This is a genomic window from Mesonia sp. HuA40, assembly GCF_008017835.1.
Classification (GTDB): Bacteria; Bacteroidota; Bacteroidia; order Flavobacteriales; family Flavobacteriaceae; genus Mesonia.
Genome location: NZ_VRLT01000063.1, coordinates 1 through 57,671 on the forward strand (window position 1 = coordinate 1; position 57,671 = coordinate 57,671).

General features: G+C 36.1%; 53 protein-coding genes (1 of these 53 running past the window's edge). 38 read left to right on the forward strand and 15 right to left on the reverse strand.

Features of this window, described 5'->3' with window-relative positions; all coding sequences use genetic code 11:
• Nucleotides 1–778: peptidylprolyl isomerase (locus FT993_RS11880; protein ID WP_147862780.1), on the reverse strand; the 778-nt coding region annotated here is incomplete at its 3' end.
• Between the two features lie 111 nt (nucleotides 779–889).
• Nucleotides 890–3,088: a DNA helicase RecQ gene (gene recQ, locus FT993_RS11885; protein WP_147862781.1), complete on the reverse strand. Its 2,199-nt coding sequence runs from the start codon at nucleotides 3,086–3,088 to the stop codon at nucleotides 890–892.
• An 85-nt stretch (nucleotides 3,089–3,173) separates the two neighbouring features.
• Here recQ and FT993_RS11890 point away from each other — a divergent pair, with 85 nt between their 5' ends.
• From FT993_RS11890 to lptB, 4 genes are read left to right on the forward strand one after another with little or no spacing between them, the layout of a single operon-like run.
• Nucleotides 3,174–4,136, forward strand: coding sequence for an SIS domain-containing protein (locus FT993_RS11890; protein ID WP_147862782.1), 963 nt, complete (start codon nucleotides 3,174–3,176; stop codon nucleotides 4,134–4,136).
• A 3-nt stretch (nucleotides 4,137–4,139) separates the two neighbouring features.
• Nucleotides 4,140–4,991 carry a twin-arginine translocase subunit TatC gene (gene tatC / locus FT993_RS11895; RefSeq protein ID WP_147862783.1) on the forward strand — a complete coding sequence of 284 codons (852 nt, stop codon included), beginning with the start codon at nucleotides 4,140–4,142 and terminating at the stop codon, nucleotides 4,989–4,991.
• Nucleotides 4,984–5,340: a carboxymuconolactone decarboxylase family protein gene (locus tag FT993_RS11900; RefSeq protein ID WP_147862784.1), complete on the forward strand. Its 357-nt coding sequence runs from the start codon at nucleotides 4,984–4,986 to the stop codon at nucleotides 5,338–5,340. Before tatC ends, FT993_RS11900 begins: the two co-directional genes overlap by 8 nt.
• Nucleotides 5,341–5,347: 7 nt before the next feature.
• Entirely contained in the window at nucleotides 5,348–6,085 is a 738-nt protein-coding gene (gene lptB, locus FT993_RS11905; protein WP_147862850.1) for an LPS export ABC transporter ATP-binding protein, read from the forward strand.
• Between the two features lie 2 nt (nucleotides 6,086–6,087).
• On the opposite strand, the gene FT993_RS11910 is transcribed toward lptB, so the two are convergent.
• Nucleotides 6,088–6,834, reverse strand: a complete 747-nt coding sequence (locus FT993_RS11910) for a phosphatidylcholine/phosphatidylserine synthase (RefSeq protein WP_147862785.1) — start codon at nucleotides 6,832–6,834, stop codon at nucleotides 6,088–6,090.
• A gap of 117 nt (nucleotides 6,835–6,951) precedes the next feature.
• Between FT993_RS11910 and FT993_RS11915 the strand changes: the two genes are divergently transcribed.
• From FT993_RS11915 to FT993_RS11935, 5 genes are read left to right on the forward strand one after another with little or no spacing between them, the layout of a single operon-like run.
• Nucleotides 6,952–8,025 carry a PorV/PorQ family protein gene (locus tag FT993_RS11915; protein ID WP_147862786.1) on the forward strand — a complete coding sequence of 358 codons (1,074 nt, stop codon included), beginning with the start codon at nucleotides 6,952–6,954 and terminating at the stop codon, nucleotides 8,023–8,025.
• Nucleotides 8,012–9,634: an apolipoprotein N-acyltransferase gene (gene lnt, locus FT993_RS11920; RefSeq protein WP_255504501.1), complete on the forward strand. Its 1,623-nt coding sequence runs from the start codon at nucleotides 8,012–8,014 to the stop codon at nucleotides 9,632–9,634. The genes FT993_RS11915 and lnt overlap by 14 nt, the downstream gene beginning before the upstream one ends.
• Before the next feature lie 53 nt (nucleotides 9,635–9,687).
• Nucleotides 9,688–10,026, forward strand: a complete 339-nt coding sequence (locus FT993_RS11925) for a TM2 domain-containing protein (RefSeq protein ID WP_147862788.1) — start codon at nucleotides 9,688–9,690, stop codon at nucleotides 10,024–10,026.
• Nucleotides 10,026–10,433 carry a DUF2752 domain-containing protein gene (locus tag FT993_RS12615; protein WP_147862789.1) on the forward strand — a complete coding sequence of 136 codons (408 nt, stop codon included), beginning with the start codon at nucleotides 10,026–10,028 and terminating at the stop codon, nucleotides 10,431–10,433. Before FT993_RS11925 ends, FT993_RS12615 begins: the two co-directional genes overlap by 1 nt.
• 1 nt (nucleotide 10,434) lies before the next feature.
• Nucleotides 10,435–10,884 (forward strand): DUF4870 domain-containing protein, encoded by a 450-nt coding sequence (locus tag FT993_RS11935; RefSeq protein WP_147862790.1) that lies wholly within the window; start codon nucleotides 10,435–10,437, stop codon nucleotides 10,882–10,884.
• A gap of 167 nt (nucleotides 10,885–11,051) precedes the next feature.
• On the opposite strand, the gene FT993_RS11940 is transcribed toward FT993_RS11935, so the two are convergent.
• The 7 genes from FT993_RS11940 to dapF form a co-directional block, all read right to left on the reverse strand.
• A complete protein-coding gene (locus FT993_RS11940) occupies nucleotides 11,052–12,566 on the reverse strand; it encodes an NADP-dependent isocitrate dehydrogenase (RefSeq protein WP_147862791.1) in 1,515 nt (504 codons plus the stop codon).
• Nucleotides 12,567–12,939: 373 nt separating this feature from the next.
• Complete coding sequence (locus FT993_RS11945) at nucleotides 12,940–13,398, reverse strand: hypothetical protein (RefSeq protein WP_147862792.1); 459 nt, start codon at nucleotides 13,396–13,398, stop codon at nucleotides 12,940–12,942.
• Nucleotides 13,395–13,700, reverse strand: coding sequence for a hypothetical protein (locus tag FT993_RS11950; protein WP_147862793.1), 306 nt, complete (start codon nucleotides 13,698–13,700; stop codon nucleotides 13,395–13,397). Before FT993_RS11950 ends, FT993_RS11945 begins: the two co-directional genes overlap by 4 nt.
• Before the next feature lie 95 nt (nucleotides 13,701–13,795).
• Nucleotides 13,796–14,236 carry a DUF456 domain-containing protein gene (locus FT993_RS11955; RefSeq protein WP_147862794.1) on the reverse strand — a complete coding sequence of 147 codons (441 nt, stop codon included), beginning with the start codon at nucleotides 14,234–14,236 and terminating at the stop codon, nucleotides 13,796–13,798.
• 177 nt (nucleotides 14,237–14,413) lie between these two features.
• Complete coding sequence (gene mltG, locus FT993_RS11960; RefSeq protein WP_147862795.1) at nucleotides 14,414–15,460, reverse strand: endolytic transglycosylase MltG; 1,047 nt, start codon at nucleotides 15,458–15,460, stop codon at nucleotides 14,414–14,416.
• The gene (locus tag FT993_RS11965) at nucleotides 15,450–15,980 is read right to left on the reverse strand and encodes a GNAT family N-acetyltransferase (RefSeq protein ID WP_147862796.1); all 531 of its coding nucleotides are present in this window, start codon (nucleotides 15,978–15,980) and stop codon (nucleotides 15,450–15,452) included. The genes mltG and FT993_RS11965 overlap by 11 nt, the downstream gene beginning before the upstream one ends.
• Nucleotides 15,974–16,756 (reverse strand): diaminopimelate epimerase, encoded by a 783-nt coding sequence (dapF, locus tag FT993_RS11970; RefSeq protein WP_147862797.1) that lies wholly within the window; start codon nucleotides 16,754–16,756, stop codon nucleotides 15,974–15,976. The genes FT993_RS11965 and dapF overlap by 7 nt, the downstream gene beginning before the upstream one ends.
• Before the next feature lie 116 nt (nucleotides 16,757–16,872).
• Between dapF and FT993_RS11975 the strand changes: the two genes are divergently transcribed.
• The 6 genes from FT993_RS11975 (at nucleotide 16,873) to FT993_RS12000 (ending at nucleotide 24,132) form a co-directional block, all read left to right on the forward strand.
• Nucleotides 16,873–18,276, forward strand: a complete 1,404-nt coding sequence (locus tag FT993_RS11975; protein WP_147862798.1) for a S1C family serine protease — start codon at nucleotides 16,873–16,875, stop codon at nucleotides 18,274–18,276.
• A 132-nt stretch (nucleotides 18,277–18,408) separates the two neighbouring features.
• A complete protein-coding gene (locus FT993_RS11980; protein WP_147862799.1) occupies nucleotides 18,409–19,857 on the forward strand; it encodes a glyceraldehyde-3-phosphate dehydrogenase in 1,449 nt (482 codons plus the stop codon).
• Between the two features lie 129 nt (nucleotides 19,858–19,986).
• Nucleotides 19,987–20,577: a hypothetical protein gene (locus tag FT993_RS11985; RefSeq protein ID WP_255504503.1), complete on the forward strand. Its 591-nt coding sequence runs from the start codon at nucleotides 19,987–19,989 to the stop codon at nucleotides 20,575–20,577.
• A 9-nt stretch (nucleotides 20,578–20,586) separates the two neighbouring features.
• Nucleotides 20,587–21,264: a tRNA (guanosine(37)-N1)-methyltransferase TrmD gene (gene trmD / locus FT993_RS11990; protein WP_147862800.1), complete on the forward strand. Its 678-nt coding sequence runs from the start codon at nucleotides 20,587–20,589 to the stop codon at nucleotides 21,262–21,264.
• A gap of 107 nt (nucleotides 21,265–21,371) precedes the next feature.
• Nucleotides 21,372–21,731: a 50S ribosomal protein L19 gene (gene rplS / locus FT993_RS11995; protein ID WP_147862801.1), complete on the forward strand. Its 360-nt coding sequence runs from the start codon at nucleotides 21,372–21,374 to the stop codon at nucleotides 21,729–21,731.
• Nucleotides 21,732–21,909: 178 nt separating this feature from the next.
• The gene (locus tag FT993_RS12000) at nucleotides 21,910–24,132 is read left to right on the forward strand and encodes an NADP-dependent isocitrate dehydrogenase (RefSeq protein WP_147862802.1); all 2,223 of its coding nucleotides are present in this window, start codon (nucleotides 21,910–21,912) and stop codon (nucleotides 24,130–24,132) included.
• Nucleotides 24,133–24,303: 171 nt separating this feature from the next.
• Here the strand turns inward: FT993_RS12000 and FT993_RS12005 are convergent, their stop codons facing one another.
• Nucleotides 24,304–24,558, reverse strand: a complete 255-nt coding sequence (locus tag FT993_RS12005) for a type B 50S ribosomal protein L31 (RefSeq protein WP_147862803.1) — start codon at nucleotides 24,556–24,558, stop codon at nucleotides 24,304–24,306.
• A gap of 168 nt (nucleotides 24,559–24,726) precedes the next feature.
• On the opposite strand from FT993_RS12005, the gene FT993_RS12010 reads away from it, so the two are divergent.
• The 7 genes from FT993_RS12010 to FT993_RS12040 are packed head-to-tail and all read left to right on the forward strand — an operon-like array spanning nucleotide 24,727 to nucleotide 31,367.
• Complete coding sequence (locus FT993_RS12010) at nucleotides 24,727–25,263, forward strand: DUF4199 domain-containing protein (protein WP_147862804.1); 537 nt, start codon at nucleotides 24,727–24,729, stop codon at nucleotides 25,261–25,263.
• A 3-nt stretch (nucleotides 25,264–25,266) separates the two neighbouring features.
• On the forward strand, nucleotides 25,267–26,220 hold the full coding sequence (locus tag FT993_RS12015; RefSeq protein ID WP_147862805.1) for a glycosyltransferase family 2 protein: 954 nt from the start codon (nucleotides 25,267–25,269) through the stop codon (nucleotides 26,218–26,220).
• A 56-nt stretch (nucleotides 26,221–26,276) separates the two neighbouring features.
• Nucleotides 26,277–27,998 carry a phospho-sugar mutase gene (locus FT993_RS12020; RefSeq protein ID WP_147862806.1) on the forward strand — a complete coding sequence of 574 codons (1,722 nt, stop codon included), beginning with the start codon at nucleotides 26,277–26,279 and terminating at the stop codon, nucleotides 27,996–27,998.
• An 8-nt stretch (nucleotides 27,999–28,006) separates the two neighbouring features.
• Entirely contained in the window at nucleotides 28,007–29,833 is a 1,827-nt protein-coding gene (locus tag FT993_RS12025) for an ABC transporter ATP-binding protein (RefSeq protein WP_147862807.1), read from the forward strand.
• 3 nt (nucleotides 29,834–29,836) lie between these two features.
• Nucleotides 29,837–30,406 carry an RNA polymerase sigma factor gene (locus FT993_RS12030; protein WP_147862808.1) on the forward strand — a complete coding sequence of 190 codons (570 nt, stop codon included), beginning with the start codon at nucleotides 29,837–29,839 and terminating at the stop codon, nucleotides 30,404–30,406.
• A 14-nt stretch (nucleotides 30,407–30,420) separates the two neighbouring features.
• Nucleotides 30,421–30,939, forward strand: coding sequence for a hypothetical protein (locus tag FT993_RS12035; RefSeq protein ID WP_147862809.1), 519 nt, complete (start codon nucleotides 30,421–30,423; stop codon nucleotides 30,937–30,939).
• Entirely contained in the window at nucleotides 30,936–31,367 is a 432-nt protein-coding gene (locus tag FT993_RS12040; RefSeq protein WP_147862810.1) for a hypothetical protein, read from the forward strand. Before FT993_RS12035 ends, FT993_RS12040 begins: the two co-directional genes overlap by 4 nt.
• Before the next feature lie 4 nt (nucleotides 31,368–31,371).
• On the opposite strand, the gene FT993_RS12045 is transcribed toward FT993_RS12040, so the two are convergent.
• On the reverse strand, nucleotides 31,372–32,436 hold the full coding sequence (locus FT993_RS12045) for an oxidoreductase (RefSeq protein ID WP_147862811.1): 1,065 nt from the start codon (nucleotides 32,434–32,436) through the stop codon (nucleotides 31,372–31,374).
• A gap of 75 nt (nucleotides 32,437–32,511) precedes the next feature.
• Between FT993_RS12045 and FT993_RS12050 the strand changes: the two genes are divergently transcribed.
• Nucleotides 32,512–33,723, forward strand: coding sequence for an RsmB/NOP family class I SAM-dependent RNA methyltransferase (locus FT993_RS12050; protein WP_147862812.1), 1,212 nt, complete (start codon nucleotides 32,512–32,514; stop codon nucleotides 33,721–33,723).
• Between the two features lie 2 nt (nucleotides 33,724–33,725).
• Nucleotides 33,726–35,606 (forward strand): endonuclease, encoded by a 1,881-nt coding sequence (locus FT993_RS12055; RefSeq protein ID WP_147862813.1) that lies wholly within the window; start codon nucleotides 33,726–33,728, stop codon nucleotides 35,604–35,606.
• A 60-nt stretch (nucleotides 35,607–35,666) separates the two neighbouring features.
• Here the strand turns inward: FT993_RS12055 and FT993_RS12060 are convergent, their stop codons facing one another.
• Nucleotides 35,667–36,389 carry a hypothetical protein gene (locus tag FT993_RS12060; RefSeq protein WP_255504504.1) on the reverse strand — a complete coding sequence of 241 codons (723 nt, stop codon included), beginning with the start codon at nucleotides 36,387–36,389 and terminating at the stop codon, nucleotides 35,667–35,669.
• 133 nt (nucleotides 36,390–36,522) lie between these two features.
• Here FT993_RS12060 and purL point away from each other — a divergent pair, with 133 nt between their 5' ends.
• From purL to FT993_RS12105, 9 genes are all read left to right on the forward strand, one after another.
• On the forward strand, nucleotides 36,523–40,182 hold the full coding sequence (gene purL / locus FT993_RS12065) for a phosphoribosylformylglycinamidine synthase (protein ID WP_147862815.1): 3,660 nt from the start codon (nucleotides 36,523–36,525) through the stop codon (nucleotides 40,180–40,182).
• A gap of 186 nt (nucleotides 40,183–40,368) precedes the next feature.
• The gene (locus tag FT993_RS12070) at nucleotides 40,369–41,754 is read left to right on the forward strand and encodes a glycosyltransferase (RefSeq protein ID WP_147862816.1); all 1,386 of its coding nucleotides are present in this window, start codon (nucleotides 40,369–40,371) and stop codon (nucleotides 41,752–41,754) included.
• 181 nt (nucleotides 41,755–41,935) lie between these two features.
• On the forward strand, nucleotides 41,936–43,711 hold the full coding sequence (locus FT993_RS12075) for a long-chain fatty acid--CoA ligase (protein ID WP_147862817.1): 1,776 nt from the start codon (nucleotides 41,936–41,938) through the stop codon (nucleotides 43,709–43,711).
• A 389-nt stretch (nucleotides 43,712–44,100) separates the two neighbouring features.
• On the forward strand, nucleotides 44,101–44,553 hold the full coding sequence (locus tag FT993_RS12080; protein WP_147862818.1) for a MarR family winged helix-turn-helix transcriptional regulator: 453 nt from the start codon (nucleotides 44,101–44,103) through the stop codon (nucleotides 44,551–44,553).
• A gap of 2 nt (nucleotides 44,554–44,555) precedes the next feature.
• Nucleotides 44,556–46,961: a 3-hydroxyacyl-CoA dehydrogenase/enoyl-CoA hydratase family protein gene (locus tag FT993_RS12085; protein WP_147862852.1), complete on the forward strand. Its 2,406-nt coding sequence runs from the start codon at nucleotides 44,556–44,558 to the stop codon at nucleotides 46,959–46,961.
• An 82-nt stretch (nucleotides 46,962–47,043) separates the two neighbouring features.
• Nucleotides 47,044–48,234 carry an acetyl-CoA C-acyltransferase gene (locus tag FT993_RS12090; protein ID WP_147862819.1) on the forward strand — a complete coding sequence of 397 codons (1,191 nt, stop codon included), beginning with the start codon at nucleotides 47,044–47,046 and terminating at the stop codon, nucleotides 48,232–48,234.
• A 25-nt stretch (nucleotides 48,235–48,259) separates the two neighbouring features.
• Nucleotides 48,260–50,065 (forward strand): acyl-CoA dehydrogenase family protein, encoded by a 1,806-nt coding sequence (locus FT993_RS12095; RefSeq protein ID WP_147862820.1) that lies wholly within the window; start codon nucleotides 48,260–48,262, stop codon nucleotides 50,063–50,065.
• A 127-nt stretch (nucleotides 50,066–50,192) separates the two neighbouring features.
• Nucleotides 50,193–51,926: a mechanosensitive ion channel family protein gene (locus FT993_RS12100; RefSeq protein ID WP_147862821.1), complete on the forward strand. Its 1,734-nt coding sequence runs from the start codon at nucleotides 50,193–50,195 to the stop codon at nucleotides 51,924–51,926.
• Nucleotides 51,927–52,042: 116 nt separating this feature from the next.
• Entirely contained in the window at nucleotides 52,043–52,333 is a 291-nt protein-coding gene (locus FT993_RS12105) for a YtxH domain-containing protein (RefSeq protein WP_147862822.1), read from the forward strand.
• A gap of 47 nt (nucleotides 52,334–52,380) precedes the next feature.
• On the opposite strand, the gene FT993_RS12110 is transcribed toward FT993_RS12105, so the two are convergent.
• Complete coding sequence (locus FT993_RS12110; RefSeq protein ID WP_147862823.1) at nucleotides 52,381–53,340, reverse strand: App1 family protein; 960 nt, start codon at nucleotides 53,338–53,340, stop codon at nucleotides 52,381–52,383.
• Between the two features lie 69 nt (nucleotides 53,341–53,409).
• Here FT993_RS12110 and FT993_RS12115 point away from each other — a divergent pair, with 69 nt between their 5' ends.
• From FT993_RS12115 to FT993_RS12135, 5 genes are all read left to right on the forward strand, one after another.
• Nucleotides 53,410–54,270, forward strand: a complete 861-nt coding sequence (locus tag FT993_RS12115; RefSeq protein WP_147862824.1) for a diacylglycerol kinase family protein — start codon at nucleotides 53,410–53,412, stop codon at nucleotides 54,268–54,270.
• Between the two features lie 79 nt (nucleotides 54,271–54,349).
• Complete coding sequence (locus FT993_RS12120) at nucleotides 54,350–55,165, forward strand: hypothetical protein (RefSeq protein WP_147862825.1); 816 nt, start codon at nucleotides 54,350–54,352, stop codon at nucleotides 55,163–55,165.
• Between the two features lie 93 nt (nucleotides 55,166–55,258).
• Complete coding sequence (locus FT993_RS12125) at nucleotides 55,259–56,446, forward strand: LETM1-related biofilm-associated protein (RefSeq protein ID WP_147862826.1); 1,188 nt, start codon at nucleotides 55,259–55,261, stop codon at nucleotides 56,444–56,446.
• A 70-nt stretch (nucleotides 56,447–56,516) separates the two neighbouring features.
• Entirely contained in the window at nucleotides 56,517–57,056 is a 540-nt protein-coding gene (locus FT993_RS12130) for a hypothetical protein (RefSeq protein ID WP_147862827.1), read from the forward strand.
• Between the two features lie 3 nt (nucleotides 57,057–57,059).
• Nucleotides 57,060–57,467, forward strand: coding sequence for a hypothetical protein (locus FT993_RS12135; protein WP_147862828.1), 408 nt, complete (start codon nucleotides 57,060–57,062; stop codon nucleotides 57,465–57,467).
• 9 nt (nucleotides 57,468–57,476) lie between these two features.
• On the opposite strand, the gene FT993_RS12140 is transcribed toward FT993_RS12135, so the two are convergent.
• On the reverse strand, nucleotides 57,477–57,671 hold the end of the coding sequence (locus FT993_RS12140; RefSeq protein ID WP_147862829.1) for an NAD(P)/FAD-dependent oxidoreductase. Its footprint extends 1,086 nt past the window's final position; 195 of the gene's 1,281 nt are visible here — the last part of the coding sequence; the start codon falls outside the window, past its right edge; its stop codon occupies nucleotides 57,477–57,479.

Below are 57,671 nucleotides of genomic sequence, written 5' to 3' on the forward strand. Positions count from 1 at the left end.
CAATCACGTGCCCCATTCCTACAGGAAACTGTATAGGTTGGTTACGTTTAAAAGACGAATCAAATACAGTACCATCAACTAACATGCCTTTGTAATGTACAGAAACGGTATTACCTTTTTTAGGTTTTGGTCCTTTACCTTCTTGGGTTATGGTATAGTGCAAACCAGACTCGGTTTTACTCAAACCTTCGGTTAAGGCCTTTAATTTATCCTCTTCTCTTTTCTTAGCCTCGGCTTCTCTTTTTTCTTTCTCTTCATTAAAACTCTTGAAGTTAGCAGCTGCATCAAACTGTTGTGCTTCTTCTCCAACTCGTTCTATACTTAACTTTTCAATCTGGTCACCCTGCTCAATGCTATCAACTATATCTTGACCTTCTACAACTTCTCCAAAAACCGTATGCTTGCCATCTAGCCAGGGCGTTTCTACGTGTGTAATAAAAAACTGACTTCCGTTTGTACCAGGACCTGCATTTGCCATTGACAATATTCCTGGCTTATTATGTTTCAAATCAGGGTGTATTTCATCGTCAAATTGATATCCTGGTCCGCCAGCTCCTGTTCCATTAGGATCACCCCCTTGAATCATAAAATCGGAAATAACACGGTGAAATTTAAGACCGTCGTAATACGGCGTACCTTTTGCTTTTGCATCGTTTTTTATATTTCCTTCAGCAAGACCTACAAAATTTCCTACTGTCCCTGGTGTTTTATCGTGGTGTAATTTTACCAATATTTCGCCCTTAGTGGTCGCGAACTTGGCATAGATTCCGTTTTCCATAATTTATTTTAATTTTTTAAAGCGCAAAGATACGCCTTCTTTAGGGTTTTTCTCAAAAAGAAGAAACCCAAAATTTAAAATTTTGGGTTTCTTTAGATTTATAATGTATTTCTAATTAGCCACTTCACTCATAAACTTGATGCGGTAAAGCCTAAGTTCTTCTTCTTCGTAATCGCCGTCAAACTCATCCATCGCTTCATTTATTTTATCGCTTTCTGCCTCTAAAAAATACTCATGCAATTCTTCTTGTTGATCTTCATCCAGAATCTCATCTATCCAATAAGAAATATTTAATTTGGTTCCGCTATAAACAATGGCTTCAAGTTCTTTAATAAAATCATCCATCGATAGGCCCTTGGCGCTGGCTATATCGGGTAGCGGTAATTTTCTATCTACATTTTGTATAAAATATAGCTTATTACTACTATTGGCACCGGTAGTTTTTACTACCATATCATCGGGTCTTATGATCTCATTATCTTCTACATACCGTTGTATGAGGCTTACAAATTCCTTACCGAATTTTTTGGCTTTACCTTCACCTACTCCATGAATGTTTCCTAACTCTTCAATAGAAATCGGATATTTTGAAGCCATATCTTCCAACGAAGGGTCTTGGAATACCACATAAGGAGGTATATCTTTTTTTTGCGCTACCTTTTTTCGTAAATCTTTAAGCATTTTCATCAATTGCTCATCGGTTGCACTAGCCGCTTTGTTTTGTTGACCGGCTTTGTTTTGTTCTTCTTCGGTATAAATATGATCTTCAGACATCATAAAAGAACTAGGGCTTTCTAAAAACGCTTTACCTTCCGCTGTCAGTTTTATTACGCCATAAGTTTCAATATCTTTTTTGAGTAAGCCTTTTATAAAAACTTGCCTAATTAAAGCCATCCAATAAGATTTTGGCTTTTCTTTTCCTTTTCCAAAAATGGGAAGCTCATCTGTTTTATGCGATTTGATCATAGCGTTTACTTCTCCCACTAATGTTTTAACCAAGTCCTTAGCTTTATAAATCGATTTGGTTTTCTTAACGGTATTTAAAAGTAGAACCACTTCATCTTTGGCTTCTTTTTGGGTTTTGGGAAAACGAACGTTGTCATCCATATCAGCTCCTTCACCGGTCTCGCTATCAAAGGTTTCTCCAAAATAATGCAAAATAAACTTACGTCTTGAAATAGAAGTTTCCGCGTAAGCGACAACTTCTTGCAGTAAAGCAAAACCTACTTCTTGTTCGGCAACAGGTTTACCACTCATAAATTTTTCTAGCTTTTCAATATCTTTATAAGCATAAAAAGCTAAGCAATGCCCTTCTCCCCCGTCGCGACCAGCTCTACCGGTTTCTTGGTAGTAGCTTTCGATACTTTTGGGTATATCGTGATGAATTACAAAACGCACATCTGGTTTATCTATTCCCATACCAAAGGCGATGGTAGCCACCACTACATCTACCTCTTCCATCAAAAACATATCTTGGTGCTTGGCTCGGGTTTTACTATCTAACCCAGCGTGGTAAGGTACTGCCGATATACCGTTTACCTGCAGCGTTTGCGCAAGTTCTTCTACTTTTTTTCTAGAAAGGCAATAAATGATTCCGCTTTTCCCTTGCCGCTCACGCACAAACCGAATGATGTCTGCACTTACTTGAGCGGTTTTAGGCCTTACTTCATAATATAAATTTGGACGGTTAAAAGAAGCCTTAAATGTATTGGCTTGGGGTATACCTAGGTTTTTCAAGATATCTTCTTGTACCTTTGGCGTGGCCGTTGCCGTTAAAGCAATTATGGGTATATCATCCCCTATTCGTTTTATAATCTTGCGTAAATTTCTGTATTCTGGCCTAAAATCATGGCCCCATTCACTTATACAATGAGCTTCGTCTATAGCCAAAAAAGAAATTTTTTGCGTTCTTAAAAAATCTATATATTCCTCTTTGGTTAAAGATTCGGGTGCCACATATAATAACTTGGTAATACCGTTTTCAATGTCGCTTTTAACCTGTTTTACTTCAGTTTTATTTAACGAAGAATTCAAAACGTGCGCTACTCCTTTTTCCGAAGAAATACCTCTAATGGCATCTACCTGGTTTTTCATTAAAGCTATTAAAGGGGAGACTACAATTGCTGTCCCTTCTTTTATCAAGGCAGGTAATTGGTAACATAGAGATTTACCACCTCCTGTAGGCATAATCACAAAAGTGTGCTCACCATTAATAATGCTTTTTATTACTTGTTCTTGTAGACCTTTAAATTGGCCAAAGCCAAAATACTTTTTTAATTCCTGATGTAAATCGATTTCTGTCAAACTGATATTTTAGTGTTACAATTTTACATACCTTTGTCAGTCTAAAGATATGTATTTCTTTAGTATTGGCAAATCGAAATTTAAAAAATTGATGAAAGATTCTCAAATCCTTTCTTTTGCAAAAGACACTATTAAAAATGAGGCAGCCGCAATTGCCCAATTAGAAAACTTTTTAACTCAAGATTTCCCCAAAGCTGTAAATTGTATCTATCATAGCAAAGGGCGCGTGGTTATTACAGGAATAGGTAAAAGTGCCATTATCGCACAAAAAATAGTAGCTACTTTAAACAGTACCGGCACACCGGCAATTTTTATGCATGCTGCCGATGCTATTCACGGCGATTTAGGGAATATTCAAAAAGATGATGTTGTAATATGTATTTCTAAAAGTGGAAACACCCCCGAAATTAAAGTACTGGTACCGCTAATTAAGAATTTTAATAACAAATTGATAGGTCTCACCGGTAACAAAGATTCTTTTTTGGGTCAACAAGCCGATTTTGTTCTGAATGCCTATATTGAGCAGGAAGCTTGCCCAAATAATTTGGCCCCTACCACGAGTACCACCGCTCAATTAGTGATTGGCGATGCTCTTGCGGTAAGCTTGCTTCATCTTAAAGGTTTTTCTAGTAAAGATTTTGCAAAATACCACCCTGGGGGTGCTTTAGGAAAAAAACTCTATTTGCGCGTAGCCGATATTACGGCCCAGAACAATCTACCTCAAGTAGCTCCTAACAGTAAAATTTCTGATGTTATTGTAGAGATTTCTGAAAAAATGTTAGGAGCAACGGCAGTTATTGAAAAAGGCGATATACTAGGAATCATCACCGATGGTGACATTAGAAGAATGTTGCAAAAAAGTCAAGATATCAATCAATTAACAGCTCGCGATATTATGGGCGAAGCGCCTAAAACCATCGACAACCAAGCTTTAGCTTTAGAGGCTAAAAATATGCTCGAACAGTTTGGTATTTCTCAGTTAATCGCAACAGAAAAGGGTAGTTATAAAGGTATCGTTCATTTGCATAACTTAATTAAAGAAGGAATCATCTAAAACATGGCGACAAAGACCAAGAAAAATCCTCAAGAAATGTCTTTTCTAGATCATCTAGAAACCTTGAGATGGCACCTTATACGTTCTGTAATAGCAGTAGTAGGAGTAGCCTTTATCGCTTTCTTTTTAAAGGATTTAATTTTCGGAATTCTATTTGCTCCTAAGGATGCAGATTTTATAACCTATAAAGTCTTATGTAATATGGCGCAAAGCCTTGGCTTGGATGAGAGTTTTTGTTTTAACGAAATTCCGTTTAGAATTCAAAGTAGAACTATGAGCGGCCAGTTCTCTGCACATATGTGGACCTCTATTACCACAGGTTTTATTGTGGCTTTCCCTTATATCCTGTTTGAACTTTGGCGTTTTATTTCACCGGCTTTGCACCCCAACGAACGCAATGCATCACGAGGTTTTATAGTTATCGCCTCCCTTTTATTCTTTACGGGAGTACTTTTTGGTTATTATATTGTCTCTCCCCTATCTATAAACTTCTTAGGTAGCTACCAAGTAAGCGAGCAGGTGTTTAATGATATTGACTTAAGCAGTTATTTCGGATTAGTTCGCGCTTCGGCACTGGCTAGTGGTGTGATTTTTGAGCTACCCATTATCATTTACATTTTAACCCGTATAGGCTTGGTTACACCAGAGGCACTTAAAAAATATAGAAAATTTGCCTTGGTCGGAATTTTAATCTTATCGGCCATCATTACTCCTCCAGACATAGCCAGCCAGATAGTTGTGGCCATACCGGTTTTAATTTTATATGAAATAAGTATTTTTATTTCGAGGTATGTACTCCGTAAAGAAGAAAAAAGATTAAAAAAAGAGAAAAATATTGTCCGTAAAAATGAGTAATCAAGTAGAAGAATTCAATACTTACCGCGCTAAGATGAATACCAAAATCTTAGGCGAAAACAATAAGGTTTTAAAACGAATTTTTAATTTAGACACCAACGCTTTCGCGGAAGGAGCTCTAGATATAAAAACCAAAGAGCTACTAGGCTTAGTTGCTTCTTTAGTTTTACGTTGTGACGACTGTGTACGTTATCATTTAGAATCAAGTTTTAAAAATGGCGTAAATAAAGATCAAATTATGGAAACCTTAAGTATTGGGACACTCATAGGAGGTACCATTGTAATTCCGCACCTAAGAAGAGCACACGAATACTGGGAAGAACTAGAAAACCATTACTCAAATCAATAAGGTTATGATGAAACTGCGCGCAGAAAACTTGATGAAGTCCTATAAAGGAAGAAAAGTAGTTAAAGGCATTTCGGTAGAAGTTAAACAAGGTGAAATTGTAGGCCTTTTGGGCCCCAACGGAGCAGGAAAAACCACTTCTTTCTACATGATTGTTGGCCTTATCAAACCCAATGGTGGTAACATTTTTTTAGACCAAAAAAATATTACCAATTACCCCATGTATAAACGCGCGCAAAATGGTATTGGTTATTTAGCTCAAGAAGCCTCTGTTTTTCGTAAGCTAAGCATAGAAGACAATATTATGAGTGTCTTGCAACTTACCAAACTTTCTAAAAAAGAGCGTCAACATAAAATGGAGAGCCTTATCGATGAGTTTAGTTTAGGACATATAAGAAAAAACCGAGGCGATTTATTATCGGGAGGCGAACGTCGACGAACAGAAATTGCTCGAGCTTTAGCCACAGACCCAAAATTCATCTTGCTAGACGAACCTTTTGCTGGGGTAGATCCAGTAGCCGTTGAAGATATTCAGCGTATTGTCGCACAACTCAAAGATAAAAATATAGGCATTCTTATAACAGACCACAACGTTCAAGAGACACTAGCCATTACAGATAGAACTTATTTAATGTTTGAAGGTAGTATCTTAAAACACGGCCAACCCGAAGACTTGGCCTCTGATGAAATGGTTCGCAAGGTGTATCTAGGACAAAATTTTGAATTGCGTAAGAAAAAACTTTTCTAAGCTTAAGCTGATGTCGATTTTCTCACAAAAACACTTAACAATATATAACCTAAGATAATACAAGGAACGGCCAAAAACTGAAAAAAACCTATACCCAATACACAAGCGATAACAAACAGAAATCTAAACCAGTTTTCTTTAAAGTTAAAGTTCTTGAACTTCAACGCAAACAAAGGAATTTCTGCATTTAAAATAATCGCGCTAAAAACACATAATCCAATTAACACTGCTGGCAACTTTGTAACCGTTGCTAACCAAGATTCGGGTTGGTAGTGAATTATAAAAGGTAAACTAAGAATTAATAAGGCGTTGGCGGGTGTAGGCAAACCAATGAAAGAACTGGTTTGTCGCTCGTCTATATTAAATTTAGCCAAGCGATAAGCCGAACCCAAGGGTATTAAAAAAGCAAACAAAGACCAGGCATAAAAAGATAAATTAAAAGTTTCATCTTCCCAGTTACTGTATAAAATCGCACTACTGGCAGGCAAGTATTGCTCCAACAATTGAAACACAATTAAACCCGGCACCAAACCACTAGTCACCATATCTGCCAGCGAATCAAGTTGTAATCCCAAATCGCTTTTGACATCTAAAGCTCTAGCTGCCAACCCATCAAAGAAATCAAAAAATATTCCTAGGCATATGAAAATACCGGCTAATAGCAGTTGGTTATTTAATGCACAAACAGCAGCTATACTTCCTGAGAGCAAATTGAGTAAAGTAATCAGGTTAGGAATATGTTTTTTCATAAAATAATAGGTGTTTCAAACAAATCAAATATAGCCTTTACATAAGAGCAAAAGCAATATAAAGCACAAAATTAAGTTAATAAAAAATAAAATAAGATATTTGCAAAAAAGAAAACCTTGACAAAACAGGCGCTATACTTTTTATTTCTACTCCTAGGTATCGGCTTACAAGCACAAACGGCTCGCAAATACTCCAACGAATTTTTAAACATTGGTGTAAATGCAGCCGCTTTTGGAATGGCTAACGCGGTAACCGCCACTACAAACGATGTGTATGCTGGATATTGGAACCCCGCCGGACTCACCCGCATCGAAGATCACGAAATTGCGCTAATGCACGCCAACTATTTTGCCAATATCGCCAATTATGACTACTTAGGATCGGCTTTAAAAATAGATGACGAAAGCAGCCTTGGGATACACGTTTTGCGTTTTGGTGTAGATAATATTTTAAATACTACACAACTTATAGACGATCAAGGCCAAATTGATTATGACCGTATTAGCCTATTCTCGGCGGCAGACTATGCTTTTACGTTTTCTTATGCCAAGAATTTACCGCTCGAAGGCTTTTCTTTTGGTGTAAATGCCAAAGTGATTCACCGCATTATAGGTGAATTTGCTAATTCTTGGGGGTTTGGGCTAGATGCAGGTATTCAATTTCAAGGCAAAAACGGGTGGGAGTTTGGTGCTATGGCACGAGATATTACCACTACCTACAACACATGGAGTATCGATGAAGATGCCTATAGCCAAGTACAAGATGCCGTTGAAGGTCAAAACCAAGAATTACCAGAAACTACAGAAATAACTTTACCAAAACTGCAATTAGGAGTAGCCAAAAATTTTCGCATTCGATACGATTGGGACATTAAAGCAGCCCTTGATTTGCAAATGCGATTTGCACAAACACAAGATTTAATAGCAACAGAAGCGGTAAGTGTAAGTCCTGCACTTGGCTTTCAAGTAGGCTACTTAAACTTGGTTTATTTACGAGGCGGTGTAGGTAACTTTCAAAATGTAGAACAACTTGAAGGCGGTTCAAAAGTTGGTTTTCAGCCCGGATTCGGGTTAGGTTTTAAATACAAGGGTATACATATAGATTACGCCTTTACCGATATTGGTGATCAAAGTGTAGCACTCTATTCTAATGTGTTCTCACTTAAAATTGACTGGCGTGTTTTTAGATAAGTTATTACCAAAAACAGTACTACAAAAGTTAACATACTGCGTTTTAAGCGGTTTACTTTTGGCTTTAGCTTGGCCTACTTACGGCTTTCCTTTATTATTATTTGTAGGGTTTGTTCCTTTATTATTAGTGGAGTACCAGCTGCTTCAAGAAAACAAAAAAAGCAGTCTAGTTTTAGGCTATGCATTTACCGCTTTTCTAGTTTGGAACAGTATCACCACCTTTTGGATTTACTACTCTACTGCCTTCGGGATGGTGTTCGCCTTATTGGTTAACTCCTTACTTATGAGTTTGGTGTTTTTCTTATTTCACAAAGTGCACCACTGGTCTCGCAACAACCGAATTGCTTATATTTTTCTGGCAGGATGCTGGATTGGATTCGAGTATATGCATTTGCATTGGGAATTTTCTTGGCCTTGGCTTAATTTAGGAAATGGTTTTGCTACTTATTATCAATGGATTCAATGGTATGAATACACTGGAACCTTTGGCGGAACCCTTTGGGTTTGGTTGGTTAATTTGCTAATATTTTTCAGCTTAATGGCAACGCAACCAAAAAGAATCAAAATACTACGAGCAATGGCTGTTTCTTTTGTGCTTTTACCCATTGGTGTTTCTTATCTCATTTTTCCCGATTACGCTTCCGCGGAAGCTAAAGAAGAATATATAGAGACTTTAATTTTACAGCCCAATATCAATCCGTATACAGAGAAATATAACACCACCGATAAAAGAGTGGGCGATTTATTACTAAAACTAACAGAAGAAAAAATAACCCCCAATACCCAATTGGTACTCGCACCAGAAACCGTCTTTGCAGACGGAACCAATATTGACTCTTGGTCTTTTTCGGTTGCCAAACGACAGGTAGAGCAATTAAAAAACAAGTACCCGAACACCGCTTTTATTGGAGGCATTTCATTTTACAAATTAATTAAAGATGAAGCTAAAATAGAGCAACAAACCAATTTTGCGCGTCCTGGTCTTTGGTTTAACGATTACAATTCGGCTATTGCAGTGGTTCCCGGTCGTGAAGATGCTTTTTACCACAAATCAAAATTAGTGGTTGGGGTAGAGAACTTTCCTTATCAAGATTGGTTAAAGCCCATTTTAGGGAATATAATGATAGATTTAGGGGGTACAGTTGCCATGAAAACCACACAACCCGAGCGTAGCGTTTTTCAGCTATCCGACCAAACCAAGGTGGCTCCTATTATATGTTATGAATCGGTTTATGGTGAGTATGTAGGAGGCTATGTAAATAACCAAGCACAGATTTTGGCAATTATTACTAATGATGCTTGGTGGGAAGATACGCAAGGGCATCAGCAGCATTTAAGTTATGCGCGTTTACGGGCCATTGAGCACCGCAGAGCCGTAGTTCGCAGTGCCAATACCGGTATTTCTGCAGGTATATTACCCAATGGCGATAGCACTCAAGAATTGGGCTATGAGAAACAAGGCAGCCTTTTGGTTAACTTACCGCTTGAGAACAAAATTACTTTTTATGCCCGTTTTGGCGACTACATTGCTAGAATAGGTATATTTATTGCCATTTTTAGCTTTCTGTTGGCTTTAAGTCAAAAGTTACGAGACAAAAAAATAAAATAAGCTAAATACTAGCTTATTTTTTATTAAAATTGTCTTCTAATATAAAAAACATCATGGAATCACAGAAAGTAGACATGTTCATTATGAGTAATGCCAAATATTTTGAAGGGCATCAAATACCACAAATTCGCAAAAGACTTCTAGAATTAGATGACAATGCTTGGCTTAACCTCCAAAGCATTCAATTTAAAGACCCCACCACTTCGCTTATTGTTTCTTTACTGGCAGGTGGCTTAGGTATAGATCGATTTTTAATTGGTGATACTGGCTTGGGCGTGGGGAAATTAATTACTTGTGGTGGTTTTGGTGTTTGGGCCATTGTAGATTGGTTTATTATTATGGGTGCTACCCGTCAAAAAAATCTAGAAAATCTTTATAGAGTGCTTTTATAATGTACAGCCTACCTAAGATTTACAGTTTTTTTTTAGTATTCTTAGGCGCTTGTTGGACCTGGATAGTCTTGAATTTATCATCGGTTCTTGGTACATCTTATAGTTGGAGTGTTTGCATTTTTAAAAACACCACTGGTTTAAATTGCCCCAGCTGTGGTTTAACTTCTGGGGTAATTTATTTAATAAAAGGAGAACTATACGCGGCACATCAAGCACATATTTTAAGCCTGCCAGCACTCTTGGTTTTAATAGGTCTTTCATTTATTTGGTGCATAGATATAATAGGTAAAAAGCGAAATCTCTTAAATTTTTATAGCAAATTCGAGCGTTTGCTTAAAAAACCATTATATTTATTCGTATTTTTAACACTAGTTGCCATCGTTTGGTTCTTAAACTATCTTTTTTAATATGTACCTAGAAACCGAAAACCGTATTTATGAAAGCGAGTGCGAACGTGCGAGCAATTCTTATTTAATGTCATTAGTAGGAATTATCTTTGGTTTACCGCTACCTATAATTAACGTTATTGCTACCTTTTTTTATTTATTGAGCCAGCGAAAAAGTACTTTTTTTGTTCGTTGGCACGCAACTCAAGCGTTGTTGTCGCAATTGGTTTTACTCCCTTTTAATAGTATCTTGGTAATTAGTACTATCTTTTGCATCCAAACAGATGTGGGCCCCTTGAAAATATTTTACTGGTTTTATCTAGGCTTTGTGTTATTGCTTAATTTGATTGAATTTATTTTCACAATCATCATCGCAGATCGCGTAAGAAAGGGGCATCACATGCGTTGGCCTATTTTAGCATCGATTACCGATTCTTTAGTCAGCAAAAATCAATATTCAAGCGGATTTTAAAATTACTATTTCATTTAATACATCTCTTAAAAAATTAGCCAATTAAAAATATTGGCTATTTTTTTTTAAAAGAATGGGCTAGGAAAAACTAAAGGGACAAAACAAAAACGCTAATAACAAGAAAACTTCACTAGCCAAAACTTTTAAAATTTAGTGGCTTGTTTACCTTACTCCCCTTGTCCTAAAGAGAAACCACGCTGACCATCAAACTCATATAGATTTTCAGTTTTAATAATATCAAAATCAGAGGCTTGTAATTCTACTAGTAAATCAATCACATCAGAATAATTTATTGATAAATACTGTGGGGTGTCATTTTTTAATTGCACTTGTTGCTTTACAAACCTACAACGCCAATGGTCTGTACAATATGTTTCTGGAATACCGTTAGGAAAAACTTTTACTCCACGATTGGTTATCATTTTTAATTTTAAACTGTTAGATGTTGCTTTCTGCAATTGTTCTCCAATTTCTTGGGGGTTGTTACCCGCCCAATCAATAAAGACATCTACACCTACCAGTTGTTTTTTTGCGACTTTTCTTGTGTATTCAGGAATTTGAATTTCACCCGTTCCCTCATTTAAAACGCTAACTTTTAAATGTTCAGGCTCTTGTCCCAAACGCTCAATAACTGCATCGGCAAATTCATCGGTATTTACCCGTAGGACACTGCTTTTCTCTTCATAAATATCGGGTGTATGAATACCGTCTTCAATAGTTTTTAACCAGGCGTTCTTGAGGCTATCGGCAAGTTTTGTTTGTTTTAAATGAGCCAATAGCATTACTGCGGCATTGATAAGACCAGACGGATTGGCAATTTTTTGCCCCGCAATATCAGGAGCCGATCCGTGAATAGCTTCAAACATGGCTACCTCCTTACCGATGTTTGCCGAACCCGCCATTCCTACAGAACCACCAATTTCGGCTACAATATCAGAAATAATATCGCCATATAAATTAGAGGTTACAATTACGTCAAATTGTTCTGGTCTTGCAGCTACTTTGGCAGAGCCTATATCTATGATTTGAGTATTGCTTTCTATATCTGGATATTCATGAGCTATCTCTTTAAACACTTTATGAAACAAACCATCGGTAATTTTCATAATATTGTCTTTTACCATACAAGTTACTTTCTTGCGGTTATAAGCGCGTGCGTATTCAAAAGCATAACGAATTATTTTTTCACTACCCGGACGGGTGATTAATTTCAAACATTGATAAACGTCTTGGGTTTGACGATGCTCAATACCAGCGTATAAATCTTCCTCGTTTTCACGGATTACCACGATATCCATATTAGGAAAGTTGGTTTTTACGAAAGGATGTAAGGCGCTTACTGGCCGAACATTGGCAAATAATCCTAAAGATTTTCTCAAAGTTACATTTAAACTTTTATAGCCTTTGCCTTGAGGGGTAGTAATGGGTGCTTTTAAAATAATTTTATTGCGCGAAATTATTTCCCAAGCTTCTCCACTTATTCCTGCCGTATTTCCTGCTAGATAAACCTGTTCACCCACTTCAATAGGCTCGAAACTTAAGGGCGCTCCACTTGCTTTTAATATTTTTAAGGTAGCCTTCATAATTTCTGGACCTATACCGTCTCCATAAGCTACCGCTACCTTTGTTAGCGCCTTATCTGTTTTTTTTAAATCTTCAACCTTTGTTAACTCGTTTTCCATTGGGTTTGTTTTATAATTACATTACAAAGATGAATAAAAATTACATAAGTTTTTATTTATGTTTTTAATGTTAACCATTAACAATTGTTATGTTCGTTACTTATAATATACTTGTTGTTATAAGTTTAAATTATAGGTTTTGACTATTTGCTTTCCCTACTTTTTAAGCTAAGTAAATTCACAAAAAAATTACCAAGAATGAGGATATAAATTTTTCACCGCAGTTTACCAAAACAAACACAGCAGTTTATGATTACAAGCTCAGCAGCTTACAAACACAAGCTCAGCAGTTTGCGATTACAAACACAGCAGTTTGTAAAAAAAACACAGCAGTTTATTTAGAGTGAAAAATAATTTATAGAAATAAAGAATCCTACAAATCGGTTATGAAGATGCGGTTATCGCTTAATCTATATTCGAAAACAGTTTTTAAGGCCGAGGAATAAACTTTGAAATGATCTAAACCATACAGGGGTGCATATAATCTAAATGTACAAATATCGGTAGCCGTGATATACGTCGTAGTTTTTACGTGAGAGTGCATCGCTGAGCTGATTTTTTGTTCATCAGTTTTGGGAATATCTATAGGAATAAAAGTGTTATGAAACTTCTGCCAATGACTAATCTTCTCCTCTTGATCGGCAACAAAAAGATAATCATTGCCTAATGGAATCCTATTTTCTTGGCTAGTTCCCAAGATCAAATACAAACGGTATTGAGCTTCACCTTCAAGTAATACTAAATTAGGACTGCAACCCTCGGGAATTGTAATATCTTTATGCTGAGTAAAAATTTGATTAAGAATTTTATTTTTGATATTCCACAGATTCAACTCGGTTTTTGAAAGTGTTCGTAGTTCTTCGTTAAAATAGGTTTTCCCTGCCCTGCAGCCGAACTAAAACCGTATTGCGCCATAACAACTTTTTCCTGATTATTCTCTAAAGCACTAACGTAGATACTATCGTTTTTTTCATATACCAGATATCCTCCATATTGCTCTTTTAAATGATTTTGCTGCATTAACAAATCGGTTGCCTGCCAGGCAGCCCATTCATAGGCATAAAGCTTATCGGCTTCTTGTACAATAGAATCTAATTTTTGTTGGCTAGGCAAAGATTCGGTCTGTGCGTACATTCCGAAAGTCAAGAATATGAAAAAACTTCGTATAAAATAGGTCAAACTCAAATGGATTTAGTTTTTAAAAAACTGATTTAATCTTTATTTCAAATTCAGCAAAAGTGACCATCCCAGTCAATTCTGAGGCTTTCACCCCTTTTTTGCACGCAATTATCTAGGTAAAACCCTAAAAATCCGCCAACGAGCATTCCTATAAAAAGAAAGAAAAATCCAAAAACTAGAGCCGCCAAGCCTCCTATTAAAATACCGATTTGCGTGTAGTAATAATTAGGTGTTAGCTTAAGTTCTCGCTTTAAAAACTTAAGTAGTTTATGGTATTCTTTCTTGACTTGTGTTTTATGTCCGTAGATTTCAAAATTCTGGTGTAACAAATCGAGCTCATTTTCTAGGCGATTTATGGCAGAGTCTTCTAGTTTTCTTTCCTGTAAATCATTTATCAGGCGAATAAACTGCTCGGTGTATTGCTGGTTTTTCTTAGTTAGCGGATTTGCTCTAAATTCAACTAAAAATTCTTTAAACTGTAATAAGGTCATTTTTCTTTTATAATTTAATACTCCCCAATAAAATTAGAGGTGCCAAATTGAAATTATACTTTTTAAAGATAGTTAATTTTTTAGAAAAAACTACATAGGAAAATTAAATCTAAACCTTATCTTAATCCGCCTTAAGCGGTCTTTACACGCTAGAGCTATATTTTTTAACCTTAAAATCTAGCGCTTTATACCCATTTTGTTTATCCAGGCCACATACTTACGCTTATTAGCGTTGTGTTGGGCTAAGGTTTTTGCAAACATATGATAACCTGGCTTTTCAGGGTTGGCCACAAAATAGAAATACTTATGCTTTTCATAATTTAAAACAGCATCAATGCTCGAAATATCGGGCATTGCAATGGGTCCCGGTGGTAAGGTTTTGTATTTGTATGTATTATATGGACTATCAATTTCTAAGTCTTTATATAGTACTCTTTTAATTATGGTATCAAAAGATTTGTTTTGTAACTTGATGGCATAAATAACTGTAGGATCTGCGTCTAGTTTCCACCCATTGTTATACCTATTCATATACACTCCGGCTACTCGTTTGCGTTCATTAACTTTTGCGGTTTCTTTTTGAACAATACTTGCTACGGTTATTACCTCCTGTTTTTCAAGTCCTATTTTTTGGGCTTGTTGTGTGCGCTTATCGTTCCAAAATCGTTTGTATTCTGTAAGCATCCGTGCCCTAAATTCGTCTGCAGAGGTGTTCCAATATAATTCATATTGGTTAGGAATATACATCGCTAAAGCAGTAGCAGGTTTAAATCCGTTTTCCGCTAAAAAAGTAGCGTCTTTAAAACTATTTAGTAAAGACAAACTATCGGCTTCTATTTGTTGTGCTACGCGTCCGGCCAGATTTTCTAAGCGCTCCTGATTATTAAATACAACAGCTACAGGAGTGTTGGCACTTCGCAGGGTGTTTACTATATCATTGTTGCTCATACCCTTGCGTAAAACATATTTCCCTGGTTTTAGATTTTGTATATAGCCTTTTTGCTTGGCCACCATATGAAAACTATTAGCATCTTGGACCAAGGGTTTTATTTGGTCTAAAACATCTTTCTCGTAACTGGGTTTACTGGGAATATAGATTGCCTGAGTTTCGCTTTCAAAGGCGGTATTGGGTGCAAAAATACTTTGATAAATATGGTAACTAAAAAAGCTAAGCACTACAATGCCTAATACAGCGATAATAACAAGAATTTTCTTAATATACATGATTAATAAGTTGATATAAATATTGGTCTTCAAAAGTTCCTTGACGCAGCACCCAATCTTTTTGCACGCCGGTACGTTTAAAATTAAGCTTTTCAAATAATTGAACACTGGCGCGATTATGTGCTAATATTCCCGCATAAATTTGATGTACTTTTAATTGTTCTTGGGCATATTCACAAGCCTGCTTTACCGCCGTATAAGCATAACCTAATTGCCTGTATTTGGGATCAAAAATAATAACTCCTAACGCAACCCTTCTGTTTTGAGGATCAAAATCATAAAAATCTAATAGACCTATGCTCTTATCCGCTTTAAGCGAAATAACCAAGCGCAATTGCTTAACTTCGTAAATATCTCGATGTGAATCGGCTAAATATTGCTTTAATATATAGCGCGAAAAGGGTTTTTGGGTACCGCTAAGATGCCAGTACTTGCTATTGTTTTCTACCTGTTCTATAAAATCTAAATCTTCAGGTTCTAGTGCACGTAAATATATAGTATCTTCTGGATTGCTTAACATGTGATACTACCTTTAAAAACTTGTTGAGCTGGCCCTTTTAAAAAGACATTAGAAAAGCCTCCTTCTTTAGGAATAAAGGCGATTTGTAAAGAGCCGCCTAAGGTTTTTATTGATACTGGGCTTTTAATTATTTGCTTGCTATGATATGCGACTAAAGCGGCAGCCGTTACACCTGTACCACAAGATAAAGTCTCATCTTCTACACCGCGTTCATAGGTTCGAACAAAAAGAGTTTCTGGCTGCACCTCTACAAAATTAATATTGCTACCTTCTTTACCATACAAAGAACTATTGCGAATTTCTTTTCCGTTTGCATAAACTTGGAAGTTTGCCAAATCATCTACAAAAGCCACATGATGAGGCGAACCCGTATCGGTAAAATAGGCGCTATCGCTTATTTTTTTAACAAAGGACACATCTTGCATTTGCAAACTTACCTCATTGTTTTCTATAGCCGCAGCGTGTAGTCCATCTACAGCCATAAATTGGGTTTTACTTTCAAAAACACCCAAAAAATGTGCAAAATGAACCAAGCATCGCCCACCGTTACCGCACATAGTACTTTCTTTACCATCGGCATTAAAATAAACCATCTTAAAATCAATTTCTTGATGCGGATGATTCTCTAAAAGAATAAGTCCGTCTGCTCCTATGCCAAATTTTCGGTCACACAGCTTAGCTATGAGTTTGGTATCATTTTTGAAAAATTCTTTGCGATTGTCTATAAGAATAAAATCGTTACCGGTTCCTTGATATTTGTAAAATTCGAGTTGCATAAGTGGACTTAATTGCCGCAAATATACAACCTTTCATGATTTCTAGGTGCCGTTAAGGTAGTGTTAAGCTTGTAACATCAGAAAAATTAAAGTGTATTTTTAAAATAAAAAGAATTATGAAAAGAAACTTGCAATTACTTTTAGTTGCCTTTTTGGCTAGCGGGATATCTTTATTCTTGTACCAACAGTATCTTTTACCTAATACCGATGCTGCCCAGCAAACGCGTACAAAATCTATAGTTAAAATTGAGGATACCCTACCACAAGATACTGGAGTTAAGTTTGTAAAGCATTTTAATAGTAGCGATGCCGATTTTACCCAAGCCGCCAAGAAAACCGTTCACGCAGTGGTACACGTAAAGAATGTAAGTATTGGAAGAGCACCAAGAACCATACAAGAATACCTGCGAGGTATGCGAGGAGGTCGGGCTGTGCAAGGAGCTGGATCTGGTGTGATTATAACAGAAGACGGCTATATTGTGACCAATTATCATGTTATTAAAGATGCTTCAGAAATTGAGGTCACGCTCAACAACAATCGCAATTACAAAGCTAAGCTCATTGGTGCAGAACCAAATTCAGACATCGCCTTACTTAAAATAGAGGCCGAAGGTTTAGAGTATTTAACTTTTGGAGATAGCAATGACACCCAGATAGGTGAATGGGTGCTAGCCGTTGGTAATCCCTTTAATTTAACTTCTACCGTAACGGCTGGAATTATAAGTGCAAAAGGGAGAAATTTAGGTGGCGAAACAACCGGATTACCCTCTTTCATTCAAACTGATGCTGCTATAAATCCAGGAAACAGCGGCGGTGCTTTAGTTAATATTAACGGGGAGCTCATTGGCATAAATACAGCCATTACTTCACAAACAGGTAGTTATATTGGGTATGGATTTGCTGTACCAAGTAATAACGCACGAAAAATTGTAGAAGATCTAATTGAATATGGAAATGTAAAACACGCTATATTAGGCATACAAGCCGCAACGATAAACCCTAATATGGTTGAAGAAAATGAGCTAAATATTTCGCAGGGAGTTTATGTTGCGGGCGTTGCTGATGGCGCAAAACAAGCTGGTTTAAAAAAGGACGATTTAATTACCAATATTGATGGTTTAAGAGTCCGCAAACTAGAAGATCTCACCTCGTATGTTCAAACTAAAAGACCCAACGATGTGGTAAGCATTACCTTTATAAGAAACGGAAAGGAGCAAACAACAGAAGTAAAGTTAACCGAGTTTGAACGTTTACGCATCGTTAAAGCTGGTATTGAAGTGGGCAACGCCTCAAAAGAATACCTAAAATATTTTAAAGCAGAAAACGGAGTTAAAATCTTAGGTACTCTCAACGATCGCATTAATATTCCCGATGACCAATTTATCATAACCAGAATAGACGATCAAAAGATTTCGAGCGTGAAGGATGTTAAAAAGATAATTCAAAACAAAGCCGAAAACGAAAAAACAAAAATAACCTTTAAAGACCGTCTTGGCCGAGAAGAAAGCTATTATTTTTAATTGGTATTTATATTAAAAACATGAAATCCTCTTTTAGCTTTAAAAGAGGATTTTTGTTTATTATACATGCCATTACATTTAAATGTATATTTTTGCACAGACTTTTAATTTTCATAACACAACAAAACAATAATGAGTCAGCAAACAACTTACGAGAAAGAACTTGCTTTTCAGGCCGATAGACGCAAGGCTACAGTAGAGTTCATAAAGGTATTAAATGATTTATGGTACGATAAATCTATAGAACTTGTTCTTTTTAAAAATCAATTATTAGATCAGAACGTTAGCGAAATTCTTTATTTGCACGAATACGCCGGAGAATTTGTTCAAAAACCAATTTCAATTTTTGATAGTGTAGAGATTGCTAAAGCGATAAAAGACTTAGACCTTCCCGCCTCAAAATTAGATATTGGTAAGTTAACCTACGAGTTTCAACTTGATAGAAATGAAGCTAATAGCGCTACCTCATTTGTATCAAAAAAACTTGCAAAAGCCAAAGAGTTTGCTGGTTTTGAACCTAAGGACGTGGTGCTTTACGGATTTGGACGTATTGGTAGGCTTTTAGCTCGCGAGCTAATGATGAAAACCGGTAAAGGTAGCCAGTTGCGTTTACGAGCTATCGTTGTACGTGGGCAAATAGATAAAACCGTTCTTGAGAAAAGAGCCTCGCTTTTAAAAAGCGATTCGGTTCATGGTGATTTTTCTGGTACAGTAAAAGTAGATGAAGCCAACCAAAGTTTAATTATTAACGGAACAACCGTTCATATTATAAGTGCCAACCAACCAGAAGATATTGATTATACCCAATACGGAATCAACAATGCTTTGGTTATTGATAACACAGGAGCATTTAGAGATAAAGAAGCTTTGCAAAGACACCTGGTGCCTAAGGGTGCAGACAAGGTACTATTAACCGCTCCCGGTAAAGGAGTTCCTAATATTGTTCACGGGGTAAATGAGTTGGAGCACAATCCAGATGAAATTGATATATTCTCAGCCGCATCTTGTACTACTAACGCCATTACCCCAGTACTTAAAGCAATTGAAGACACTTTTGGTGTAGAACACGGACATTTAGAAACTATTCATGCGTATACCAACGATCAAAATTTGGTAGACAACATGCACAAAAAATACCGAAGAGGTCGAGCAGCTGCCTTGAACATGGTTATAACCGAAACCGGAGCCGGAAAAGCAGTGTCAAAGGCTCTACCAGCCTTAGAAGGTAAACTAACTTCTAATGCTATTCGTGTGCCAGTTCCTAATGGTTCATTAGCTATTTTAAACTTAGAAATAAACAAGGCTACTAGCTTAACAGAACTTAATGACGTTTTAAAACAATATGCTTTAGAAGGTAATTTGGTAGAGCAAATAAAATATTCTATAGATAATGAGCTGGTATCGTCTGATATTATAGGATCATCGGCGCCTTCTATTTACGATAGCAATGCTACAATTGTAAATAAAGATGGTAAAAACATCATTCTATATATTTGGTATGATAACGAATATGGCTACAGTCACCAGGTAATCAGATTAGCAAAATACATCGCAAAAGTAAGACGTTTTACATACTATTAATGGCAGCAGACTAAAATTAAGCAAACCTGTACTTTGTTATTGGTTTGCTTTTTTTGTTTAAAATAAACACAAATACCTCTTTAATTACAATAATGCCAATTATAAATCGTTTTGGCAAGAAAAATTTTTATGAATAATATTCTTAAACTCTCGGTAACCTTTTTGCTATGTTTTTTCGCTTTAAGCGGAATGCGAGCTCAAGATAGTGTTCAAAAAGAACCCACTATTAATGAACAGTTCAGCGAACTTATTGAAAACGCCAATAACTACCAAGAATATAAAGTTGTTAAACACGCCTTACTACTTCAGCTTCAAAAGAAAACAAAAGTAAAGATCGACGGGTTGAATAAAAACATACAACAACTTGAAGATAGTTTAAGTGCTAAGCAAAATAGAATTGAGAAGCTAAATGGCTCTTTATCTTCTACCCAAGAAGATTTAGACTTGGTAAATAGTGAGAAAAACAACATACAATTTTTAGGCATATCAACCGATAAGTCAACTTACCAAAGTATAATGTGGGGAGTTGTATTTGCTTTATTAGTTATCTTACTGTTCTTCATTTATAAATTTAAGAGCAGTAACGCAGCAACGAGAGAAGCCAAACAAAATCTACAAGAATGCGAGGCTGAGTTTGATGATTATAAAAAAAGAGCTCTAGAAAAACAGCAGCGGCTAGGCAGACAATTACAAGATGAAATCAACAGAAATAAAGCATAACCAATGGCCATGCGCATAGACATCATAACGGTTGTACCGGATTTACTCAAGAGTCCCTTTGAAGCTTCCATTTTGAAGAGAGCCATTGAAAAAGGTTTAGTTTCGGTTCACCTGCACAATCTACGCGATTATGTAAGTGATAATTACAAGCAAATAGACGACTACCAATATGGAGGCGGCGCAGGAATGGTGATGATGATAGAACCCATTGATAAATGCATTAGTCATTTAAAATCACAACGCGACTATGATGAAGTGATTTATATGACACCCGATGGCAAAACATTAAACCAAGGTACGGCCAATCAGCTTTCGCTAAAAAAAAATATTATCATTTTATGTGGGCACTATAAGGGTGTAGATGAACGCGTTAGAGAGCATTTCATCACACGCGAAATCTCTATTGGCGATTATGTACTCTCTGGTGGCGAATTAGGGGCTGCGGTATTGTGTGACGCTGTAATTCGCCTGATACCTGGTGTATTGGGTAACGAGACCTCTGCCCTAACCGATTCTTTTCAGGACAATTTATTAGCTCCACCTATCTATACACGTCCCGCCGAATACAAAGGTTGGAAAGTACCCGAAGTCTTAATTACAGGTAATTTTCCTAAAATAGAAGCCTGGAGAGAAAAAAAAGCCCATGAACGCACTCAAGAACGCAGACCCGACCTATTAAAAGACTAATAAAAATTGGTTATTTAAAAAAATAAAATTATTTTTGCACGCAATTCTAAAACAACCTCTGGCGAAATACGTGTATGTTGATTAGAAAAATTTTAAACCATAAAAACATGGAATCTTTAATTAAATTTGTTCAAGACGAATTTGTAACCAAGAAAGACTTCCCAGAATTTAAAGCGGGAGACACAATCACGGTTTACTACGAAATCAAAGAGGGTCAAAAAACCCGTACACAGTTCTTTAGAGGTGTGGTAATTCAGAAAAAAGGAACTGGAGCTTCACAAACTTTTACCATTAGAAAAATGAGTGGTACAGTAGGTGTTGAAAGAATTTTCCCTATCAACCTTCCTGCACTTCAAAAAATTGAAGTAAACAAAAGAGGTAAGGTACGTAGAGCTAGAATTTTCTACTTTAGAGAACTTACTGGTAAAAAAGCACGTATTAAAGAGCGTATGCACAAAGCTAAATAAGCCCTTTTTACGTTACAAAACAAAGCCTTTTTTCTTGCGAAAAAAGGCTTTGTTTTTTATAATTTTTCTAAACCTTTATCCTTTAAATTAGGCGTATAATTAACTATATTTGCTGCGATTTTAGTGCTAACTTTAAAAGAGTAGCGCAAATGCATTTAATAATTAAAAATAAACAGTTATGGCAGACCAACCCAAGATAATGTACACCAAAACAGACGAAGCTCCTTTTTTAGCTACGCATTCACTATTACCTATTATCGAAGCTTTTACCGCATCCTCTGGTATAGATGTAGAAACCAAAGACATTTCTTTGGCCGCTAGAATTCTAGCTGTTTTTCCTGAAGTTTTAAAACAAGACCAGCGTGTACCCAATGCCTTGGCTGAATTAGGTGAATTGGCAAAAAAGCCAGAAGCAAATATTATTAAATTACCTAACATTAGTGCTTCGGTTCCTCAATTAAAAGCTGCCATAAAAGAGTTACAGGCAAAGGGCTATAACCTACCAAATTATCCCGATGAGCCACAAAATGAAAAAGAAAAGCAAATCAAAGCTACCTATGACAAAGTAAAAGGTAGTGCGGTAAACCCTGTGCTGCGCGAAGGAAACTCAGATCGTAGAGCACCACAAGCCGTTAAAAATTATGCCAAAAAGAATCCACACCGCATGGGAGAATGGTCAAAAGAGTCTAAAACACGCGTAGCCAGTATGAGCTCGGGTGATTTTAGAAACTCAGAAAAATCGACTACCCTAAAACAAGCCGGTGAAGTTAGCATAGAATTACATCAAGATAATAACGAAGTTCTGGTATTAAAACCTCAAACCAAACTTTTAAAAGGAGAGGTGATTGATGCTTCGGTACTAAGCAAAAAAGCTTTACTTGAGTTTTTAAAGGAACAGGTAAAAGCTGCAAAAGAAGATGGCGTATTGTTCTCCTTACATATGAAGGCTACAATGATGAAGGTTTCAGACCCTATTATTTTTGGCCATGCAGTAAAGGTGTTTTTTAGCGATGTATTCGAAGCCTATGGCGAAGACTTAGAGAAAGCTGGCGCTGATACAACTAGTGGTTTTGGTGATGTGATTAGAGCAATCAATACATTACCAGAGGAATTACAAAAGAAAATAAATGATAGCATTGAGAAAAGCTATGCTGATGGTCCTGCCTTAGCCATGGTAGATTCAGATAAAGGTATTACCAACTTACACGTACCTAGTGATGTGATTATTGACGCTTCAATGCCAGCTATGATAAGAACTTCTGGACAAATGTGGAATGCCGAAGGCAAAACACAAGATACTTTAGCCGTGATTCCAGATAGCAGTTACGCCGATTTATATGAAGCAACCGTTCAATTTTGTAAAGAAAACGGAGCTTTTGACCCGACTACTATGGGTACCGTACCCAATGTTGGCTTAATGGCCCAAAAAGCAGAAGAGTATGGTTCTCACGATAAAACATTCGAAATTCCAGCGAATGGTACGGTTAAAGTCGTAATGAACGGTGAAACGCTCTTGGCTCACGAAGTAGAAGAAGGTGATATTTGGAGAATGTGTCAAACCAAAGATGCTCCTATTAAAGATTGGGTAAAGCTTGCCGTTTCGCGTGCAAAAGACACACAATGGCCAGCCGTTTTCTGGTTGGATAAAAATAGAGCCCACGATGCCGAATTAATCAAAAAGGTAGAAACTTACTTAAAAGATTATGACACCTCAGATATAGACATCCGTATAATGAATGTCGATGAAGCTACGCAATTTACTTTAGAGCGCGTTAAAAGAGGCCAAAATACTATTTCGGTAACAGGAAATGTTTTACGAGACTATCTAACCGATTTGTTCCCTATTTTAGAATTAGGAACAAGTGCAAAAATGCTTTCAATTGTACCCTTGATGAACGGAGGCGGTTTATTTGAAACCGGTGCTGGCGGATCTGCGCCTAAGCACGTGCAACAATTCTTAGAAGAAGGTCATTTAAGATGGGATTCTTTAGGAGAGTTTTTAGCATTGTCTGTTTCTCTTGAACACCTTAGCAAAACCTTTAATAACAAAAAAGCATTGGTGTTATCAAAGGCGCTAGACGAAGCTACCGATAAATTTTTAGACAATAAAAAATCTCCTTCTCGCAAGGTAAATGAATTGGATAACAGAGGCTCACACTTCTATTTGGCTATGTATTGGGCAGAAGCTTTGGCAAATCAAAAAGAAGACGAAGCTCTACAAAAAGAATTTGGAAGAATTGCCAAAGAGTTAAAAGCTAACGAAACAATCATCTTGCAAGAGCTTAACCAAGCGCAAGGTAAACCAGTTGATATCAACGGCTACTATTTCCCAGACGTAAAGAGAACTTACGAAGAAATGAGACCTAGCAGCACTTTAAACAAAATTATCAATAAAGCTTAAGCTTATATTCCTTTAAAAGAAAGCCATTAGTGTAAAAACTAATGGCTTTTTTTTATTTTTAAATATGAAGCATCTCCCTACCGTTAAAAAAATTTAATTGCTTATTCTTAGGCATAAAAAAAAGCCAAATTTTAGTAAAATATGGCTCTTTAAATATGTGTCAAACAAAGTTTAGTTTTTCTTAAACTTCGCGTATTTGTTTTTAAACTTATCTATACGTCCAGCGGTATCAATTAATTTCTTCTTACCAGTATAAAATGGATGAGAAGTTCTAGAAATCTCTAATTTCACTAGCGGATACTCTGTACCGTCTACTTCAATAGTTTCTCTGGTTTTTACCGTTGACTTAGTAATAAAGACTTCTTCGTTAGACATATCTTTAAAAGCTACAAGTCTATAATTTTCGGGATGTATTCCTTGTTTCATCTTCTTAAACTTTAAATCTTATGATTTTTTCGAGGTGCAAATTTAAACAATTATCAGAATAAAACAATATTTTTCTAATAATTATTCTACAAATATAAACTTTTTATTCTAACCCTGTAACCTTTTCCTATATTTGTACACCTATAAAGAAATCAATTCTTTTTTCCTATGCAAAATTCTACCAATCTTAAATCAGTTGCCAGTAACTATGGGTTTTATTTAGCTTTAGCCGTAGTACTCATTTTTAGTTTAGCCTATGCCCTTTCGGTTGAAATGTTTACCAAATGGTATCTAAGTCTAATTCTCTTTTTTGTCCTTGTAGGCTTTGGTGTGGCTTCCACAAAGGCTTGTAAATCGGCTTCGACCGAAATATTTTCATTCAAAAAAGCTTTTACTGCCTACTTTATTTGTGTAATCATTGGCTTGGTAGTACAAAGCCTTACACAGTTTAGTATTTTTAACCTCATTGATCCCGAAGCAGGGGCTTATATCGTAGAATTTAGCAAAGAACAAGTAGCCGATACCATGGCAAAATTTGGTTCGACTCAAGAACAAATTGATTTGACTATAGCTGCTATGGAGCAAGAAAATCAATTCTCATTAAAAAATCAAGCCATCGGTTTAGCTACCAATATTGTGTTTTACTCGATTATCGGATTAATTGTTGCTCTTGTTTTTAGACAAAAACAACCCGACAACTTATAATTTATGCAGCTTTCTATTGTCATTCCTTTATTAAACGAAGAAAAATCAATACCCGAGCTTTATCAATGGCTGGTTAAGGTACTCGAAGCTAACCAATTTAACTTTGAGGTAATCTTTATCAACGACGGCAGCCAAGATCAATCAGGTAAAATATTAGATGCTTTAGGAAGTCAAGATCCTCGAGTACGGGTTATACATTTTCAAAAAAACTACGGGAAATCTCAGGCATTGCACGCCGGATTTTTAAAGACTAAAGGAGAAGTAGTAATTACTATGGATGCAGACTTGCAAGATAGCCCCGAGGAAATACCAGAACTGTATTCTCTAATTAACCAAGAAGGTTATGATTTGGTATCGGGATGGAAAAAAAGGCGATATGACAATGTGCTTACCAAAAACATCCCCTCTAAATTATTCAATGCCGCAGCCAGAAAAATTAGCGGTTTAAGCTTACACGATTTTAATTGCGGACTTAAAGCTTACAAAAGCGAAGTGGTTAAAAATATTGAGGTTTACGGCGAAATGCATCGCTACATTCCGCTACTGGCCAAAAACCAAGGTTTCTCACATATTGGTGAAAAAGTAGTTAAACACCAGGCGAGAAAGTACGGCTCTACCAAATTTGGCGCAGAACGTTTTATTTTTGGTTTTTTAGACCTTATAACCATTTGGTTTTTTTCAAAATTTGGTAAACGTCCTATGCATCTATTTGGCTCAATGGGTGTGCTTATGTTCCTTATCGGATTTATGACGGCCTTTATTATTGGAGCCTCTAAACTTTACAAGCTATGGAACAATATTCCAGACATTTTGGTTACACAAAATCCTTGGTTTTATATTGCTTTAAGCGTTATGATAATAGGTAGTTTGTTTTTCCTTGCCGGATTTTTAGGCGAACTCATTTTACGCACGCAAAAAAATCAAAAACGCTATAAAATCAGTAAAACTGTAAATTAAGGCCCTAGCCTATTTAATAATATTTACTTTTGTAAACACACTTAACAACAAGTTGAATGGATGCAATTAAACAAAAAGCACAAGTGTGGCTAAACAGCCCATTTGATCAAAATACAAAGCAACAAGTACAAGCTTTAATAAATGAAAACCCAGAAGAGCTTAAAGACGCATTTTATAAAGATTTAGCCTTTGGTACAGGAGGTATGCGCGGTATTATGGGGCCAGGTACCAATCGAATAAATCGGTATACGCTGGGAAAAAACACTCAAGGAATAGCAGCCTATTTAAAAAAGACCTTCCCTAATGAGGCCTTAAAAGTTGCAATTGCCTATGACTGTCGTCACAACAGCCAAAGTCTAGCACAAACAGTTGCCGATGTCTTTTCGGGTAATGGTATTGAGGTTTATTTATTTGAAGAATTAAGACCTACACCCGAACTTTCTTTTACCGTAAAGCATTTAAAGTGCCATTGTGGTATTGTATTAACTGCAAGTCATAATCCGCCTGAATACAATGGCTATAAGGTATATTGGCAAGATGGCGGTCAACTGGTTCCCCCGCAGGATCAAGAAATTATCGCCGAAATTAATCAACTTAACTACGACCAGATTGTTTTTGAACCAAAGCCCGAATTGATTCAAACTATAGGTAAAAACCTTGATGAAGCCTATATCAATACGGTGCTAGAAAAAGTAACTTTTAATACCCCAACTAAAGCTAAAAAAGAATTACGTATTGTTTTCACTAGTTTACATGGTACTTCAATTACCATTATACCAGAAGTTTTAAAACGCGCAGGCTATGAAAATTTACATATTGTAGAGGCTCAAGCAACTCCCAATGGCGATTTCCCTACTGTAAAATCCCCCAACCCAGAGGAACCAGAGGCACTAAAGATGGCACTAGAATTGGCCGAGGAAGTTAATGCCGATATCGTAATTGGTACAGATCCAGATAGTGACCGCCTAGGAGTTGGAATTCGAGATAAGGCAGGAAAAATGATCTTGTTAAACGGTAACCAAAGCATGGTGCTAATGACCGATTTTCTTTTAAAACAATACACTCAGCAACACAAGCTAATTGGAAATGAATTTATTGCCTCTACCATTGTTTCTACCCCGCTTATGGAAAAACTAGCCGAACATTACCAAGTGGAATGTAAAGTTGGTTTAACCGGATTCAAGTGGATTGCCAAAATGATTAAAGATTTCCCTGAACAGAAATTTATTGGTGGTGGCGAAGAGAGTTTTGGCTATATGGTAGGCGACTTTGTTAGAGATAAAGACGCGGTGAGCGCCACATTATTAATGTGTGAAATGGCTGCTCTGGCCAAGCATGAAAACAAAAGTATTTACGAGCAATTGATAAGTATCTATACAACGCACGGTTTGTATCAAGAACACTTGGTTTCGCTTGTTAAAAAAGGAATTACAGGTGCTCAAGAAATCAAACAAATGATGGAGGATTTACGCGCCAATCCTCCAAAAGAATTAAATGGAATTAAGCTAATTCGGCTAGAAGATTATGCTGCCTCAACAGCACTAGACCTAAGTCAAAATAAAAAGAGTGTTTTAGACATTCCTAAAAGTAACGTATTGATTTTCTATTTAGAAGACGGAACAAAAATTGCGGCTAGACCTAGCGGAACAGAACCAAAAATAAAGTTCTACATTAGCGTACAAACCCCCTTGGCAGAGGCTAACCAGTATAATCAGCAAAAAGAAATTTTGACGCAAAAAATAGCCCAAATCCTAACCTATTTTAGACTTAACGATTAAGTATTGTAATGAATTATATTAAAAAGATTTTTCCCTTTGTACTCCCCTATAAAAAATATGCTTTTTTAAATATTATAAGCAATATTTTTTATGCGCTATTTAGCACTCTTTCTATGATATCACTTATCCCTATGTTAAAAGTGATGTTCTCTAATGCAGAGCGGGTAACCAATGAGCCAGAGTATAAAGGTTTAATGCATATTTCAGATTATTTCGAGAATTATTCCAACTATTTCATTACTACCTACACTGCACAAAATGGTGGGGTGGCTACGCTAACAGTGTTGGTTATTCTCATTATTAGCCTGTTTTTGCTTAAAAATCTGTTTAATTATGCTGGTTTATATTTCATCGCCTTCTTGCGCAACGGTGTTTTACGGGATTTACAAAACAAACTATACCATAAAATTGTAGCTATGCCCGTAGCTTTTTATAGCGAAAAAAGAAAAGGAGATACCATTGCAAGAATGACCTCAGATGTTGAGGAAGTGCAGCGTAGCTTTTTATCTATGCTTGAATTGGTGGTAAAAGAGCCGTTAACCATTTTATTTACAATTATCGGTATGCTGGCTCTTAGTCCGCAACTTACGCTATTTGTTTTTATCTTTATTCCTCTTTCAGGCTATATTATTTCTTTAATCGGAAAGCAATTAAAGAAAAAATCAGATGATGTACAACGAGAGCGTGGCCAGGTTTTATCTAATTTAGAAGAAACCCTTTCTGGTCTAAAAATTATCAAAGCCTTTAATGCTGAGGAGCGATTTGGAAAAAAATTTGAAAATACCACCAACAGGCTATATAATTTTTCAAATAGTCTTATGCACAGACAAAATCTGGCCTCACCAACCAGTGAGTTTTTAGGCATAATTGTTATTGCCATTTTACTTTGGTATGGCGGAAAAATGGTGATTATAGATGGTAATTTAGACGGGGCAACTTTTATAACCTATATGGGGCTCGCTTACAACATTTTAACTCCTGCCAAAGCAATAAGCAAGGCATCGTATGCAGTTAAAAGAGGTAATGCTGCAGCAGATCGGGTTTTGGAAATTATTGAAAATGATACAATTTTAAAAGATCAACCCAATAGTCTTAAAAAAGACAGTTTTGATCAAGGTATTCAAATCAAAAACCTATCTTTTGGTTATGACAAAAAACAAGTACTCAAAAATTTTAATCTTGAGGTTCAAAAAGGTAAAACAGTAGCCTTAGTGGGTCAATCTGGAAGTGGCAAAAGCACCATAGCCAATTTAATCACTCGTTTTTATGATATTGATCAAGGTGAAATTCTAGTAGATGGAGTGAATATTAAAAATATTCAAAAGAAGAGCTTGCGCGGATTAATGGGAATGGTAACCCAAGACTCCATCTTATTTAATGATAGTATTTACAACAATATTACACTAGGTAAGCCAGATGCTAGCGAAAAGGAAGTTATCGCCGCTTTAAAAATTGCTAATGCTTGGGAATTCGTTTCTGATCTACCAGAAGGCATTCATACTAATATTGGTGATGCTGGAGGTAAGTTGAGCGGTGGACAAAAACAACGACTTTCTATTGCCCGTGCGGTACTCAAAAATCCGCCAATAATGATTTTAGACGAAGCCACATCGGCCCTAGATACCGAGAGTGAACAGCTAGTGCAAAAAGCCTTAGAGAACATGATGCTTAACCGCACCTCAATTGTAATTGCACACCGTCTTTCTACCATTCAAAATGCCGATTTAATTGTGGTTATGAAACGAGGCGAGATTGTAGAGCAAGGTAAACACCAAGAATTATTGGCAGCTCAAGGAGTTTATAAAAATTTAGTCGAAATGCAATCTTTTGAATAAGCCATGCTAACACCAGAGGAAAGCCATATTGTTAAAACACTCAAAGCTTCGCGAACAGAAGCCGAGCAAGCTTTTAAACAGCTGGTAGACCTTTATAAAGAACCTCTTTACTGGCATATTCGTCATATGGTTAAGAATCATGATGATGCGCACGATGTCTTACAAAATACTTTTATAAAAGTATATCGCTACATTCATAACTTTAAAGGTGAAAGCAAACTTTATAGTTGGATGTATCGTATTGCCACTAATGAAGCCATTACTTTTTTAAACAAAAAAGCAAAACACCTTAATATCTCCAGTCAAGAACTACAAGAAGAGCTTATTGAGAACTTAAAAGCTGATATTTACTTTGATGGTGATGAAATTCAATTGCAATTGCAAAAAGCGGTTAACAATTTACCTGAAAAACAACAACAAGTTTTTACAATGCATTACTTCGAGGGTTTGAAATACAAAGAAATCGCAGAAATATTAGAGGTAAGTGAAGGGGCTCTAAAGTCAAATTATCACCATGCCGTTCAAAAAATAAAAGAATTTTTAGCGCTCAATCAAACCTTTAATACACATTAAAGTCTAAAAATTAAATGGATACCTCAAAAAATAAACATAAGGCTGCTGGTTTCAAAGTTCCTAAAAATTACTTTGAAGATTTTCACGTTGCCTTTCCTGATAAATCTTTTACCGAGGAGCAGGTATTGCATGAATCCCTAAATTCAGGTGAAGCATATAAAACGCCAGGATACAAAACGCCAGCCTTGTATTTTGAAAACCTAAGCATAGATTTACCAGATACTAATAAGAAATCGGTTGTTCTTTTTAGTGTTCGAAAGACTTTACCCTATGTTGCTGTGGCAGCTGCTTTAACTATTATTTTTCTAATCAACTCCAATTGGTTTTCAAAGGTAGATTACACCTCTCAAATAGACCCATTAGCCTTGGAATCTTACTTAGAAAAGTCGTTATTGGAGTCTGATTTTAATGAAGATTTAGAATCAACATTTCCCGATGTAAATCGGTCTATGGAAAGTACTAGTATTTCTGAACAAACAATTCTCAACTATGTTGATAAAAACCAAGAATTTTTAAGCTATTTAGAACCATGAAAAAACTCATTTTCTGTATTGTTTTCGTTATGTTTTCCGCCTCCTTGGTCTGGAGTCAAAATAATTCTGAAGAGAAAAAAATAGAATCGCTTAAAGTAGCCTTTATCACAGAAGAATTAAATTTAAGTAGTCAAGAAGCTGAAAAGTTTTGGCCAATTTATCGTAAATATGAAGCTAAAAACGATAAACTTTATGACGAAAAATGGTGCGCCGTTAAAAACGGACTTGATTTAATCGATGAGATAGACGAAGCCACTGCTAGCGCTTTATTAAATGAATATATTGATTTAAAGAAGCAAAGTGCCCAATTAAAAGAAGATTTTGTTAATGAATTAAAGCGCGTGATTCCAGCCAAAAAGATTCTACATTTAAAAAAAGCCGAGCGAGATTTTCACCGTGATTTATTGAAAAAGTTAAAAAACAAATAATTCATTAATCCATCGAATCTTCAAGGAAAACAATTTTCTTTATTCCTCCTTTACCGGCAGCGTACGCTGTATATTCATTTAAAAATGAAATCGTGTATAAGCCTTTATCGCTTAATTGTTTCCAGGTTTTACCAAAATCACTAGAATAGGCAATGCCGGTAAAACTTACCGCAACCATTTCTCGTCCCCCAGAATTTGGAATAAATTTAATGCAACTTTTGTAACCAGGCAGAGCTTGATTGCTTATAACCTGCCAACTTTTACCACCATCAAAAGTAATTGCTTTGTTATTATGCATTTGATTTGGTTGCGTGTAATCACCACCAACGATAACGCCTAAATCTTCATTATAAAAATCTACGCTATAAATACCCTGGGTGGCTTTTCCCGCGATTATAGGTGTGTCATAAGCCTTCCACGTTATTCCCTTATCATCGGTAAAATAAACCCTCGCCGCAGCTCCTCCGGTTACCACCCAAGCTTTATTCCCTTTAATATTAATATTGGTGTTACTTGCTGCAAATCCGGCTTCGCCCGGTATAAAACCTGGCAACTGTTTACAATCTACAGGTTTCCAACTGTTACCTCCATCTCGAGTAACCAAAAGTCGTAAGCAATTCTCTACTGGGTCTCCAAGCGCAAGGCCTTCTTGATCATTCCAAAAAGCTAATGCATTATAAAAAATTCCGGCTGTATTATCTTGATGAACCAACATTCGTTTACCAAAAAAATTTACTTTATATAAAAGAGCTGGGTTACCTGCACTTAATATAAAATCGGCATCACCCGTGTGAGCAATGGCTCTAAATTCGGGTTGATTACCATTAAAGTCTACCTCCCCTATATATGCAATCGAATGGTCTGCAGTATTCAAATATCCAAATTCACCCTTTTCACCACCATAAAAAATATGTTTATCATTCACATTCAATGCGCGAATACTAATATCTCGATCTAAAACCGTTTCAATTTTCACATTAGTATAAACTTGTGGTCCCTGTTGATTTTGAGAAACTTTCACGCAAGAAAAGCAAAAAAATGCAAATAAACAGAGAAAGATATGCTTCATAACTTGGTATTTATATTCAAATATAAGATTATTCCCTTATAAAATTACGTAACTTTGCAAGCTAAATTTCAATCTATGAGATTACACAGAAATCTTGTTTTTGCCGTAGTAGACACCTTGCATTTGGTATTTAATGAAGGTAAATATGCAGATAAAGAACTGGCTAACACCTTAAAAAGAGATAAGCGCTGGGGCGCAAGAGACCGCAGTTTTATTGCCGAAACCGTTTACGACATTGTACGCTGGAAAAGGCTTTATGCCGCTATTGCCGAAGTTAAAGAACCTTATAGCAGACCTAACCTTTTTAGGTTGTTTGCAGTCTGGGCAACGTTAAAAGGAATCGCTTTACCCGACTGGAAGCAATTAGAGGACACCCCTACAAGGCGAATTAAAGGTAAGTTTGATGAGCTTTCTCAAATTCGTGTTTATAGAGAGTCTATACCAGACTGGTTAGACAAAATTGCCGTTCAAGAAATGGGTGAAGAAAAATGGTCTAAAGAAATTGCATCTCTCAACAAAACTGCTCCAGTAGTTTTGCGCACCAACAAGCTTAAAACAGATTCAAAGAGTCTTCGCGACCTTCTTTTTCAGGAAGAAATTGAAGCGCACAGTATTCAGAATTACCCCGATGCCTTGGTGCTTGAAGAAAGAACCAATGTCTTCAAAACCCAAACTTTTAAAAATGGTTTCTTTGAGGTGCAAGATGCTTCTTCGCAACTGGTGGCTCCATTTCTGCAAGTTGAACCCGGTATGCGGGTGGTTGACACTTGTGCAGGGGCTGGCGGTAAAGCCCTGCACCTAGCAGCACTGATGGAAAATAAAGGCCAGATTATTGCGCTAGATATTTATGGTAATAAATTAAAAGAACTAAAACGTAGAGCCAAACGAGCCGGTGCTCACAATATCGAAACCAGAACTATAGAAAACAATAAGGTTATCAAGAAATTGCACCAAAAGGCCGACCGTGTTTTGATTGATGCTCCTTGTAGTGGTTTAGGTGTTCTGAGTCGGAATCCCGATGCAAAATGGAAATTACAACCCGAGTTCTTAGAAAAAATAAAAGCCGTACAACGAGAAATATTAGCTAATTATTCAAAAATAGTGAAGTCAGGAGGAAAATTGGTGTATGCAACCTGCTCTATACTGCCTTCCGAAAATCAGCAACAAGTCGAATTTTTCTTGAATTCTGAGGCAGGAAAAGACTTTACATTAGAAGATCAAAAAATAATTTTAAGTTACGAATCTGGTTATGACGGATTTTATATGGCACGTTTAATTAAAAAATAAAAATGAAAAAACTATTACTTCTTAGCTTTTTAGCAATTGGATTTTTGGCAAATGCACAAGCTCCTGCAGGATATTACAGCAGTACTCAAGGCAAAACAGGCTTTGCACTAAAAACTGAATTAAGTCAAATTATTAGTAGCGGTCACAATGCGCAAAGCTATGGCGCTTTATGGACGGCTTACCAAACCTCTGATGTAGACACCTATTATGAAAACGATGGTAGTGTTTTAGATATCTACTCAGAAAATCCAAACAGCACAGACCCCTATAATTTCGTGTTTGGCTCAGACCAATGTGGAAATTACAGTGGTGAAAGCTCTTGTTATAACAGAGAGCATTTATTTCCGAAGAGTTGGTTTAACGACCAATCGCCAATGTATACAGACATTCACCATATCTACCCTTCTGACGGATATGTGAATGGGCAACGAGGAAATTTCTCTTTTGGAGAAGTAAATAACGCAAGTTGGACGTCGCAAAACGGATCTAAAAAAGGAAATAATACCTACAACCATCCCAATGCCTACAACGGTACTGTTTTTGAACCAATTGATGAATTTAAAGGTGATGTAGCAAGAGTTTGGTTTTATATGGCTACACGTTATGAGAGTCAAATTGCAGGTTGGGAAAACAACACCTCCCAAAGCGATGTAGCTTTAAATGGAACCTCAACCCAAGTTTTTGAAGATTGGGTCTTGGCCATGCTTTTAGAATGGCACAATAACGATCCTGTTTCTCAAAAAGAAATAGATCGCAACAATGCCGCTTTCAACTTTCAGGGAAACCGAAATCCTTATATCGATAATCCTGCTTGGGTAAATCAAATCTGGAATCCGAATCCAGACAATCAAGCCCCTACCGCACCAACAAATTTAGCGGCAAGCAATATTACTTCAAATAGCGTAGTACTGGACTGGACCGCTGCTACAGATAATGTTGGAGTAACCAGCTACCAAATTGAAGAAAACAATCAAATTGTTCAGACTACAGCGAACACACAAGCTACTGTGACCAATTTGAATCCGCAAACCACTTATAATTTTACCGTAAAAGCATTAGATGCTTACGGCAACGTTTCGGCGGCAAGTAATGCCGTAAGCATTACCACACTAGATGCACCCGTAATCATCTTTAGCGAAGACTTTGAAGACTGCAACAATCTTAATTTTATTAGCGTTTCAGAACAAAGCACACAAGATTGGGAATGTCTAGCTCAATACGGCGAAAATAACTCAGGAGCTTTCCAAATGAATGCTTATGCAAATGGGCAGCAGTATCCAAGTCTTGATTGGTTAATCACAGATAGTCCTATAGACTTTAGTAATTTAAGTCAGGCTCAACTTAGCTTTTTTACTGCAGCAACTTTCGGAAATACGCCTTTGAATTTAGTATATAGTACAGATTACACACCAGGAAGTACACCAAGTAATGCCACCTGGACGCCAGTACCTAATGTAAATATTCCTATGTTTAGTGGAAGCGGTAGTACGATTGAAGAGAATACTTTTAGTAATATCGATATACAAGGAATCGCAGGTAACGCTTATTTAGCTTTTAAATATGACACCACCAATGGTGAAGATGCTACGCGTTGGACAGTAGATAGTTTTACTATCACCGCTAAAGTAACCGCTGGTTTGTCTACTACAAGTTTACAAGCGCAAATTTATCCCAACCCCAACTATAATAGAGTGCTGTTTGTTGAGCTTAACAATGCCAAAAACTATGATTATGCTCTTTACGATTTAAATGGAAGGTTAATTCTAAATAAACAAAACGCAAATGCTAAAAACATAAAGCTTCCTCAATTAGAAGCAGGTATTTATCTGTTTGAAATTAAAAGTAAGCAGCAACGCGTAATTAAAAAGCTAATTTTAAATTAATTCTTAATTTAATTGCATAAAAAAGCCATTAGTTGCATTCTAACTAATGGCTTTTTTATTTTATGCATTGAAATACGTACTGTCCCAAACGGCCGAATTAAAATTCTTACCCATTTTAAATCCGTAAAACAAAGCAAGACCAACTATCCATTTAAAAATAAATAAGCTTAAAATTCCAGTTTTGAAGAAATCTATTCCTGTATCAAAAATGATCAATGAAATTAGATTGCCTAAAAGCAGACTAACAGCAGCCAACAACAGTAAAAAATTTTCTAAGCTCTTTAACGGCCACATCAACAGCTTTCGAAATGCATTCAAATCATTTCCCCATTTATGCACCAAATAATAGTATCCGTTTCCTAACGGAACAAAAAGTAGAGGGTCGTCGGCATTTCTCAATTTAAACCAGGAAGCAGGAGCCATAATTTTAAAACCGTTCAGTTCAATTTGATGCTGCTGCTCTAAAGCTTTAATCCTAATTAAAACTTCTTGAGGAAGCCTTTTTTTATAATAAAAACTAGGCAGAAAACGCAACCTATAAGTGGAACATATAGATTTTATATGTTCTTGATGAAAAATTCTGTCTAAATCCAACTCATCAAAATTTAAGCGATTTATTTTTTCTTGTGAGTGATTTGTAAGGAGGCGCTTTCTAATTTGTTCATCTTTTGAAATTTCTAATTCCAAATGTTTCTTAATGGCTTCTAGATGTTGATTAAAAAGAGGATTTTTTTCTCTGTTCTTCCTTAATTCAATTTCTAAATTTACCGATTTCCATCCCATCTGCATTCAACTTAAATTGATCATACTTTTAAAATTAAAAAAACCTCATTTAATATTTAAATTTTTAACTACAAATATTTTTAAAAAAGTAAATTTGCAAGACATTACACAACACATTATTTAACTTTTTACTATGATAACTTTTTTTGGGCAAGCATCAGACAAAATTTATGCGGTACACACCAAACAAAACTTGCCTCCCCAAGATTTAGAAAAATTAAGCTGGCTATTTGGCGAACAACCTATGCTTGAAAATAAGCAAATTGAAGCAAGCTTTATAGGCCCTCGTGCGGCAATGATTACCCCTTGGAGCACCAATGCCGTTGAAATAACTCAAAATATGGGGATTACGGGAATACTCCGTATCGAAGAATTTATAGCCGAAGAATTGGCAGGCCAGGTAGATCCCATGCTTTCTCAAAAATATGAAACTTTAAATCAGTCTATTTTTGATATTGATGTAAAGCCACAAGGCATCATTGAGATTAAGGATATTCAAAAGTTTAACGAAGAAGAAGGTTTAGCGCTAAATGCGGAAGAAGTAACTTATTTAGAAAAACTTTCCGAAAAATTAGAAAGACCTTTAACCGATTCTGAGGTATTTGGCTTTTCGCAAGTCAATTCAGAACACTGCAGACATAAAATTTTTAACGGCACATTTATTATTGATGGTAAAGAAAAAGCGGAGTCGCTGTTTAAATTAATTAGAAAAACATCTGAGAAAAATCCAAATGATATTGTTTCTGCCTACAAAGACAATGTTGCTTTTATTTCTGGACCACGTGTAGAACAGTTTGCACCTAAAACCGCTCACCAACCCGATTTTTATATAGAAAAAGATTTTGATTCTGTAATATCTTTAAAAGCCGAAACACATAACTTTCCTACCACCGTAGAACCATTTAATGGAGCGGCAACTGGAAGTGGCGGAGAAATTAGAGATAGATTAGCAGGAGGTAAAGGTTCTTTACCGCTGGCAGGAACCGCTGTTTATATGACAAGTTACAGTCGATTGAATGACCAAAAAAGTTGGGAAAATAAAATCTCTCAAAGAGATTGGTTATACCAAACCCCAAAAGATATTCTTATCAAAGCCTCTAATGGCGCATCAGATTTTGGAAATAAATTTGGTCAGCCGCTTATCGCTGGCTCGCTTCTTACTTTTGAGCACGAAGAAAACGAGCAAACCCTAGGTTATGATAAAGTTATAATGTTAGCAGGAGGAATTGGCTACGGTAAAAAAGAGCAAGCCATAAAAGGCACCCCTAAAAATGAAGAGAAAATTGTTATTCTTGGGGGCGAGAACTACCGAATTGGCATGGGAGGGGCCGCAGTGTCATCGGCCAACACTGGAGATTTTAGCAGTGGTATCGAGTTAAATGCCATACAACGCTCTAATCCAGAAATGCAAAAAAGAGCTGCTAATGCCATTCGAGGAATGGTTGAAGCCGATTTTAATCCTATTGTTTCTATTCACGATCACGGAGCTGGCGGACATTTAAATTGCCTAAGTGAATTAGTAGAAGAAACAGGAGGTAAAATAGATTTAGACAAACTTCCTGTTGGAGACCCTACCCTTTCGGCCAAAGAAATAATTGGTAACGAGTCACAAGAAAGAATGGGACTAGTAATTGGTCAAGAACATATAAAAATCTTAGAAGAAGTAGCTTTGCGAGAGCGTTCTCCTATGTATACGGTGGGAGAGGTTACCAATGATAACCAATTTACCTTTGAAGGGAGCAAATCAAAACAAAAACCCATGAATCTCGCATTAGATGATATGTTTGGAAGCTCTCCAAAGACCATTATGCAAGATAATAGCGTAAAAGCTAATTATCAAGATGTAGCTTTTCAAGCCGATAAGGTTTATGAGTATACCAAGCAGGTATTGCAGTTAGAAGCTGTGGCTTGTAAAGATTGGTTAACCAATAAAGCTGACCGTTGTGTTACCGGAAAGGTAGCCAAACAACAAACGGTTGGCGCATTGCAATTACCTCTAAATAACCTTGGTGTTATGGCACTTGATTATAAGGGAAAACACGGTGTGGCCACAAGCATTGGGCACTCTCCCATTTCGGGTTTAATCGATCCTGTGGCTGGCGCTAAAAACTCAGTTGCCGAAGCTTTAACTAATATGGTTTGGGCTCCTTTAGAAAAAGATTTAAAATCTGTTTCGTTATCGGCTAACTGGATGTGGCCCTGCAATAACCCTGGTGAAGATGCACGATTATATGAAGCCGTTGAGGCACTTTCTGAATTCGCAATCGATTTAGGTATAAACGTACCTACGGGTAAAGATTCTTTATCGATGAAGCAAAATTATAAAGACAAATCGGTTTTATCTCCAGGTACAGTTATTGTTTCGGCTGCCGCACATTGCAACGCCATTCAACAAGTAGTTGAACCCGTACTACAAAAAAACGCTGGTAGTATTTACTACATGAATATGAGTCAAGATTCCTTTAAATTGGGCGGTTCTTCGTTTGCTCAAGTATTAAATAAAGTGGGACAAAATGCGCCAAGTATTCAAGATAGCAGCCAGTTTAAAAACATGTTTAATGCACTGCAAGATTTAATCAAACAAAATTTAATCGTTGCAGGGCACGATGTAGCCTCTGGCGGACTACTCACCACCTTACTCGAGATGTGTTTTGCAGATCAAGATTTAGGAGCACAAATTGACCTTAGCAATTTAAAGGAAAGCGATTTAATTAAAACCCTTTTCAATGAAAATGCAGGTGTTGTTTTTCAAACTAAAAATGCTTCCGCGGAAGCGATTCTAGAAAAGCATAATGTAGAGTTCTTTAAAATAGGAGAAGCTAACTCATCTGCCGAGCTCGGCATTAAACACTTCGAAACACAGCTGAATTTTGATATAGCCACTTATAGAGATACCTGGTATAAAACCAGTTATTTATTAGATCAAGAACAAAGTGGTAAACAAAAAGCTCAAGAACGCTTTGAAAATTATAAAAATCAAGTTTTGAACTTTAGGTTTCCCGAGCATTTTACAGGTAAAAAACCTCACATAGTAACCGACAAACCTCGTGTTAAAGCCGCCATTATACGTGAAAAAGGCTCTAATTCTGAGCGTGAAATGGCGCAAGCTATGCATTTAGCTGGTTTTGATGTTAAAGATGTGCATATGACCGATTTGATTTCGGGTAGAGAAAATTTAGAGGATATAAAATTTATAGCCGCAGTAGGTGGGTTCTCTAATTCTGATGTTTTGGGTAGCGCAAAAGGATGGGCCGGTGCCTTTTTATACAACGAAAAAGCCAATACTGCTTTAAAAAAGTTCTTTGACAGAGAAGATACTTTATCTTTAGGAGTATGTAACGGTTGCCAGTTATTTATAGAATTAGGACTAATAAACCCAGATCACGAGCAGAAGCCAAAAATGCTACATAACGACTCGCATAAATTTGAATGCAATTTTACTTCGGTAACTATTCAAGAAAACCAATCGGTTATGCTGTCGAGTTTAAGCGGTAGTACCTTAGGAATTTGGGCGGCACATGGCGAAGGTAAATTTAGTTTCCCGTATGCAGAAGACCGCTATAATATAGTAGGAAAATATGCTTATGATGCCTATCCTGCAAATCCTAACGGATCTGATTTTAATACTGCTATGTTAACCGATGATACCGGGCGCCACTTGGTAATGATGCCCCACTTAGAGCGCTCAACCTTTAGCTGGAACTGGGCACATTACCCTAAAGACCGCCAAGATGAAGTAAGCCCTTGGCTAGAAGCCTTTGTAAATGCACGTAAATGGTTAGAAAAAAACTAAATTTATTTTATAACTATTTTTAATAAAAACGCAGGGTATATTCCCTGCGTTTTTGGTTTAAAATCCACACAATTGTAGAAAAAAACCACAATTTACATAACTGCACTTAACTTTAACCTATTGATAAACAGACAAAAACAACTACGGCAAGCCTATTGAATATTCTCTTATCAAAAAAGAAACAAAATGAAAGAGAAAAGAAAACAAGATTTGGCTTATCAATCAAAACCAAAAGAATCCTCATCAAAAAAATCATTTAAAGCAGGCATGGTTATTGGTTTTACTTCCTTATTGATGTTACTAGCATTATTTTTTAATTTTTACTTTAATTCCTATTTTGAAGCAGTACATCTAAGCCGTATTCAAAATCTATTTGGCAAAAGCGTCTGGATAATTGGATTAGTTTTATTAGGCATTAACATCAGTTTTTTAATTTATTTATTGGTATTATACCTCAAATATGAATCGGTACCCTCTGGCTCAAATCAAGAATTACCAAAATGTACGGTGATTGTACCTGCTTATAACGAAGGAAGTTTAGTTTATAAAACGCTACACAGCTTGGTAAACAGTGATTATCCTGCCGAAAAACTTCAAATAATAGCCATAGATGATGGCAGCCAAGACGATACTTATGATTGGATGATAAAAGCCAAGCAATCTTTAGGCGAACGCATTCAGTTATTGAGACAAGGAACCAATCAAGGAAAGCGGCAAGCGCTTTACCGTGGGTTTAATTTGGCAACTGGCGAAATATTTATAACAGTAGATAGCGATTCGGTAGTAAAAGAAGATACTTTACGACAAATGGTGAGTCCGTTTATTAATAATCCCACCTGCGGTGCCGTGGCAGGAAATGTAAAAGTACTCAATAAAGATCAAGCACTTATACCTAAGATGCTACACGTGAGTTTTGCTTTTAGTTTTGAATTTGTGCGTTCTGCACAAAGTGTATTAGGAAGTGTATTATGTACGCCAGGAGCTTTGTCTGCTTACCGAAAAGAGGCAGTTATGAATTGTTTAGAAAGCTGGATCAACCAGACCTTTATGGGTAAACCATCTACCATAGGAGAAGATCGAGCCATGACAAATATGATTTTAAAGCAAGGCTATACGGTTAAATTTCAAAGAGATGCTTGGGTATTTACCAATATTCCCGAACGCTATAAAAATTTATACAAAATGTTCATTCGTTGGGAACGTAGCAACGTACGTGAAAACATTGCTATGAGTAAATTTGCATTCACTCAATTTAGAAGTTCAGGAAAATTAGGACCTCGTCTGCTTTTGCTCCATCAATGGCTAAAAATAATCATGGCTTACCCAATAATTTTATTAATGCTTTTTTTAATAATTAGTTACCCGTTGGTATTTTTAACCTCAACTCTCCTGGGTGTACTTGTTTTTTCAAGCATACAAGCTCTGTTTTTTGCTAAAAAGCATAATTTTAAAGAATCTGTATGGGCTTACCCCTATAGTTTATTTTATGCTTTTACATTATTTTGGATTACCCCATATGCCATTGTCACCGCCAGCAAAAGCGGTTGGCTTACTAGAGAACTTAATAAATAAATAAAAATTCAACACCCTGGTTAAAATTATTTAGCCGGGGTTAACACTAATATAATTTAAAACAAGATTTTTGTCATAAATGTAGCTCTATTTAAAGAAAACTTAATTTTTTTTAGTTACAAGAAATAAAATTACCGAGTTAATTTACTATTTTGCAATAGACAATTTTATCTTATAGACTATGACATCGGTAAAAAGACTTTTTGATTTTCCTGCTTACCAACTGGAAAAATACAATTTGGAAGCAGCTTTAATCACCAAAAAAAATGGAAAATGGATTGAAACTTCTACGAAAGAATATTTAGATAAGGCTAATCAAATCAGTAGAGCCTTGCTCACAATGGGTGTAAAACCAAATGATAAAATTGCGATTATCTCTACCAATAATCGTACAGAATGGAATATTGTGGACATAGGTGTTTTACAAATAGGAGCGCAAGATGTACCCATTTATCCTACCATTTCTGAGGAGGAGTATGCTTATGTACTCAATCATAGCGAGAGCATATTTTGTTTTGTTTCTGATAAGGAAGTACTTGATAAAATTGAAAAAATTCGAGATAAAGTACCGCATTTAAAGGCCGTATATACATTTGACGAAATTGCGGGTGCACAGAACTGGCAAGAGGTCTTAGATTTGGGTAAAGATGATAGTAATCAGCAGCAGGTAGAAGAAATCAAGCAGAAGATAGATGAGAATGATTTAGCTACAATTATTTATACTTCGGGCACAACAGGAAAACCTAAAGGGGTTATGCTTTCGCATAAAAACATTGTAAGCAATGCTTTAAATAGTTCTACAAGGCTACCTATGGGTGAGGGAATTCAAAAAGCGATTAGCTTTTTACCCGTTTGCCATATTTATGAGCGTATGCTTTTATATATGTACCAATACAATGGCGTAAGTATATATTATGCGGAGTCTATTGAAAAAATCAGTGACAACTTGAAAGAAGTACAACCTCATGTAATGTCGGCAGTACCTCGTTTACTTGAAAAAGTATATGATAAAATCATTGCCAAAGGATCTGAACTGAGTGGTATTAAAAAGAAATTGTTTTACTGGGCCGTAGATTTAGGTTTAGCTTTTGAACCATATGAAGAAAATGGCTGGTGGTATGAATTTAGACTCAACATTGCACGTAAGTTGATTTTTAGTAAATGGCAAGAAGCTCTAGGTGGCCAGCTAAAAGTTATTGCTTCTGGAAGTGCAGCACTTCAACCACGACTAGCGCGTGTATTTAATGCTGCAAATATCAAAGTGATGGAAGGTTATGGCCTAACAGAAACTTCACCGGTAATTGCGGTGAATGATACCCGTGACCGCGGATTTAAAATTGGTACTGTAGGAAAACCAATTCCAGAAACAGAAGTAAAAATTGCCGAAGATGGAGAAATTCTTATCAAAGGTCCGCAGGTAATGCTTGGTTATTATAAAGATACCGAAAAGACAAAAGAAGTTATGCAAGGTGATTATTTTTGTACGGGAGATATAGGAGAAATTGATGCAGAGGGCTTTTTAAAGATCACAGATCGTAAAAAAGAGATGTTTAAAACTTCGGGTGGTAAATATGTGGCCCCCCAAATCATTGAAAACACTATGAAGCAATCTCGATTCATAGAGCAAATTATGGTAATTGGTGACGGGGAAAAAATGCCTGCAGCTTTAATACAACCAAATTTTGAATTTATTACCGATTGGGCCAAAAGAAAGTCTATTGATTTAAGTGATGACCCAGAAACTATTGCGCAATCTACCATGGTACAAGAACGCATACGGCAAGAGATTGATTTCTATAATAAAAAGTTTGGTAAGTGGGAGCAAATAAAAGCCTTCCGACTTACGCCTAATGTCTGGACGGTTGAAGACGGTCACCTTACTCCTACCATGAAAATGAAAAGAAAAAAAATAAAAGAGAAGTATCAAAATTTATACAATCAAATCTATCAGTTTTAAGATTGTTATTTAGATCTGCTTTAGCGATTAAAAACTACAAATTTAGCAATAACCGTATTATAAACCCGTTTAATTAAACGGGTTTATACTTTTACTAAAAATGTTGTTACCCCTAAAATTGAAGCAAAATTAAAAGCTAAAAAATTACTTATTTTTAAGTTCCTTTCCGTTATCATTCACCCATCATCTGACCCGCTAATCTACAATCGCTCTTTAACACAAGGAAATCTCTATTTATTCTTTTATAATCCTCAGGGTAATAAAATAGTTCTACCTATTTTTTAATTGAAATTAATTTCCTAAATTTCTCTAATCAAGGGCGTAATAATTTACCTATATACTATGCGTGCATAATATTTTTTATTATCTTTGAGAGAATCAATTACCATATGAAAGAAAAAACAATCGATTACCTCTTAAGAGCCACTTGGATTGCGGTAGCCAAGATGTACAATGAGGAAGCCAGTAAAAAAGGAAGCACTATGGCAACCGGATTTGCCCTTTTAAATATTGACCCTGAAGAAGGAACGCCTTCTACCTCTCTGGGACCCAAAATGGGCATGGAGGCAACCAGTCTTTCTCGTACTTTAAGAAGTATGGAGGATAAAGGGTTAATTGTACGCAAAAAAAATCCGGAAGACGGAAGAAGTGTCTTAATTCAACTAACCGATTTTGGTAAAGAAATGCGCGCATTTTCAAAACAAGTGGTACTTAAATTTGATGAAGCGGTGCACCGCGAAATAAATCAGGAAGATTTAGATACTTTTAGTAAGGTTGCCCAAACAATTATGGACTTGATCAACAATAAAAAAATTTATAAAAAACAAACTCCTTCAAAATGATGATGAAAAGAACAATTAAAAAAGTAGCAGTAATAGGTTCTGGAATTATGGGAAGCGCAATTGCTTGTCATTTCGCCAATATAGGAGTCGAGGTTTTACTGCTCGACATTGTACCTAGAGAACCTAATGAACAGGAAAAAAAGAAAGGCCTAAGTCTAGAAGATAAAAGTGTTAGAAATCGTATTGTGAATGAAGCGCTTAAAAACGCTTTGAAGTCTAAGCCTTCACCTATATATCATCAAGATTTCGCTAAACGTATACAAACGGGAAATTTAGAAGACGACATAAAGCTTGTAAACCAAGTAGATTGGATAATTGAGGTTGTTGTTGAGCGACTAGACATAAAAAAACAAGTTTTCGATAATATAGAAAAACACAGAAAACCCGGTACTTTAATTACTTCAAATACTTCTGGAATCCCTATAAAATTCATGAATGAAGGCAGAAGTGAAGATTTCAAGAAACATTTTTGTGGTACGCACTTCTTTAATCCACCTCGATATTTACGTCTTTTCGAAATTATTCCTGGTCCCGATACCAAGCCAGAGGTAATTTCCTTTTTAAACGAATACGGAAAAAAATTCCTCGGTAAGAAATCGGTTATTGCCAAAGACACACCGGCATTTATTGGTAATCGTATTGGCATCTTTAGCATAATGAGTCTATTTCATACGGTGAAAGAGATGGGTATGACAATTGAGGAGGTTGATAAACTAACTGGACCGGTTATTGGGCGGCAAAAATCGGCTACTTTTAGAACAGTAGACGTGGTAGGTCTAGACACTTTGGTTCACGTAGCTAACGGACTTTATGAAAATGTAGCTCACGATGAACAACACGAACTCTTTAAACTTCCTGACTTTATAAAAACAATGATGGAAAACAACTGGCTAGGAAGTAAAACTGGGCAAGGGTTCTATAAAAAAGAAAAAAAGAAAGATGGCTCTAGTGAAATCAAATCACTTGACCTTAATACACTCGAATACCGAGATCGCAAACGTGCCTCTTTTGCTACTTTAGAGCTTACAAAAACAATTGATCGCGTTGCCAATCGCTTTGAAGTTTTGATAAAAGGAAAAGACAAGGCTGGAGAATTTTACCGTAAAAATTTTGCCGCTCTTTTCGCTTATGTATCCAATCGTATTCCCGAAATTACCGATGAGCTTTATAAAATTGATGATGCGATGCAAGCCGGATTTGGTTGGGAACACGGCCCGTTTCAAATCTGGGATGCCATAGGTGTTGCAAAAGGAATAAAAATGATGGCTGAACAAGGCATCGAACCTGCAAATTGGGTAAATGAAATGCTTGAAGCTGGATGCGATTCATTTTATACAGTAAAAGACGGGAAAACCTACTTCTACGATATTCCTAATAAAAGAATGCAGCCAGTACCGGGGCAAGATGCGTTTATTATTTTAGACAATATAAGAGATACCAAAGCTGTATTTAAAAATAGCGGAGTAGTAGTCGAAGATTTAGGCGATGGTATTTTAAATGTAGAGTTTAGAAGTAAAATGAATGCTATTGGAGGTGATGTTCTTGACGGATTAAATAAAGCAATCGATTTGGCTGAGAAAGAATACCAAGGACTTGTTGTAGCCAATAACGGTCAAAATTTTTCTGTAGGTGCTAATATCGGAATGATTTTCATGATGGCGGTAGAGCAAGAATATGACGAACTAAATATGGCTATCAAGTATTTTCAAGACACCATGATGCGTATGCGTTACTCCTCTATACCTACCGTTGCGGCCCCGCATAATATGACCTTAGGTGGAGGTTGTGAACTTTCGCTTCACGCCGACAAGGTAGTAGCCCACGCAGAAACCTATATTGGTTTGGTTGAGTTTGGCGTTGGTGTAATTCCTGGTGGCGGTGGTTCTAAGGAGATGACTTTGAGAGCAGCAGATACCTATCAAAAAGACGATGTAGAATTAAATCGTTTACGGGAACACTTTTTAACCATTGGTATGGCAAAGGTTTCTACATCTGCTTATGAAGCATACGATTTAAACATATTACAACCCGGAAAAGACATTGTGGTGGTGAATAAAGACCGACAATTGGCTATTGCTAAAAAACAAGCATTATTAATGGTAGAAAATGCTTATACGCAACCTATCAAGCGTCAAGATATTAAAGTTTTAGGTAAACAAGCGCTAGGGGCCTTTTATGTTGGTACAGATCAAATGCTTGCCGGAAACTACATTAGTGAGCACGATAAAAAAATTGCCAATAAATTAGCTTATGTAATGGCTGGTGGTGATTTATCGGCCGCTGCACAAGTTAGTGAGCAATATTTGCTAGACCTAGAGCGTGAAGCATTCTTATCGCTTACTGGAGAAAGAAAGACGCTTGAGCGATTACAACACATGCTTAAAAAAGGAAAACCGCTAAGAAACTAATTATAGAATTCTCTATAAAATCAATTAGTGAAAACTCTTAAAAAAAGCATATCAAAAATAAATCGATTAAAAATAGAAAGAAATGAACAAAACAGCATACATAGTAAAAGCGTATAGAACCGCAATAGGAAAATCTTCTCGAGGTGTTTTCAGATTTAAAAGACCCGATGAATTGGCAGCCGAAACCATCGATTATATGATCAAAGAATTGCCCAACCTGGATAAAAAAAGAATAGATGATGTTATCGTAGGAAACGCCATGCCCGAAGCCGAACAAGGATTAAATATAGGTAGATTGATTTCTTTAATGGGGCTAAAAATTGAAGATGTGCCAGGCGTAACAGTTAATCGTTATTGCGCATCAGGATTGGAAACTATCGCTATGGCCACCGCAAAAATTCAAAGTGGCCACGCAGATTGTATAATCGCGGGAGGAGTAGAGAGTATGAGCTATATTCCTATGGGAGGATATAAACCTGTACCCGATTATCAAGTAGCAAAAGAAGGAAATGAAGATTATTATTGGGGAATGGGCCTAACGGCAGAAGCTGTGGCTAATCAATATAAAGTCTCGCGTGAAGATCAAGATGAGTTCGCCTTTAATTCACACCAAAAAGCATTAAAAGCACAGGCAGAAGATAGGTTTCAAGAGCAAATTGTGCCTATACAAATAGATGAAACCTATGTTGAAGACGGCAAAAAGAAAACAAGAACCTATACCGTAAATAAAGATGAAGGTCCGCGGGCAGACACTTCCAAAGAAGCTTTGGCTAAATTGCGCCCTGTTTTTGCTCAAGGCGGAAGTGTTACTGCTGGAAACTCCTCACAAACTAGTGATGGAGCGGCATTTACTATTGTAATGAGCGAAGCAATGGTCAAAGAGCTTAATCTAGAACCAATAGCACGATTAGTAAGCTACACTGCCGTTGGTGTAGAACCAAGAATTATGGGAATAGGCCCTGTAAAGGCTATCCCCAAAGCTTTAAAGCAAGCAGGATTAAGCCTTCAAGACATGGAGCTTATTGAGTTAAACGAAGCTTTTGCCTCACAATCTTTAGCGGTTAGCCGCGAATTAAATTTAAATACAGAAATTTTAAACGTGAATGGTGGCGCAATTGCGCTAGGACATCCCTTAGGCTGTACCGGAGCTAAGCTAAGTGTGCAACTATTTGACGAAATGCGTAAAAGAAACCTGCAAAACAAATATGGTATGGTGACCATGTGCGTAGGAACGGGACAAGGAGCAGCTGGCGTATACGAATTTATAAATTAAACCAACACCCTATAAAAGAAAAACTATGAGTACAGAAAAAAATAAAGAAATACTTCGCGGCGGTCAATTTTTAGTAAAAGAAACTCCGTGTGAAGCGGTCTTTACCCCCGAAGATTTTACCGAAGAACAAAAAATGATGCGAGACTCGGTTAAAGAGTTTGTCGATAGAGAAATTTGGCCTAAAAAAGAGGAGTTTGAAAAGAAAAACTACCAACTAACCGAAGACATCATGAAAAAATTAGGTGAGTTAGGTTTCCTAGGAGTAGCCGTGCCCGAAGAATACGACGGTTTGGGTATGGGCTTTGTATCTACCATGCTGGTTTGCGATTATATATCTGGAGCAACAGGGTCTATTGCTACTGCTTTTGGAGCCCATACAGGTATTGGCACCATGCCCATAACCTTGTATGGTACCGAAGAGCAAAAAAAGAAATATGTCCCAAAACTTGCAACAGGAGAGTGGTTTGGCGCATATTGCTTAACCGAGCCTGGAGCAGGAAGTGATGCTAATTCGGGTAAAACAAAGGCTGTTTTAACAGAAGACGAAAAACATTACCTCATAAGTGGCCAAAAAATGTGGATATCAAATGCAGGATTCGCCAATCTTTTTATCGTATTTGCCCGTATCGAAGATGACAAAAACATTACGGGATTTATTGTAGAAAACGACCCAGAAAATGGCATTAGCTTTGGCGAAGAAGAAAAAAAGTTAGGAATTCACTCCTCTTCTACCCGACAAGTATTTTTTAACGAAACCAAAGTACCGGTAGAAAACATGCTTTCAGAACGTGGCAATGGATTCAAAATAGCTATGAATGCCTTGAATGTAGGCCGAATAAAATTAGCTGCCGCCTGTTTAGACGCTCAAAGAAGAGTCACCGAAGGAGCGGTAAAATATGCCAATGAGCGTGTACAATTCGACACCCCAATTGCCAATTTTGGAGCCATAAAATATAAGCTAGCCGAAATGGCAACCTCTACCTACGTAGGCGAATCGGCTTCTTATCGTGCAGCAAAAAATATAGAAGACCGCATCGCAATCCGTCAAGCCGATGGAAATTCTCACGCCGAAGCCGAACTGAAAGGAGTTGAAGAATATGCTATTGAATGCTCTATTTTAAAGGTAGCCTGCTCAGAAGATATTCAAAACTGCAGTGATGAAGGTATTCAGGTGTTTGGTGGTATGGGCTTTTCTGCAGATACCCCAATGGAATCTGCTTGGCGCGATGCCCGTATTTCTCGAATTTATGAGGGAACCAATGAAATTAACCGAATGCTTGCTGTGGGTATGTTGGTAAAAAAGGCCATGAAAGGGCACGTCGATTTATTGGGACCTGCTATGGCTGTCGCCGATGAACTTACCGGTATTCCTTCTTTCGACAAACCTGATTATAGCGAACTATTTGCAGAGGAAAAAGAAATGATTGCCAAACTTAAAAAGGTGTTTTTAATGGTGGCGGGTAGTGCTGTACAAAAGTTTGGTCCGCAATTGGAAGAACACCAACAATTGCTTCTAGCTGCCGCGGATATACTTATTGAAATTTACATGGCTGAGTCTGCCATTTTAAGAACCGAGAAAAATGTGAAACGTTATGGTGAAGAAAAACAAACTGAGCAAATTGCTATGAGTAAGCTATACCTTTATAACGCTGTTGATATTATTGGTCAAAAAGCAAAAGAAGGTATCTTTTCATTCACCGAAGGTGATGAACAACGCATGATGCTAATGGGCTTAAAGAGATTTACAAAGTATCAAAATATGCCTAATGTAGTAGCTCTTCGAAATGAAATTGCAGATAAGTTAATTGAAGAAAATAAATATTGTTTTTAACTATTAAATTTAGTTATTCCTCCAAGCCGCTTAAAAAAGCGGCTTTTTTTTATTAAAAAAAGATTAAAAATGCCTTTTTAACAATTCTATAATAAATTGCCTGCGCTTAAAATGATAATTTGAAACTATGAAAAATAATTTCTATTTAAGCATTATATCGGTTCTACTATATTCCATTTTTTCCTTCGCGCAAAGCAATGAAAAAAATGAAGACACTATTTACAGTATGCCTGAAGCAAAATCTGTAGTAGACACGGCAAAGAGTAAGTTTTTAGCCAATCCTATCAGCGAATATAATGAAGCTTACTTCATTTTAGACAGACTCAACACCAGCATAGGGCTACCTCCAAATCAAATTAATTTAGAAACCCCACAAGCAGCATTAGAACATTTTTTAACCAAAGCCGAAGCAGGGAAATATCAAGAAGCCGCCTATACCCTTAACTTAAACCTATTACCAAAAACTACGACCATAGAAGAGGCCGCTGTTTTAGCCGAAAAATTTCACTTTGTGCTTAAGCAAAGGGTCAAAATTGACTGGGATAATCTGGCCGATAGACCCGACGGCCAATTAGACTTTTCTACTACAACCAATAAAGCTGTAGCCGGTAAACCTAGACGCAGTGTTGCCTTTGGTGCGGTAAAATTAAACAACAGAAACATAGTTTTGCGCGTACAACGTATCAAGTACAAAAATTATGGTGCTTTTTGGCTTGTCTCTTCTAACACGGTTGAAAATATAGAACCATTATACGCCGAATATGGTCCTAGAAAATTAGACCGAATGATGCCTAATTGGGCACGAGTACAATTGTGGGATACCCCAATCTGGAAACCAATAGGCACGCTTTGCATTTTTTTTATTTCTTATTTTTTAGGTAGGCTACTCATTTTTATAATCCGTAAAGGTTTAATCAAGTCTAATAAAATTTGGGTACAAAGCATTGCGAAAAAGTTAAGTAAACCTGCTGGGATCACCATGGGGATCCTATTTTTTTATATCCTTTTAAATGAATTGATTTCTTTTACGGGAAGATACGCTAACACCCTTTATACCGTGTTATTAATAATAGTTATAGGTGCAATCACTTGGTTGATCATGAAGTTGATAGACTACATTATGGTTCATATTGCAGAAAACCGAATAGGCGATACCAATCCAGAAGAAAATTCTGAGGCACGTATGATGTTAACCTATATTTCGGTAGCTAGAAGAGTTATTACCTTTGTTGTGATTATTGTGGGGGTAGCAGTAATTATATCGCAATTTAGAACGTTAGAGCGATTAGGTATTTCTTTAATAGCTTCAGCAGGAGTGGCAACTGTAATCATTGGTGTAGCAGCCCAAAGCACTTTAGGAAATATTATTGCAGGTATACAAATAGCTATTACCAAACCTGCTAGAATTGGTGATACCGTTATTATAAAAGATGATTGGGGCTATGTTGAAGACATTCAATTTACTTATATGGTCGTACGCACGTGGGATTTAAGACGTCTGGTAGTGCCCTTAAAATATGTAGTTTCAAATGTATTTGAAAATTGGTCGATGACCAATGCACATCAAATAAGACCCATTATTATACACGCAGACTATACGGTAAATGTAAATAAAATTAGGGCAAAATTTAAAGAGCTAGTTGAAGCAGATGAAGATTGGGATGGCGAACATCCTCCTAAGGTACAGGTAGTTGAGGCAAACGAAAAAACCATTGAAATAAGAGCGCTATGCAGTGCCAAAGATGCGAGTCATACCTGGGATTTTCATTGCCGATTAAGAGAGAAGCTTATTACCTACCTCGTAAATCTAGATGCGGGTGCCCATTTACCTACCTCTCGTTACCAAAATACTCAACAATAATCGATTTGTTAATTTTTTAATGATTTAGGCCTAAATTTTAAATATAGATTAACGACAAAAATAAATTAATCATAAAGCCTTGTAGTATATTTGAATAAATAAAAAACACAACAATTATGAGTAAAGGAAAAGGAAATGTAGTATTAGGAGTTTTAGCGGGTGCTCTAGCTGGAGCTACAGCAGGTTTATTATTTGCCCCAAAAAAAGGAAAAGACACTAGAAAGCAGATTGCGAGTTCTACACAGGATTATGTAGCAGGTGCTAAAGAGAAAGTTGATGACGTAAAAAATTCTATTGAGCATAAAATAGAAGCTCTAAAAGCGAAAAAAAATGCTGCCTTAGCAAATAGTAAAGGAGAAGAACTTACCGAAGAGGCAAAAGCTAAAATACATAACGCAGTCAGCTAAGCGAAAAATCTATTTAATAAAAGCACCCCAAAATTTGGGGTGTTTTTTTATAGCCTATTTTGACTGTGTTCAACTGCTTCTTTACTTGATTTAAAGTATAGAGCACATACCCCAAGATTACTCATATTGCCTATTATTTTTTCAATATTTTCTTTTTTATTTTGATTGGTTTGCCTGATGTAAACAGCATATATATTGGCCGGAAAAATCTTTATTATATCTTGATAAATTTGCGCATCTTTTTGTGAATCGTCACCTAAAAGAACAAATTTCAATTCGGGATAAAACTCTACTATGTGTCTAATTTTATAAAACTTGTGTTGATGATCACCTCTGCCTGTTTTAATAAAATCCCGTAAACCGTTTTTAATCGCTTTTAATTGAAATACACCTTTTGGCAGCCCATGCAAATCCGTAAAGGAACTTATAAAATTATATAAATTCCACTCACTGCTACTCACATAAAAAAAAGCATTGTGTTTATTTTGATCCTCTCTACCTAGTTTTTCTAGTTCTCGATAATGATTAACCACCCCAGTAAAAACTTTTCGCTTGTATAAGTTTTTGGTAAGCATAACATAAAGTTTTTTAAAAAAACTACTGGAATGGGAAATTAAAAATGTATCATCAATGTCTGAAATAACACCATATTCTCCAGGATATGGCTTTATAAATTCGCCTTTTTTACTTAATGTCTGTTTTTCATCATTCACTGTGACCTTGAAAGTATGCCAACCAGAACTTAAACTTTTTTCATAGGGAATCATCACTCGAAAATGTCCATCGTCTAACGTCTTAGTCGTCTGCTTTATATTGCCAAAGCTTATTGTAATTGAGATATTAGCCAATGTTTTTACTCTAAACATTTGAAAAACCTGTTTAGCATGCTTCCATCCCTTTAGATCTAATTTAAATATGTCTGGCGTATGTTTTTCAAATACATGCCCCATTATCAAGATCTTCCTTTGGTTGGCGTAACCTCTATAAATTTTTAAATCTTTTGGCATTCCGTAAAGATATTATTAAGATGATGTGTCAAGTTTTATAACTAACTTTAAAATTAAAATTAAGCTTGTATGGCCATACTACTCATTTTAAACCCAATAAGTGGTGATATTAATAAAAGTTACTTTTTAAAAGTATTAAAAAATAAATTAGGTAAAAAGGTCAAGACGTTAAACATTTTTAAAACCACTGGAAAAAATGACTTAGAGCATCTAAAGAGACATTTTCAAGACCATACTTATAAAAAAGTTCTAGTGGCAGGAGGAGATGGCACCGTAAAATTAGCGGCAGAATGCTTGATGAATACTTCAATCCCTATAGGAATTATTCCGCTAGGATCGGCCAACGGTTTAGCTACAGATTTAGAACTACCTACTTCAATAAATTCTAGTATAGATATCGCGTTGGGTGAGAATGCAAGAAAGATTGATGCTATGTTTTTAAATGAAAATTTGGGTTTACATATAAGTGATTTAGGCATTAATGCGTCACTTATAAAGACTTATGAGCAGTCTAGCGTTCGCGGTAAACTAGGCTACATATTTGCGGGTATCCCTACCCTATTAAATAATAAAAATCCGCAAAATTTTAGCATTGAAACCAATGACCAGAAATTAACGAGGCGCGGTATTATGTTAGGAATTGCTAATAGTAGACGGTATGGTACCGGTGCTTTAGTCAATCCTGAAGGGATTATCGATGATGGCTATTTTGAATTATTAATTTTTAAGGAGTTGAATGTAAAAGAGATTATTAAGACCCTAAGGGGTGAAAAAAGCCATAATTCCTCATTTCTAGAAATCATCTCTTGTCAGCAAGCTAAAATTTATTGTGAGACACCTATAGACTTTCAAATTGATGGTGAATATTTAGGCGAAGTAAGCTCTGTAGAAATAAAAATAAAACAAAAAGCTTTAAATATTATGATATAGCCCTAAACTTTTGTTAATGGCAAACTAATATCTTGAGTGTTTGCATCTTACTTTATAAATTTATAAAAAAAGTACTATTATGAAAAATGCAATATTAATTACCAATTTCATTTTGCTGATTTTATTTAACTCATGCAAAGAAAATCAAACGAACAAAAATGAGGAAGTAAAAAATCCTCATGAAGAAGAGCAAGTTACCGTTGTCAAGGATGATATTAATTTAACTAAGCTTCAAAATTCACCCAAATTTGAAGATGCTAAATTACAAATGAAAATTCCTGAAACAAATATCCTTAAAGCAGGAGATAATATTTTTTCTTTTAAAGTCGAAAATTATGAATTAGGCGTAACTACCGAAACTGCTCAAGATTTAGGACTTGCAAACTCTAAAAAAGGACAGCACGTACATTTTATTTTAAATAACAATCCGTACTCGGCCCACTATGAAGAACAGTTTTCAAAAAATTTAGAAGCGGGTGAACATACAGTATTAGCCTTTTTATCACGTTCTTATCACGAATCTGTTAAAAATAAGGATGCGTTTATACTAAAGAAAATTAGAGTAGGAGAAATTACCTCAGACAACCAGTTAGATTTCAACGTAGATAAACCGCATTTGTTTTATAGCCGACCAAAAGGAACTTATTCAGGTAAGGACACCAAGCGCATTCTACTTGATTTTTATTTGGCTAATGCAGATTTAAGTGAAGATGGATTTAAAGTAAAGGCTAAAATCAACGGACAAGAATTTATGATTACTGAATGGGTACCTTATGTTATTGAAGGTTTAAAAATGGGTGAAACTACAATAGAACTAAACTTTTTAGATAAAGACAATAATATGGTTGATAGCCCATATAACCCTGTAAAAAGGACTATTATACTTGAAGAGTAATATTAATCCTTAGATAATTAAAAAGAGGGCTACTTCTTGGAGTAGCCTTCTTTTTTATTTTATTTTTACACAATATCACGTTAAAACATAAGTATGAACCCTTCTGCGAATGGGTGGATTAATAAGCATCTCCACAATCTAGAAAACAACGATTCTTTTTTTAAACAATCACCAGAGCAGTTTTACATCAAACTGCGTAGCACTGGATTTATATATGCTAATAATTTGAAAACGTTATCGGGTTTTATAAGTGATAAACTTAACTTTAGTAGTGAAGAAATAACAAAAATCAATATATTAGAGTCTTTAGTCTATATTTATGTTCATCAAAAGAAGCGTTTAATTCACCAAGCATTTTATGAGGATTTGCTTGGCTTTTATGCTACTATCAATGAAACTCCAAAAAGTTATTTCCATTTTTTAAAGTTTAAGACCAATCCAGCATCCCAAATCGAGGGCATTATCCAAGAGCGTATTCAAATAAATAATTCAGTTTTCAAAAAAAACTTAAGCAGATTAATTACCAATGCTCTTTTATTTGTTGATGTGTTGGCTTTTCAAGAATACCTTACCAACCCACAAAACACCAGCAACTATTATAAAAACTTTGAAAAATTAATCGCTGAAATAGTATATAATTCATTTAAAGCCAAAACCAATCCTAACAAATATGACCATTTAGTGCTAGAAACCTTAAAGAATTCATTTCGCTTTTTGGCACTAGACCTCAACCAAAAACAAAATTTTACTGGTCGCCTCACAGATGATTTTATAGAAAAGCTATATTTAATGGATATAGCCTGTGTAACGGTTTTTAATGATGAAGAAATTGATAACGATGAAAGAAGCTACCTATTTAAATTGGGGCACCAATTGAATTTAAGTGAACACAACACTAATAAAGCTTTAAATGCGATGCACGATTTTTTTAATTTATTTAGCGATAAAATAAGCTACTTTCAAGAGTCTAATGCCTTAAACAACTTATACCAAAATACAAACAGAATGGTAAAGCTGTTAGTATTAAGAAATAAAAGCAGAATTCTGCAAGAACTTACAGAGAGTAAAGAGTTAGTTGCTCTGCTAGGCAAATCTACTTATTCTGAACTAAGTTTAGCTGAACGCAAAAAAGTAAAAACTCAATTGTTAGATATTTGCAAAACGGTACCTTCTTTAGCTATATTTATTTTACCAGGAGGAAGCGTTTTATTACCCATTTTAATAAAGTTTATTCCGCAATTACTACCTTCAGCATTTAACGAAAATCGGATAGATAATTAATACAATAAAAACCATCACCTTGCATCATCAACAGCAAACCAATATTTTTTTTAAAACTCTGTTGAAAAATATGAGTTTAATTACTTTATTAAGTGTTTTTTTAATCCAATACCTGTTTCTCTACCATATTATAATCGATGAGAACAACAATTGGTTTACAGCAGTATTTTGTTTGGCTCTTTGCCTATTAATAGGCCTCGCCTACGCCTACTTTTTTCTAAGAAAATTAACCTTTATTCTAATGAGTTTTACCAATATCTTCGGATTGATGGGAGCGGCATTATTAACCAGTTTTCTCAATATAGAAATGGGTTTGGGAGCCGTAGTAAGCTCGGCTGGCTTAGGTAGTTTAATTAGTTTTATACCTACTAAATCAGTAAAAAATTTAGATCTAGACAACTTAAAATTGGCTATGTACTGTGGTTCGTTCATAGGTATGGGTAGCAACACTTTATCGCAAGACTACGTGTTTATTGCCCTAGCTTCTTTTATAAGCGGTTTGTATTTTTGCTTATCTGGCAATTGGCTAAATGGTTTTGGGGGAAAGCTCGGCACAATAGCCTTTACAGGGGTAGCCTACGCCCTTTTCATTAATTTTCTAACCACCTAAAAAATGCTAATACTTTATTTTATCACAAGTATTTTTGGCGCTTTACTGCCCTACTATTTAAGTCGCAAGCACCAACTAGACGTTATAAAAGCTTCGGCCCTACCCAGTTTGGCCGTAGGTCTTATTGCTCTTATAGCCGAAAATAGTTACAATGCCCCCATTGCCTATGAGCTCTCTTTGGTCTTTTATGGAGCAAGTTTTGTTGGCATGGTAAATTATCGTGTTTTACCTAAATATTATCAAGTCGCTTTATGCGGATTTATTTTTAGCATCTTATACCTAAATGCAAGTAGCTTTTTTAATGGTTTTGGTGGTGGGTTAGGTACAGCAGCTGCAATTACAACTATTGCCCTTTACGGATTAATTAAGATACCCGTTTTAAAGCGACTAGTGTTAAAAAGGGATAAATAATAATACTCTTTAATTTTTTACTGATTTAAAGGGTCTAATTATAAGACGGGCTGCCTTATCAAAAGAAATATAAGCGTAAACCCAGTTAAAAAAGGTAACAATTCGGTTCCTAAAACCTACTAAGAACCATAGGTGTACAAACATCCAGACAAACCAAGCAAAGAAACCACTAAAACTACCTTTCTTTAAATCTACAACCGCCTT

Coding starts and splice junctions, on each gene's coding strand:
- purL (WP_147862815.1), top strand. CDS start 36,523: ATGATAACTTTTTTTGGGCAAGCATCAGACAAAATTTATGCGGTACAC.
- FT993_RS11965 (WP_147862796.1), bottom strand. CDS start 15,980: ATGTTAAGCAATCCAGAAGATACTATATATTTACGTGCACTAGAACCT.
- FT993_RS11955 (WP_147862794.1), bottom strand. CDS start 14,236: ATGACCTTATTACAGTTTAAAGAATTTTTAGTTGAATTTAGAGCAAAT.
- mltG (WP_147862795.1), bottom strand. CDS start 15,460: ATGTATATTAAGAAAATTCTTGTTATTATCGCTGTATTAGGCATTGTA.
- FT993_RS12120 (WP_147862825.1), top strand. CDS start 54,350: ATGAAAAATGCAATATTAATTACCAATTTCATTTTGCTGATTTTATTT.
- FT993_RS11890 (WP_147862782.1), top strand. CDS start 3,174: ATGAAAGATTCTCAAATCCTTTCTTTTGCAAAAGACACTATTAAAAAT.
- FT993_RS12030 (WP_147862808.1), top strand. CDS start 29,837: ATGCTAACACCAGAGGAAAGCCATATTGTTAAAACACTCAAAGCTTCG.
- FT993_RS12040 (WP_147862810.1), top strand. CDS start 30,936: ATGAAAAAACTCATTTTCTGTATTGTTTTCGTTATGTTTTCCGCCTCC.
- FT993_RS12070 (WP_147862816.1), top strand. CDS start 40,369: ATGAAAGAGAAAAGAAAACAAGATTTGGCTTATCAATCAAAACCAAAA.
- FT993_RS12080 (WP_147862818.1), top strand. CDS start 44,101: ATGAAAGAAAAAACAATCGATTACCTCTTAAGAGCCACTTGGATTGCG.
- FT993_RS12615 (WP_147862789.1), top strand. CDS start 10,026: ATGTACAGCCTACCTAAGATTTACAGTTTTTTTTTAGTATTCTTAGGC.
- FT993_RS11985 (WP_255504503.1), top strand. CDS start 19,987: ATGAATAATATTCTTAAACTCTCGGTAACCTTTTTGCTATGTTTTTTC.
- rplS (WP_147862801.1), top strand. CDS start 21,372: ATGGAATCTTTAATTAAATTTGTTCAAGACGAATTTGTAACCAAGAAA.
- FT993_RS11900 (WP_147862784.1), top strand. CDS start 4,984: ATGAGTAATCAAGTAGAAGAATTCAATACTTACCGCGCTAAGATGAAT.
- FT993_RS12010 (WP_147862804.1), top strand. CDS start 24,727: ATGCAAAATTCTACCAATCTTAAATCAGTTGCCAGTAACTATGGGTTT.
- FT993_RS12135 (WP_147862828.1), top strand. CDS start 57,060: ATGCTAATACTTTATTTTATCACAAGTATTTTTGGCGCTTTACTGCCC.
- FT993_RS12105 (WP_147862822.1), top strand. CDS start 52,043: ATGAGTAAAGGAAAAGGAAATGTAGTATTAGGAGTTTTAGCGGGTGCT.
- FT993_RS12000 (WP_147862802.1), top strand. CDS start 21,910: ATGGCAGACCAACCCAAGATAATGTACACCAAAACAGACGAAGCTCCT.
- FT993_RS12005 (WP_147862803.1), bottom strand. CDS start 24,558: ATGAAACAAGGAATACATCCCGAAAATTATAGACTTGTAGCTTTTAAA.
- FT993_RS12045 (WP_147862811.1), bottom strand. CDS start 32,436: ATGAAGCATATCTTTCTCTGTTTATTTGCATTTTTTTGCTTTTCTTGC.
- FT993_RS12125 (WP_147862826.1), top strand. CDS start 55,259: ATGAACCCTTCTGCGAATGGGTGGATTAATAAGCATCTCCACAATCTA.
- FT993_RS12075 (WP_147862817.1), top strand. CDS start 41,936: ATGACATCGGTAAAAAGACTTTTTGATTTTCCTGCTTACCAACTGGAA.
- FT993_RS11935 (WP_147862790.1), top strand. CDS start 10,435: ATGTACCTAGAAACCGAAAACCGTATTTATGAAAGCGAGTGCGAACGT.
- FT993_RS12085 (WP_147862852.1), top strand. CDS start 44,556: ATGAAAAGAACAATTAAAAAAGTAGCAGTAATAGGTTCTGGAATTATG.
- FT993_RS12115 (WP_147862824.1), top strand. CDS start 53,410: ATGGCCATACTACTCATTTTAAACCCAATAAGTGGTGATATTAATAAA.
- FT993_RS12055 (WP_147862813.1), top strand. CDS start 33,726: ATGAAAAAACTATTACTTCTTAGCTTTTTAGCAATTGGATTTTTGGCA.
- FT993_RS11950 (WP_147862793.1), bottom strand. CDS start 13,700: ATGTACGCACAGACCGAATCTTTGCCTAGCCAACAAAAATTAGATTCT.
- FT993_RS12090 (WP_147862819.1), top strand. CDS start 47,044: ATGAACAAAACAGCATACATAGTAAAAGCGTATAGAACCGCAATAGGA.
- FT993_RS12025 (WP_147862807.1), top strand. CDS start 28,007: ATGAATTATATTAAAAAGATTTTTCCCTTTGTACTCCCCTATAAAAAA.
- FT993_RS11910 (WP_147862785.1), bottom strand. CDS start 6,834: ATGAAAAAACATATTCCTAACCTGATTACTTTACTCAATTTGCTCTCA.
- FT993_RS11940 (WP_147862791.1), bottom strand. CDS start 12,566: ATGGAAAACGAGTTAACAAAGGTTGAAGATTTAAAAAAAACAGATAAG.
- tatC (WP_147862783.1), top strand. CDS start 4,140: ATGGCGACAAAGACCAAGAAAAATCCTCAAGAAATGTCTTTTCTAGAT.
- FT993_RS11980 (WP_147862799.1), top strand. CDS start 18,409: ATGAGTCAGCAAACAACTTACGAGAAAGAACTTGCTTTTCAGGCCGAT.
- FT993_RS12020 (WP_147862806.1), top strand. CDS start 26,277: ATGGATGCAATTAAACAAAAAGCACAAGTGTGGCTAAACAGCCCATTT.
- FT993_RS12110 (WP_147862823.1), bottom strand. CDS start 53,340: ATGCCAAAAGATTTAAAAATTTATAGAGGTTACGCCAACCAAAGGAAG.
- trmD (WP_147862800.1), top strand. CDS start 20,587: ATGCGCATAGACATCATAACGGTTGTACCGGATTTACTCAAGAGTCCC.
- FT993_RS12015 (WP_147862805.1), top strand. CDS start 25,267: ATGCAGCTTTCTATTGTCATTCCTTTATTAAACGAAGAAAAATCAATA.
- lptB (WP_147862850.1), top strand. CDS start 5,348: ATGAAACTGCGCGCAGAAAACTTGATGAAGTCCTATAAAGGAAGAAAA.
- FT993_RS12050 (WP_147862812.1), top strand. CDS start 32,512: ATGAGATTACACAGAAATCTTGTTTTTGCCGTAGTAGACACCTTGCAT.
- FT993_RS11975 (WP_147862798.1), top strand. CDS start 16,873: ATGAAAAGAAACTTGCAATTACTTTTAGTTGCCTTTTTGGCTAGCGGG.
- FT993_RS11925 (WP_147862788.1), top strand. CDS start 9,688: ATGGAATCACAGAAAGTAGACATGTTCATTATGAGTAATGCCAAATAT.
- FT993_RS12130 (WP_147862827.1), top strand. CDS start 56,517: ATGAGTTTAATTACTTTATTAAGTGTTTTTTTAATCCAATACCTGTTT.
- FT993_RS12060 (WP_255504504.1), bottom strand. CDS start 36,389: ATGGGATGGAAATCGGTAAATTTAGAAATTGAATTAAGGAAGAACAGA.
- dapF (WP_147862797.1), bottom strand. CDS start 16,756: ATGCAACTCGAATTTTACAAATATCAAGGAACCGGTAACGATTTTATT.
- FT993_RS12100 (WP_147862821.1), top strand. CDS start 50,193: ATGAAAAATAATTTCTATTTAAGCATTATATCGGTTCTACTATATTCC.
- FT993_RS12095 (WP_147862820.1), top strand. CDS start 48,260: ATGAGTACAGAAAAAAATAAAGAAATACTTCGCGGCGGTCAATTTTTA.
- FT993_RS12035 (WP_147862809.1), top strand. CDS start 30,421: ATGGATACCTCAAAAAATAAACATAAGGCTGCTGGTTTCAAAGTTCCT.